The organism is Sulfurovum sp. UBA12169, from assembly GCA_002742845.1.
Classification (GTDB): Bacteria; Campylobacterota; Campylobacteria; order Campylobacterales; family Sulfurovaceae; genus Sulfurovum.
In genome coordinates, this window is record DLUH01000005.1 from 620,553 (window position 1) to 678,223 (window position 57,671).

Below are 57,671 nucleotides of genomic sequence, written 5' to 3' on the forward strand. Positions count from 1 at the left end.
ATATACGGCATGTGATTTTCAGTAAAGAATGGATGGTGCATGCCGGAAGCCAGCTTGGCCAAAAAGAAAGTCAAGGTCGCAAAGAAATTGTCTCTAAGCAGTTTTTGAGAGAGATTAGACCACTCATACAGCCGATTATTGCTGAGATATATCATCGCTTGGGCTTGGATTATTTTGGTATAGATTGCAGTATTGACAAAGAGATGAATCTTTTGGTTTTTGAGATCAATGCCAATATGAACGTTTTTATCCAAACAAAAAATTCTCTCTTTGCAAAGCATATCGAAATGATTCGTACGGCCTTGATTAAAATGCTGATGAAAAATGAGAAATGAATATGATACAAATTGGCATAGAGCACGAGTTTGTCTTTAAAGATAACAAGGGAAATTATATAGATTTTGAAACGGCGGATTGTTCTGTATTTCAAAAAATGGCTAATGATTTTCCTTATAGTGAAGGTAATGATGCGGTTTTTGAATGTAAGTCATTGGAGAAGCGGCCTAAACGATGTTATGTCGAAGGGTTTGAGCGTTATAACCTTTCGGGAGAAGTCACCAAAACTATTCCAAAAGGGCTCGAGATCAGAACACTGCCTCATGAAAATGCAGATGATGTCATCAATGATTTTGTTGAGTCCTATACATATACCATGAAGATCGCAAACAAGTTTGGTTTTTCTCCTTTGTTGACAAGCATGCATCCTTTTAAGACAGCCGTTGTTATGAAAGAGTCATTTAATGATACCGAGATTGCTTTGCGTACAGAGGAACAGTTGGCTGTTGCAACCAATGCACTGTTGTGGCACGGCCTTCATGTGAATGTATCCATGAGCCATCTTTCAAGAGAAGAGATGACAGACCTTGTGCAAAAGGTAAACTATTATACTCCCTATATCATCCCTTTTAGTTTTTCATCACCTTTTTATAGCGGAAGGGCATTTGAGGGATTGTCGTGCAGGGCTTACCTAAAAGCCAAAACAAGAAAGACGGTTGAACTGCAAAACAGAAACGGAGTTGATGTGCTTGAGTTTAGAGGGTATGATTCTTGCGGTGATGCTGCACTACTCAAATCGTTAATTTTGCTTTTTAAGGGGTTGCTTTTGGATGAAACGTTAAAAAAACGCGCAGTGTTTCAAGATCCCGAAATGTTGGAGCGGTGCGCACTTAAAGGTTTTGAAGATGAGACGATTAGGCAAGAAACATTGTATATTTTGCAAGCAGTAAAAAATACGATGAAGGAAGAAAAAAACACATGGGAGTACCTTCAAAAAATGCTTCTGGCCAATGATTCTTATGCAGCGAGGATGAAACAGGATTATCAAAAAACAGGCGATATCATGCAGTGTATTTCAAACAGATATTGCTATGGCGTACAATAAATAGAACTAAAGAAAGAGGATCAATAATGCCCAAAAAAACCATCCTATTCATAGACGGCATACCCGATGATCGAAAAGTAAGAGTGCGCAAGATCGAGCAAGACGGAACTCTTAGATGGCGGGGCAGCGGCAGTGCCAATCTGGTCAGCTTTCTTCAAAGCGATCTCTTTGGCCGCTCCAATATCGTGTTTGATACCAACCGTGATCAAGAACTCCCCAAGCAAATGATCCACGCCGTGTTCAATCAAATCTCTGATCCCGACACCCACAAGATCACACTGCAAAAAGCAGACGAATTTTACAAGCACATCCCAAAGCACATCCCTTTTTTCAATATCCCTTCTCAAGTGATGAAAACCACACGCGACAATATCTATAGGCTGCTGCAAGGCATTGACAAGCTTCATGTTCCCAAGACAGTAAAAATTCAGCCAAAATCACCCGCAGATATCTATGAGGTGATCAAAAAAGAAGGTTTCAGCTTTCCTGTAATCTTCAGGCAGGCAGGCGATCATGGAGGTATCAGTACGATCAGAGTGAATGATGAAACAGAACAGTTCTATGCCTTTGCGCTGGATGGAAGAGACTACTACCTGACACAGTTTGTAGAGTATGCCAACGAAGAGGGCATCTATGCCAAATACCGATTGGTCGTTGTGGACGGCGAAGTGTATATACGGCATGTGATTTTCAGCGACAGCTGGATCATCCACAGCGAGAGCAGAACTTTTATGGAAAGAAATAAACACTATCAGCAAGCAGAAAAAGACACTTTCAAAACATTTGACAAACAGATCAAACCAAAGATTCAGCCTATGATCAAAGAGGTTTACGACAGGGTAAAGCTTGATTATTTTGGGATTGATTGTGCGATCGATGAGGCATTTGATGTGATCTTATTTGAAGCCAACGCCAATATGAATATCCTTCTTAACAACGCCAAAAGCAAAGATAACATATGGACCAAACAGATCGATATGATTATTCGAGCTATTATCAAGATGATCCTAAAGAGGTAAAAGATGCAATTTAGCATACAGCCCGCCAAGCCCGGCGACTTTGAACAAATCCTTGCAGTACTTAAACCGTGGAATATGCATCATATCCCTTCACCTGAAATGGAGATGATCGATTTTGATACTTTTTTTGTCGCAAAGATGGACGGCAAAATCGTAGGCGTATCGGGGTATAAGATGCTTTCTAAAGAGGAAGGCAAAACCACTCTTTTGGCGGTCTATCCGGAGTTTCAAGGCTCCGGCATCGGCAAGGCGCTGCAAGATAAGCGGCTTGAAGCGATGCACCAAGCAGGCATCAAAAGTGTCACTACCAATGCAGACCGCCATGATATTATCATATGGTACAAAAAGCATTACGGCTACAAAGAGATCGGCAAGATAAAAAAGGTTGCCTCTTTTGGGTTAGACGATGTGAAAGAGTGGACGACTTTGCAGATGGATGTGAAAGCATATTTTGTGCATAAAAAAGAAAAAGAAACAAACAAGCAGCGCTATATCCTCCAAAACGATCCTTATCCGCTCTCTCCTTATCCGCCGCTGATCATCAATGCCTGTCTTACCGGTATGGTGCCGACAAAAATGAGTACACGGTATGTGCCTATCAGTGTCGATGAGATCGTTCAAGATGCTATCAGGGTGTATGATGCGGGGGCCAGGATCGTGCATTTGCATGCGAGGGATAAAGAGGGAAAACCTGCCCATGAAGCGCGTTACTATGAAGAGATGATCACCGCCATTCGCCAAGAGCGGCCTGAACTTATCTGCTGCGTGACTACTTCAGGACGCAATATTAAAGGGATAAAAGAGCGTTCACAAGCACTTTACCTAAGCGGCAAGGCAAAACCTGATATGGCAAGCCTGACGCTGGGCTCTTTAAATTTTCTAAGCGGTCCGAGCATCAATGCGCTAGATACCATCCAAGAACTTGCCATGATCATGAAAGAGCAGGGTATCAAGCCTGAGCTGGAAGTGTTTGATGCAGGGATGATCAATGTCGCCAAATACCTTGAACGCCACAACATGATAGAGGGCAAAAAGTATTTTAATCTTTTGCTGGGCAATATCAACACCGCGCCTGCCACGATCGGGGATCTTGCGCATCTTTCGGGCGCTTTGCCTGCTGATTCTGTCTGGGCTGCTGCGGGGTTGGGGGGATTTCAGCTGCCGATGAATGTTGCAGGCATCGTTGCGGGGGGACATGTGAGGGTGGGCATAGAGGATGCCGTCTATTATGACTATAAGCAAACCGTATCGGCAAGCAATGCAGAACTGGTCAGCCGCATCGTACGCATCGCCGATGAATTGCAAAGGCCTATCGCCACGGCAAGCCAGACAAGAACAATGCTGGGAATTTGATGATTTTTATTTTAAAAAAGGTGTTTGAAAAAATAAGATAAAAAAGACTCCGCCAGGCGTGAAGCCTGAGGGATAAAAAAGTTAGAATTTGTAGCTTAAGCCAAGGTTGACCGTATAAATTGAATGTTCCCAATTATATACATAATCATAGTCCCCGCTTTCTTGAGTGTAAGAACCGTCTTCGCCGTTGCAAAGCTGTACATAGTCAAGGAACAAAGAAACATTCTCTGTGATGCCATAAGAAGCACCAAGTCCCCATTGGAAACCGTTTTCATCTAGCGCAGTATCACCCCAATACTCATCATCTGACTCTACATTACCGTATCCCAGCAATGCATAGACATTTAGCGCTTCGGTGACAGGGTACATCGGTTTGACATAGATTCCCCATGCCTCAAACTCACCGTCGCTCCATTCTCCATTATCCTGTGTTTCTTGATCTGGATATCTATACCAATAATCTTGAGATCTTTGAGAGATGGAGTTCCAGTATCTTCCCTCTATCGCAACGTACTGGTTGAATTGGTATCCTGCCTGAAGCATAAATGCATCATAGTCCCTGTCATACGTTCCGCCCCATTGATAATAAAGCTCATCATAGTGATACTCATCTGCTTGGTAATCCATTTCTGAATTCACAAAACTGTATGCACCACCGATATAAAACCCGCTGTCGCTTACTGCTACCGGCGCTTCTACTTCAACTACCGGTTCTACCGGCGCCTCGATGTCTCCGCCCGCCATGGCAAATGTTCCCATTGCCACTACTGCTGCCAGTGAAAGTGTAAATCTTTTCATCATGTGTTCTCCCTGTTAAATAAAATTGAACTACATGATAGCCTATAACTGCTTAAAATATTTTATGTAGAGAGATGTTAAAAATTATTTTGATGAATTTTTGAGATTTTTTGATTGCCAAGACAGACAGATAAAGATTTATAACTATGAGTCTATGGGGCTTGGTTGAGCCCCATACAGTATGTTAGACAAAAGGTTAAAATTTATAGGTTAAACCGACGTTGATCGTATAGACGGTATCTTCCCAGCTCTCTTCACCAATATAGTCATACTCTTCCCATGATTCTGAGCTGTCCGCATCACAAAGCTGCACGTAGTCTGCAAATACGGAAATTTTGTCAGTCAATGCATACGAAGCACCAAGACCCCATTGGAAGCCGTTTTCATCTACAAAGTCGTCATGCCATTCATTACTTAGCGTTACGTTACCGTACCCCAGCAAGGCATACACATCCAACTCTTCCGTGACAGGGTACATCGGCTTGACATAGATCCCCCATGCTTCAAAGTCAAAATCCCCATCCGATCCGCTATCGTGACCTGAATAAGGATCATCGTTGTATGTTCCCGATACGCTGTAAGACCAATCACCATCGCTTAGGGATTTCCAGTATCTGCCCTCTAGTGCAATGTATGGGTTGAACTTATACCCCGCTTGAAGCATAAACGCATCATACTCTACCTCATTACTTCCACTCCACTCTTCATAGACGCCATCGCCGCTATCTAACTCTTCTTCCCATCCGCTGAAATCTTCATCGAGTTTTGCCGCACTGTACGCAACCCCGATATAAAAACCGCTGTCGCTTACTGCCGGCGGAGCTTCTACTTCAACTACCGGTTCTACGGGCGCTTCGATGTCTCCTCCTGCTATGGCAAATGTTCCCATTGCCACTACTGCTGCCAGTGAAAGTGTAAATCTTTTCATCGTATCCTCCTTATATAAGTAAATTGAATTTCACAATATCATATAATTGCTTAAAACAATATAAATTTAAAAACCTGTGAACTTGCGGCATAAAAAATAGCAAAAAAAGAAGTATATTTCTAAAAGGATACGACACTTTAATCTTTATTGGAGTGCATTGTGTTAAATAGAGAAAATAGCCCGTGCTTTAGGGGCTTAAATGATATTTGCTGCAGTGTGTTAAATGAGTATTTGGTGGAGGTGTGGGGGATCGAACCCCAGTCCTAAAACAGCTAGAACTATGACTCTACATGCTTAGATGATGTTGTTTATTCTCGTCTTGCTTCGTACTACACCCAAAACTATGCAAGACCAGCCTAAAGGTTCATCCGAAGGTTAGGCAGCCTTCAGGTATAGTCATCAGATATGATACCTCAAACTCTAGCTAAGATGACACTCACTAGCGAGGCAGTCCTCCGCGTTAGCGGGGTTAAATACTTACGCTACTGCGTAAGCTGGACGATAATCTGTATTGTTTGCGTTTATTCGCGTTGGGCCGCGTAACGGAATTGCCCAGTCCGACATGCACATAGCCCCGACTACTCCAGTCGAAACCAAGTCACCCCCATAGTGTAACAACAGGTAATTAAAATCAACCATTGTTATTTGTAATGCTTGGCATTACCTCTAGTCATAGAGTAAGAGAATTCTAACACTTTTGGGTGAGTTTGTCAATAGGTCAGATTCAAGAGAGAAAGGAGGGGCAGCAATCTTAAGGCAGCTAAAAGATTTTAAGATGAAGACTCTGTATCAATCGCGCGGCACTGCCTGCTTTGTTAGCTTTTGGCTGATAGAGATAGCAGTGTATTTTCGGTGGAATATATGGGGGTATATCAAGTGACTCAAACTCTTCTTTGGCAGCCTGTTTGGCTTTAAACAAAGCCATTTGTACTCTGGAGTAAAAGTTTGCCGCACCTTCTCCTGAGGTTTCTATGGCAAGGAAATTGGCCGACGGAAAGCGGCTTGTGACCAGGGATTGGATGCCGTCTGAGACACAAGAGGAGGGCATGCAGCCAAAAGGTTTGACGGAGATGACCAGGTGGGCAAGATTTTTTTTAACGCTTTCTATGAGGTGGGCTACTTCCATATGCCCCTCTCCTCCGCTTGATTCAAGAGGATAGTATGCTTTGCTCAGGTCGGCCAATTTTTGGATATCGGGTATTTCAAAATCATGAAGCCCTATGGCTTTGGCATACAGGGTAAAATGTGTTTTGAGTGCAACTTTTGCTGTTTTGATAAGCAGTTTGTTTTTGAGATTTGAAAAATCGATCTTTTTTCGATCGGGTTTTTCTGTATCCTGAGTTTTTTCCAATGCAAACTCAGCTTCCCATATACTGAGCATCAGACGGTTGATGAGAGGCTGAGGGATACACTCTGCGCCTTCTTCTTCTAGAAACCGATGCAGGTTATAGTTGCCGTCTCCCTCGGTCATAGCCGCCCAAAATTCACCCATTACCATCACTTTTGGTTTGGGCTGCAAACGGTCAAGACCTACTTTCTCAAATATGTCTCTGCATTTCCACATGGCTTTTATAAGATTTTTTTTCTGCATGAACGCTTCAGAAATGATCTCTCTGCACTTCTCTATGGCTTTGTTTGTTGCACCTTTTTCAAGTTCATAGGGGCGTATTTTATAGCCCAGGATATTGATAATATCTCCGATGATCACAGCTTTTGCAAGAGTGATAAAAAAGATAGGCGTAAAGTTGATTGCACTTTGGTCATTGATAGCCTGAAAAATGCCTTTATTGTGCTCAAAGCTCATGATCCTGAAACCTTCAAATCCTGCATCCCGAAGTGCTTTGCGATACTCAGTAATATACATCCCAAAGCGACAGGGTCCGCATCCTCCGGCGGTCACAAAGAGATACTTTTGGATGATCTCTTCGCTGCTTAAGCCTTTTTCGTCACGCAGTTTTTGAAGGTATTTGATGAGGTTGCCGACATTGAAATAGGTCGGATTGCACTGCCCGCGGTTTCCGAAAGCTTTGCCCAATTGAAATGATTCAAAATCGGGATTGGGCATGGCCGCATACCGTTCTCCTAAAGAGTGCAATGCTGAAGCGATCAGTTTATCTTGGAGTAAAGTCAAGCCCCCAAAAAGAATGGTTACTCCAGGTTTTTCCTCTATGGTAAACGTGTACCGGGTGTGATCTTTCCACTGTTTTTTTTCTTGATGGATAAAGTGGAGATTGTCAGGATTGCTGCCGGGTTGAAAACCGCTGCATGAAGGGGAAGTGCTCATTGTATCTCCTCTTGGGCAATTTTTTGATATATTGTATCTTTCAAAAAAGCGGACAGGCTGCTGCGTTTATTGTCAGCAAGCGTTTTTTGGTACTGTTCAAGGGTATAGACAAAAGTTTTAACCCGTATCTTGATGGATCCGCCGGGTTTGTTGGCATCGACATCGTGCAACGTGAGGTGAGGAGTGTGGCTGCTGCCGAGTATTTTGTCGATGATGGCATAGGTAGGCGCATCGTGTCCGCACTTGAAGCTGGAAAGGTCTATTACTGCAACATTGGGGTGGCGTGCCGCAAATTTGGCTGCCCAGACTTTTTGTGCCGAATTGGTAGAAAAATTTTCCGGCCATACATCTGTGATATCAAAAACGTCCTCGATAAATCCTTGTGTCAAATCCTCTTGAAAATAGGTGCGAAGATAGGTTTCGTCTTTGGGTATGGATCGCATCGAAAGGGTTTTGTAGCCCAAAGACTGGAATTCATCCAGCAGGTCGTGGTTAAGTCCGGGGTCTGTATGGTAGGGTCTGGCCAAAAGCAAAAGCACCACTTCGCTATTTTTTTCTGCTGCATCCAAGATAGCGCGTCCTTTGTCCATCAAAAGCTCCTCATTTTTTTTGAGCGCTTTAAGGGCTTGTTCTGCTGCCCAGTTGTTTTCATCTTTGGTGATGCGAAGTTTTTTCCCCCATGTATCAAAAAGTTGTTTTTTAAGCAATGAGAGGTTGTCAAAGTTGAGTGCATCATCGACATACTGCAATCCTTTGGCCTCAAAGAGATCCCTTTCTTTGGTAAAGGCCGAATAAACCACCTTGGGTGTTCCGGAGACAACGGGGCATGCCGTTTGCCCCATTGTGTGTGTTACATGCCCCGGCAGTTCGGTCACGGAAGGAAACCAGAGATAGTCAAAATGCTTTTTGCTAAACTTTTTGCTAAACATCAGTGCGTAGACATGGGCTTGAGCCACTTTTGCAGGATAGCAAGAGTCCACAGAACCGTATTTGGCCCCCTCTAAGAACATATCTTCGTTGGAAAATCCTGAGAACTGGATATGCAGCGGATTGATATCAAGCGCTTCAAGATAGGTGCGCAAAAAAGGTGCAAGACTATAGATGTTGAGCACTTTGGGAATGGCTATTTGAAGCGTTTGCCTGTAGGCTTTATCTGCCGGGCCGCTGCCAGCAAACGCTCGTGTGACAGTTTTGCATAGCGTTGGCCCCCACCCTTTGAGTGTGACTTTGATCTGCTGTTCGCATACGGTGTCACTTGAAGTAGGTTTGGGCTCAAGTGTATAGGTCGGCGCAAAAAGTGCATGGGATTCTGTTTTGACAAGGTTGGGCACTTTTGTTTGCAGTTCTTTTCTTTGGTTTTTAACCTCCTGAAGCGCCTGTACAGACTCTACGGTGCCGTTTTCGCAGGCAAATCCTGCGATATAGCGAACACTGTGAGAGCCGGGAGTGCGGGTGTCGATAAAGGTGCGTGAACAGTTGATGGAGCAAAAATGACATCGTGTGCTTTCATCAGTACGTGACGTATAGCTCAGTTCCAAAGCCTCCTCTAGACCCACAAAAGTGGCATAGCCACGCTCTTGTATCGTATGGCATGCCTCTATGGCTGCCCCGTATGCTCCTGCTTCTCCGGGGTAAGGATGAACATCGACTTTGGCATGGGGCGCGGCATTTTTGATATAGTCCACCTGTGCTTTCAGCGCAGCCTGGTTGTATTGGGTTCCGCCTTGAAGCACAAAATGTTTGCCCAATACAGAAAGATTTTGTGCTTGTACGACATACTGCCAAACATTTTTGGGCAAAACCTTGGCAATGCCGGCAAAAAGCTCTTCTTTGGTATAGCCTTCTTTTTGGAAATTGACCCTGTCTGTATCTAAAAATACCGCACATCCGTAGTTGAATTTTGGTGACTGGGTTGCAGCAAAAGCGACATCGGCAAAATCTTCGACCAGAACGCCGAATTGTTTTGCCATGCTTTGAAGCAGGGTGCCGTTTCCTGCACTGCATTGGTTGGAGAGGCGAAAATTTTTCATCATACCGTTTTCCATGAACAGTACTTTGATATCCTGCCCTCCGATATCGCAGATGACATCGATACTTTTTCCAAAGACTGCCTGAGCACTTTTCATATGTGCAATGGTCTCTACAGTATTGGCATCGGCTTTGAGCGCACCCTCGAGTACATCAGCGGCATATCCTGTCACTCCCAGACCCTTGATATCATAAAAATGATGCGTGTCGTGTGCCTTGATCTGCCTTAAAAGCTCTAGAGTGTCTTGTATAGGGTTGCCTTTGGAGAGCTGATAGACCTTTAGCAGCAATCTTCCCTCCTCATCGACCAAAACCGCTTTGGAGCTGGTTGAGCCCCCGTCTATACCCAGGTAACAGATCGTCTTTCTGATAAGCTTTGGAGGAGTGAATGCAGAAATAGTGTAGACTTTTTTGAAAGCTTCGAGTTCTTTCTTGGAATGACAAAGCGGCATATCGGTGCGCACATTTGCCTCTTTGCCTCCTGTATCGACAAGAGTTTTAAGCGCTGTGAGTCCGCCAAATGTCCGACTATGGTTTGATTCTCCTTCCCCAAAAATGACTGCACCCAAAGCCGCATAGTATTGAGCGTTTTCCGGAACGATGATAAGCGCTTCAAGTGCTTCTTTATCATAGGCTATGCTTCTTTCGTCCCAAAGTTCACTGATGCGATTACGCCAGCACTGCTGTAAAAAAGGAAGATAGGTATTTGGACCGCCCAAAAGCAACACTTTTGGCATGAGCGTGTTGCCTCTTGTAAGTACCGTAAGATTTTGCATCACAATAGCATCGGCAAGAGAGTTCATGATCTCATGCGGAGGGATGGAATTTTTTACCAGGTTGACGATATCCGTTTCAGCAAATACACCGCATTTGGCAGCGACATGATGCAGTTTGGCTGCATCAAAAGAGAGTTGCCGCAGCTCTTCTGTCTCCATGCCTACTTTCATAGTGCATTTCTCGATGGTGGCTCCCGTTCCGGAGGCACATTTGTCATTCATGGAGGTTAGTACGGTTTTTTGCCCGTTCTCTCCCTCTTTGAAATGGATGATTTTGGCATCCTGTCCCCCTAACTCAATGACGGCGTTGACTTCAGGGTGCAGATGTTCTACGGCTAAGACCACAGCATTGACCTCTTGGACAAACCGTGCATTGAGCGCGGGAGCGATTCGGCTTGCACCTGAGCCGGTGATATAGACTTTTTTTATTGCATTATAGGCTTGGGGGGAGGTTTTAGAGAGTTCCTCCAAAAGCGAAAGGAGAGTGGCTGCCTGTTTAGTATTGTGCGGGGTGTAGGCTTTGGCGATGATCCTGAAAGTTTCATCGCACAGCACATATTTGACCGTGGTGGAACCTATGTCGATACCCAGGGTATAGGTGGGCAGATAAGAAGCGGTCATGCACTTTTTTCTCCAGAAGACCTCAGTGCCCAAACAATCCAGACCGCACCCGCGATGATATAAGGAATGCTCAGCATTTGTCCTGCGGTAAAGGGCAGATTTATGACATAGTCTTCTTGGCGTGTTTTGGTATATTCAAGAAAAAATCGTGCAGTAAATAACAAAACTAGAAAAATTCCCGGTAGAATTTTTGTAGCAAAGAGAGGACTGACTTTTCTATAAATACCCAGCAGTATCAAAAAGATAATAAAGTAGCTGATTGCCTCATAGAGCTGTACGGGATGGCGGGGGATCATATCGACGCGCGCAAAGATGATCGCCCACGGTGCCTCGCTGGGCAGTCCAAGAATTTCAGAGTTGAAAAAATTTCCGATACGCACAAACATTGCTGTCAAAGCCCCCGGTATCGCGATACGCGAAAGCAGCCATATGTAAGAAGTGTTGTAGCGTTTGGAAAAGAGGTAAAATGAGACAAGTACGCCTGCAAGTCCTCCATGGCTGGCAAGCCCGCCTTCCCACACCTTGAGTATCTCAAGCGGATGAGAGAGATAAAAATCAGGCTCATAAAAAAAGCAATGTGCCAAACGCGCTCCGACGACAGCACCCACTAACGCATAAACAAGCAAATTGTCAAGCACTGAGGGGTCTTTTGCTTCACGTTTGTAGATCCATTTTGCTATCATTAGTCCCACAAAAAACGATCCTACAAAAAGCACACCGTACCACCGCAGCTGCAAAGCGCCGAAAGTGAAGATGCTCGGATCGGTATTCCAAATGAAATGTTCCATAAAATGCATACCTTTAAGGGATTTGATTGAGGAGTATTATACTCTAATTTATTTTTATTTTTTTATGCGCCTTTTTACAAACAACACGCCTTAAGCAATGTTGCAGCAAAAATGATATAATTTTTTACTGTCTGCGAATATAAATCATGAAGAGGGATTAGATGATAAAAGATTTTTTACGGTCTTTAAAAAGCATATTTTCGGTATCACTTTTCTTTTTGAAACAAAACACCAAGCGTTTAAATCTGGGTACTTTTAGGGTTGCAGGACTGCAGTACGGTGAGGCTGAATATATTGCATTGCTTCAGGGCGAACCCGCAGCGCTTAAAAGAGAGGCCAAAAATCCCCATGATCCCAAAGCAATCGCCGTGTATATTCGCGGTATCAAAGCAGGATATCTCCCTCAGCATGAAAACAAAACTCTTTCTTTGTTGATGGATCAAGGAGTAATTTTGGAAGCAATAGTTTATGCCTATGATTATGAAAAACCGCCATGGGAAAGAGTTGTGGTAAAGGTATGGAAGAAGAGATAAAGGGCTCGAGCAAGAATCAAAATACACTCAATCATTCAAAACATAAGTGCAATTTCACCCCAATCAAGTATTTGGTGTTGAGATATAAGCTTCCGACCGGATGACTTTTGGTTTCGGTCAGTCTCTCCCTCCGGATGAGGAGGGGGAAATAAATCACCTTACTTGTGAAGCTTTCTCTTTTAGGGGATGTAAAATTACACCAATCCTTGTTCGATCATAGCATCAGCTACTTTTCTAAATCCAGCGATATTTGCACCTAAAACCAGGTTGGTAGGTTCACCGAATTCTGTGGCAGTTTCTTTGGCATTGATATAGATATTTTTCATAATTTGTGCCAGTTTTGCATCAACCTCTTCAAACGTCCAGCTTACCATTGAAGCATTTTGCGCCATCTCTAATTGACTTGTTGCAACACCGCCCGCATTTGCCGCTTTGCCTGGCCCATAGCAGATTTTTGCATCAATAAATGCGTGTACTGCTTCAAGAGTTGAAGGCATATTGGCGCCTTCACTTACGCAGATGCAGCCGTTTGCAAGAAGGTTTTTGGCGTCGGCTAGATTAAGTTCGTTTTGTGTTGCGCTTGGAAATGCCGCAAAACAAGGAACGGAATATACTGCATTGGTGCCTTCTTGATACTCTTCGATCGGCGTATATTTAGCAGACGGTCTGTAGGCAGTGTATTCGCTCAATCTTACTCTTTTCACCTCTTTTAGTTCTTTTAACAGTTCAAGATCAATACCGTTTTCATCATAAATCATACCGTTTGAATCGCTACAAGTGATAGGAAGTGCGCCAAGTTGGTAAAGTTTCTCGATTGTATAGATGGCCACATTTCCGGATCCCGATACTACACATGTTTTGCCTTCAAGGGTTTCTCCTATGTCCTCAAGCATGTACTTGGCAAAATAGACAGCCCCGTAACCGGTCGCTTCGGTTCTTGCAAGCGAGCCGCCCCATTTGAGTGATTTTCCTGTGAGTACACCTTCATATTTGTTTGCCAATTTTTTATACATACCGAACATATAGCCGATTTCTCTTCCGCCAACACCGATATCGCCTGCTGGAACGTCGGTATGTGCTCCGATATGTCTGTAGAGTTCGCTCATAAATGCTTGACAAAATCTCATGATTTCATTGTCAGATTTGCCTTTTGGATTGAAGTCGCTTCCGCCTTTTCCTCCGCCGATTTGCAAACCGGTAAGCGCATTTTTGAAAATTTGTTCAAAACCTAAAAATTTGATAACACCTGCGTTTACGCTCGGGTGGAATCTCAAACCGCCTTTGTATGGCCCAAGCGCTGAGTTAAATTCAATTCTGAAACCCTTATTGACTTGAATCTCGCCTTTATCGTCTACCCAGTTTACTCTAAAAAGGATTTGTCTTTCAGGTTCAACAATTCTCTCTATGATTTTATGTTGTCTGTATTTTGGATATTTCTCCATCAAAGGTCTTAGTGATTCCAATACCTCTTCGGCTGCTTGATAAAACTCATTTTGAGACGGACTTGTTCTTTTGAGATAGTCAAAGACTTCTTTTACGTATGGCATTATATTCTCTCCTTAAATTAAAAATGACGAAGAGTATAACACATTTTTGGAATATAAAAGACTTAAAAAAAGACATATTTTGTTACTTTTAGTTATTTTTTTTAAAATAAAAAATAAATGTTTTTTTTATGCTTAAGATCTCAATTAACATAAAATATAATAACAGTTTTTTAACTTTTTTAGCAAAATGGGTTAAATAGAAGACTAAATTCATACAAACATCAATTAATTCATGTAAAATTCCAGTTTAATTTATTTTCTGGGCTGGAATCATGGAGCAGATATTTTTTATACTTTTTTTATTGTCGGTCGGATATAGTTTAAAATTTTTTAGTTTCCCGCACAATTTTTCACAAAGTCTCAACCTTTTCATTATTTACGTTTCTTTTCCTGCGACCATCTTGCTCCAGGTGCCGAAAATCAATTTTAATAGTTCATTGATATTGCCTGTGGCAGTGCCCTATAGTGTACTTTTTTTATCACTTATTTTTGTCTATCTCTTTTTCAAAAATGAATCCAGAAACACAAAAGCAGCGCTTCTTTTGCTTCTGCCTTTGGGTAATACTTCGTTTTTTGGTTTTCCGGTGCTTGAAGCGCTCGTAGGGACAAGCGCCATACAGTATGGGATTGTATATGATCAGTTTGGAAGTTTTGTACTGCTTACGACGTACGGAGCCTTTATTATTGCCTATTTTAGCGGCAGCTCCGTGAGCACTAAGCATATCATGAAAAAAATAATCACTTTTCCTCCTTTTATATTTTTGTTTCTTTCCTTTATAGTCGGAGATTTCCCGCCTGTGACGCTGCCTTATATTGAGCTTCTTTCCAAAACACTGGTTCCTTTGGCGATCATTAGCGTCGGGTTTTCGATGCAGTTAAAACTTGATGGGCAAAAAGATATATTTTTTAAAGCAATGGGTATCAAATTGTTTTTGATTCCCTCTGTTGTGTTGATAGTTTTTAAAATATTCGGGTTTACTGATGAGGTGGCCTTAACCACGCTGCTTGAGTCTGCCATGCCCCCTATGATAACGGCCGGTGCTTTGGCTATCAATGCCGGATTTGCTCCAAAACTTAGCGCTGCGCTTGTAGGTTACGGGATTGTCTTTGCGCTTTTTTCATTACAGCTTTTTAAGTATCTGCACTCTTTGGTTTAAATTATAAAACAGTGCTGTTCTTGGTTTTTATGGGCATCTTATGCAACGTTCGGTAAAATCCGCTTCTTTTTATACGCGGCAATTTCTTTGATTTTTGGATTTTTCTTCGTTTTTGTCTGTTTGTTACTGTATGCATGGGCTGGAATAAAAAATATATTTAGGTACATTAAGGAGTAGGAATGTTATTGTTGTCTACCAAAGAAGAGTGGTTTGGCAATATCCGGGGGGATATCCTTGCGGGCATTGTGGTGGCATTGGCGCTTATTCCTGAGGCGATCGCATTTTCGATTATTGCAGGGGTTGACCCCAAAGTGGGGCTATATGCGTCATTTTGTATCGCAACGGTAATCGCATTTGTCGGAGGGCGTGCGGGAATGATTTCGGCAGCTACGGGAGCTATGGCTTTGCTTATGGTGACTCTGGTAAAAGAGCACGGACTGGAGTACCTTCTTGCTGCCACGATTTTGACAGGCGTATTGCAGATCGTTGCGGGATACTTGAAGCTGGGCGTATTGATGAGTTTTGTCTCTCGAACGGTGGTAGTGGGATTTGTGAATGCATTGGCGATCTTGATCTTTATGGCGCAGCTGCCGGAACTGACCAATGTCACGTGGCATGTCTATGCTCTTACCGCGGCAGGCCTTGGAATTATTTATCTTTTTCCCTATACCCCTGCTGTCGGAAAACTGATCCCGTCCCCGCTGGTGACGATCGTGGTTCTTACTGCAGTTGTGACGGCGATGGGAATCGATGTACGTACTGTCGGGGATATGGGCTCTATGCCTGATACATTGCCGATATTTTTGTGGCCTGATGTTCCGCTCAATTTTGAAACACTAGCTATTATTTTTCCCTATTCGGCGGCATTGGCGGCAGTGGGGCTGCTCGAATCTTTTATGACAGCAACAATCGTTGACGATATGACCGATACCGATAGCGATAAAAACCGTGAGGCTAAAGGGCAGGGGATCGCCAATATTGCTTCGGGTTGTATCGGCGGGATGGCCGGTTGTGCGATGATCGGACAATCGGTTATCAATGTTAAATCCGGCGGCCGTGGCCGTCTTTCGACATTGATGGCAGGCGTCCTGCTTCTTATTATGGTGGTGTTTATGAGTGATTTGATCAAACTTATCCCGATGGCTGCATTGGTTGCTGTGATGATCATGGTTTCTATCGGAACGTTTAGCTGGCCTTCGGTCAAAGGGCTTAAAACACTTCCGCTTTCGACCAACATTGTCATGATCGCTACAACAGCAGTGGTTGTCTTTACTCATAATCTTGCATTAGGCGTTTTGACGGGCGTATTGCTGGCGTCGTTGTTCTTTGCCAATAAAATCAGTCACTTGATGTATTGGGAAACATCATATGCGAAGGAGAGCAGCGCACGAATTTACAAATTTTTTGGGCAGATTTTCTTTAACTCTGCAGATCGTTTTGCTGATGCATTTGATTATAAAGAAGAGGCAAATCAGGTTATCATCGATGTTACCCATGCGCATTTTTGGGATATTTCAGCAGTGTATGCTCTGGATAAAGCAGTGATTAAACTTCGCAAAATGGGTAAAAAAGTGGAAGTTGTCGGACAAAACGAGGCCACTCAAACCATTATAGACCGTTTTGGCATCCATGACAAGCCCGAAGAGATAGAAAAAATGATGGGCGCAGGGCATTAAAAACCCTCATCGTTTTATTCGTTGATTTTTGCCTTGATTTCTTTGGCTAAAGCAGAGATTTTGTCTATTTTTTGAGTATGGTTGAAATTGGCATCAAGCAAAATTTTGACAAATGCAGATCCTACGATTACGCCGTTGGCACCTTCGGCTTTTTCTTTGGCGGTATGCTCGTCTACGCCAAACCCTACATATACCGGTGTGTTTGTAAAACTTTTGATCTGTGCGATAATGTTTTGCAAATCTTCACTTTTTCCTGCGCCGGTGATTCCGGCATAAGCGACAAGATAGATAAATTTGCGCGCATGCGCAGCGATCTTTTCAATCCGCTCTTTGGAATCTGTGGGAGCGATGAAATCAATAAGGCTCAATCCTGCTGTCTCCACCTGTTTTTTGTAAGGTGCTGCTTCTTCAAAGGGAAGATCAGGGATAATGAAGCCATTGACGCCTGAGCGTTTTGCTTGAGCGATGAAAGTCTCTATGCCTCTATGATAAAACGGATTAAAGTATCCCATCCATAATGTATCGATATGGGGAGCTATTTGGGTGGATATTTCGAAAAGCTGATCAAGCTTAAATCCGTTTTGCAATGCTAAGAGGTTTGCTTTTTCGATGATCGGACCATCTGCAACAGGGTCTGAAAACGGCATACCAAGTTCTAATGTATCCACGCCTGCTTCTGCCAGTGACAGCGCCGCATCCACAGTAAATTCTAATGAAGGATAACCTGTAGTAATGTACGCAACTAATTTTTTCAATGTATACTCTTGTCTCAATAATTTTTGTTATTATATGATAAAATGAGTAAAAATATACACAGTAGGAAAATGATGAGTATTCATACACCCAAGATAGATAAAAAGGTGTCATTAAGCACGATAGCCAAAATGAAAGCATCAGAGCTTATCACAATGGTGACGGCGTACGATGCGCTTTTTGCAAAGCTGTTTGATGGTGAGGTTGAAATGATTCTGGTGGGCGACAGCCTTAATATGAGTTTTATGGGAAAAACAGATACCCTTTCGGCGACGCTGGATCAAATGATCTATCATGCTCAGGCAGTATGCAACGGTGCAAAATCTTCGCTTGTGGTGGTTGATATGCCTTTTGGTTCTTACGTCACAGAAGAACAGGCGATAGCCAATGCAACCAAAGTTTATCAACAGACTGATGCGCAAGCAGTAAAGATAGAGGGTGGCAAAGAGAGGGCGCATATCGTCAGGGCATTGACTCAAAATTCGATTGCTGTATTGGGGCATATCGGATTGATGCCGCAGTTTGTACGCAGCGAAGGAGGGTACAAGGTGCGCGGTAAAGATCAGGCAGATATCGACGCACTCATCGAAGATGCCAAAGCATTACAGGAAGCTGGAGCTTTTGCTCTTGTGATTGAAGGAGTAAAAAGCCAAGCGGCGCAGGCTGTCACCAAAGCGGTATCTATCCCGACTATAGGAATAGGCGCGGGTAACGGTACGGATGGACAGGTGCTTGTGTGGAGTGATATGTTTGGCTTCTTTGAAGCTTTTAAGCCCAAATTTGTCAAACAATATTTTGAAGGTGCAAAATATATTCGTGAAGGATTGCAGTCTTATCGCGACGAGGTTAAATCCAGAGCATTTCCCGACGAAGCGCATAATTATTAAAAGAGGTATGGATACAGATGAAAAAATGTTTAATGGCAGCAAGTGTCATAGGTATGATCTTGTTAAGCGGGTGTGCTGACAATAAGGATGCGGCTCCCAAGGAAAAGTATGGTTTTTCTCCTTCTTCTTCACCGGTAAGTCAAAAGCTTGCACAGACAAAGGGACTAAAAAATACCTATATAGTGGTTAAAAACGAAGACGGAAAAACAATTCTTCAAGGAAGGGTGCATACCAAAAAACAAAAATTTCTTGCAGGCACAGTGGCAAGGTCTGTAGAGGGCTCGGGAATGGTTGTCAATCGTTTGGCGGTTCGATAATTCATGGAAAGAATGATCCAGATAGAACGCTTTGAAGGTGAAAGCAATGAGGAGTTTACACTGCGCCCCAGCTCATGGAATGAGTATATAGGACAGGAAAAGATTAAAAAAAATCTCAAAGTTTTTATAGAAGCGAGTAAAAAAAGAGGGGAGGCGCTTGATCATATTCTTTTTTTTGGACCTCCCGGGCTAGGAAAAACGACGCTTGCCAATATTATTGCTTTTGAAATGAATGCCAATATCAAAACAACCGCTGCACCGATGATAGAAAAAGCCGGGGATCTCGCCGCGCTGCTTACCAATATTGAAGAAGGAGATATCCTTTTTATTGATGAAATTCATCGTATGAGTCCGGCCATAGAAGAGATACTCTATCCGGCCATGGAAGATTTTCGTCTGGATATCATTATAGGCAGCGGTCCGGCCGCCCAGACAGTCAAAATAGATTTGCCTCGTTTTACACTGATCGGTGCAACGACAAGAGCGGGGATGTTGTCAAATCCTCTTAGAGAACGTTTTGGGATGCATTTTCGGATGCAGTTTTATACAACCGAAGAGTTGGCACAGATTGTCATGCAGGCTTCCCATAAACTTGAAAAGGCGGCACTAAAAGAAGCTGCAAGTGAAGTTGCAAAGCGAAGCCGCGGCACACCGCGTATCGCGTTAAGGCTTTTGCGTCGCGTGCGTGATTTTGCTGAAGTGGAAGATGAGGAGCAGATTACTTTGCACAGAGCCAAGTATGCTTTGGATGAATTGGGCGTAAATCATTTGGGTTTTGATGAGCAGGATATTCGTTTGCTTGAATTATTGGTAAGCGCAAAAAACAAACCAATGGGGCTGGGTACCATTGGAGCCGCACTTAGTGAAGACGAGGGTACGATAGAAGATGTTTTGGAGCCCTATCTTATTGCCAACGGCTATATTGAAAGGACTGCCAGAGGACGCATCGCCACACAAAAAAGCTATGAACATTTTAAGCTTGGCGGGGGCAGGGAGGGTCTTTTTGAATAAAAAGAGACTCCCTGAGTCGCAAGACGAAGCTTTAGTGAGAGGAATTGAAAAGGGGCTTTGCTCGTTTTCAAGGAGAAATAAATTAACTAAGGTCTTTTTGAATAAAAAGAGACTCCCTGAGTCGCAAGACGAAGCTTTAGTGAGAGGAATTGTGTAATGTCTAAAACAAATTTAATGATCACAGCATTGTTTGTTTTAGCAATTGTGGGAGCCTATAGCATCTATAAACCTTTTTTGCTCGCAATGATCGTGGCTGTATTGTTGACTATGGCAACTTTTAATTTGACAAAAAAACTTATGAATTTTACCAATTCGTCCAAATTAAGCGCAGGCATCTCGTCGTTGCTTTTGACGTTGCTTCTTTTTGTGCCCATTGTTTATTTGACAACCACCGGCGTAACATACATAACAAAACTTGATTCAGTGACAGTCAAAGAAATGATAGGAACGATTAGGCATTCAGTAGAAAACATTCCTCTGCTTGGCCGGCTAGGAGAGGAGTATTTGGATGATGAGAAGATTGCAGGCTATGTGAAGGAGTCAGCCTCTTACTTTGCTACAGCCGGGAGTGCAGGGCTTGGATTTATTAAAAATATATTTTTGGTTATCGTGTTTTATTTTTTCATCAATTACTACGGAAACCGTTTTTTTGAAGTGATTTTAACTTTGCTGCCCGTATCTCCTGCAAAAGGCACTAAGATGATACAGGAAGTTTCAGCGACGATGGAGGTTGTGCTTTATTCTGTTGTCGTAACCGCTATTTTTGAAGGTTTTCTATTTGGGGTGATGGCAAGTTTTTTTGGATTCAACGGTCTGCTTTTGGGAATCGTTTACGGATTTGCTTCTTTGATACCTGTTGTGGGAGGAGTTGTTGTGTGGGGTCCTGTAGCACTTTATAGTTGGACTAACACCGATGAGTACGCTGCGATTTTTATCATGGTTTATTCAATTGTTGTAATTTCTGTGATCGCCGATACGTTTATTAAGCCTATTATCATTAAAATAATCAAAGAGAATTTACTCAAAAGCACGTTTGAGGTTAATGAGCTTATCATCTTTTTCTCTATCCTGGCAGGGATGGGGACGTATGGGTTTTGGGGTATGATTTTGGGTCCTGCAACAACCTCTTTTCTTATAGCTATTACCAAAGTCTATTTGGATTATAATGAAAATGATACCTCGTATCATAAAAAAATAAAGGATTAAAGATTATTAAGATACTTATTATTGAGGATGACCCCGAATTGGCACTCATCTTGACTAACTACCTTACAAAGTTTGATATGGAGGTAGTAAATGCCGAGGATCCTTATATCGGTCTTTCTTTGCTTACGCAGCATGCATTTGATTTGATCATATTGGATCTTACTTTGCCGGGAATGGACGGGCTTGAAGTGATTCCAAAGATACGGGAAGTAACAAGCATACCGATTATCATCTCTTCGGCCAGGGATGATATAACCGACAAAGTCATAGGAATGGAGAGAGGCGCAGATGACTATATGCCAAAACCCTATGATCCAAGAGAACTTGTTACGCGTATCAAGACCATCCTAAGGCGGACCAATCCTCCCGAAGAGAAAGCGCAAAAACCGGTAAATCTTTTTGTAGCCGATCCAAAAGCGCATACGATTACCTTTAAAGAAGAGCTGCTTGAATTGACTGCTGCAGAATATGATGTATTGCTGATGCTCATACAGCACAAAAACGGATCAGTTTCCAGAGAACAGTTGCTTTATGAGAGTGAACACATCGACGACGAGAGTTCTATTAAAAATATTGATGTAATCATTTCCCGCATCAGACAAAAAATTGCTAAAATCGACCCTGAGCATGTCTATATCAAGCCGATTCGAGGCGTAGGGTACCTTTTGACTGACCGAGTATGAAAAATCTATCCGTAACCACGTTTATCCATATACTTTTTTCTGTTGCTATTACAATTTTGATAGCAACTTTTTTGCTTTTTCTTTCTTGGGATAAGAACCGCTACAAGATAGAAGAATTTAAACGTTATCAGCTTATCTCTATTACGTTTCTTTCAAATTTGCAGCTCAATCCGGACAAAGAAACGCTCGAAAAACTCTATAAAGAGCTCTATCTGAAGCCTGTATCCGAAAAAAAAATAGTAGAGGTTAAAGAAAAGATAGCAAAAAGCGGGCAAACGATATTTTCGGGGGGATCCACTCTTGGGCAGGTAAGGGTCTTTAAGATCGGTGAGATCCAATATGTCTATGTGCAACGCCTGAAATACAACCTGATGCTCATAGATGACAGACCTGAAAATTATTATTTTGAGATCGCGTTGGCTTCGGGTATTTTTCTTATAGGACTCTTATTGCTTCTTTATCTGGCAGTGCTTAAAAAGTTGTTTCCTTTAAGAAAACTCCATAAGCAGATACAGCAATTTGCCAAAGGGGATACGAAGACACGCATTACTTATGTCCATGATGATGAAATCGGCAAAATAGCCAAAAGTTTTGATGATGCCATACGCTATATCAATGCCTTGAGTGCTTCGAAAAATCTTTTTATGCGTAATTTGATGCATGAGCTTAAAACACCTATTACTAAAGGGCGCATTATTGTGGAGATGATGGAAGAAGATGATCCTACGAAAAAAATACTTGTCCGTGCCTTTGAACGTATGAATGAACTTATCTTGGAGCTTGCACAGATCGAGAGAGTAACGACACAGGGTTTTGAACCTGTATTGGAAAAGACGACGCTCCACGAAGTGCTTAAAAAGGCGCAGGAGCTGCTAATGGCGGAAGAGAAGCATACTGTCCATATTCAAGCAGATAATCAAGTGATTTTTACAGATATCAAGTTGCTTGCATTGGCAATCAAAAATCTTTTGGACAACGGTATCAAATACAGCAAAAATAAACAGGTTTGGCTAAAAACCATCGGCGAAAATATTGCGGTTATCTCAGAGGGAGAAGCCCTGAAGCAACCCCTTTCCTACTACATAGAACCTTTTACGCAGGAAGAAAAACGCAGTTCGGGTTTTGGATTGGGGCTTTATATTGTCAATAGTATTTTAGACAAATTAGACTATTCGCTTGCCTATAAACATGTGGAAGGTAAAAACGTCTTTGTGATACATATGGAGAAAAGCCACTCTGCCGCACAAAAAAAATAATGACAATCCTATGCTTTAAGTGCTTCTGCAATTAACTCTAAAGGATTTTTAAAGACCGTCTCGAGTTGGGCATTATTCATTGCTTCTGAGAGCTGTACTCTGCATGCCGAGCATTCCGCGGAGACATAGTGTGCTTTTGTTTCTTTGATCATTGCGGCCTTTGGTTTGCCTGCAGCTTCAGCAAAATAAAACTTTTCTGTCTGCATTGTAACTCCCCCGAATCCGCAACAGCGATTAGGATCGCTCATCTCCACCATGGGATAATTTGGCGCAAGAAGATTTCGCGGTTCTTTGTAGATGCCCTGTACTTTTCGTGCATGGCAAGGGTCGTGATAGGTTACGAGCTCATTAAATTTTTTGCCTTTTTTCTCAAGCATTTCTTTAAGATGCGTATGGTCATGCAGCCATGCCGTTGCCATATGTATTTTTTTACCGACTTTTGCTGCCCTTTCTTTCCATTCTGGCATATCATGGTTTTCAAAAAAAACCTGCCAATCGTGCTTTACCATGGCTGAGCAGGTTGCTTCAGGGATAAGCATTGCATCGCACTCATCCATAAAACTTTCAAAATATGCTATATTTTTTTTGGTCATATATTCTACACTGTTCACATCCCCGGTGAAATAAGCAGGCGCGCCGCAGCAAAGCTGTTTTTTGGGAATAAACACATCAATATCGAGTTTTTCCAAAATTTCTACAAGGCTGTCGCCGATACTTGTATAATTGTAGTTTGCCAAACACCCGATAAAAATAGCAACCCTTGGTTTTTTGCCCTCTTTTTTGGCAAGGATTTCTTCCGGGTAGCTGTTAAGAAAACTTGTTTTGGCCATAGAAGGAAGAAGCCTTCCTTTTTTAACCATGGGCAAAGAGAATCTGGCTTTTAATCCTCTGCCTTTTTCATCCTGAGCCAAGGCACACGTCTTAAACATAAAACCGAATTTCATCACAAGATCCATGATCCTGCGATGACGCAATAAGAAAAAGAAGCCTCTTTTAAACCAAGCGATACCGAACTTATCGGCGATATCCGCACGCACCTCTTCTATCACCATATCGGTAGCCAATGAATTGGGGCAGACATCAACACAATTGGTACATAAAAAACAGCTTTCAAAAATATTTTTAGTTGTTTTATCCAGCTCTAGCTCCCCTCGTTTATAGGCCCCCAAAAGATCGATAAAACCGCGAGGAGAGGTTGTTTCATCCGGATTGATCTGGTGTATGGTGCACACAGGGATACATTTTCCGCATTTAATACAGGCATCGCTGGTAGCGGTGAAGTTAAAAATATCTTCAGGTTTTTTCATAGGCTCTCTTAGACTGTTTTTGAAAATGTTTTTTTGCTTTGCGCATATTTGTTCATGTACGCATCAAACGGCATAGCAATATTTCGTATGAGAAGTGTGCCGGTCGGGCTTACGCGTATGAATTCCGGAGTCATGGTTAGCAGCTCAGCCTCCTCAAACTCTTTAAGGGATTCTATCGCATCGGCAAAATAATCGCCAAATACAATGCCGTGTTCTTTTTCAACACGCTTAATATCGACAGAGAAATTTGCCATAAGTTCCATAATGACCGCCTTACGGATAAAATCATCTTCACTTAAGGCTATTCCGCGCTCAAACGGCAGTTTTCCTGCATCAAGCGCAGCCTCATAGGTTCCCATTTCTTTAGTGTTCTGAGCATAATACCTGCTTCCCTCTCCAATACTTGTCAGTCCAATACCGATAAGATTGGCCCCTCCTTTGGTAGTATATCCTTGAAAGTTTCGATGCAGTTCTCCTTTTTCAATAGCGGTAAAAAGTTCATCTTCAGGTTTAGCAAAGTGGTCCATACCTACCATTTTATATCCATTGCGTTCAAAAAAATCAATCGTATATTGAAAAATTTGAAGTTTGACTTCAGGGGACGGAAGGGTCGTTTCATCGAATTTTCGCATGGTTTTTTTCAGCCAAGGAACATGCGCATAGTTAAAAACAGCCAGTCTGTCAGGCGCAAGACTAAAAGCAAGTTCTAATGTTTTTTTGAAACTTTCAAAGGTTTGATAAGGCAGACCGTAGATCAGATCGATATTAATGCTTTTTATGCCGTAGTTTCGTGCCAGGTCAACAGCTGATTTTGTGAGATCGTAAGGCTGAATACGATGGATTTCTTCTTGCACTTTGGGATCAAAATCCTGCACCCCAAAACTGATACGGTTAAAGCCGTGCGCGATAAATACTTTCATTTGTTCTTCATTGAAGAAGCGGGGATCGATTTCACAGCTGATCTCGGCGTTTTGGCTCCAGTTGGGAAATTTTGACTTGATATAGGTGACAATCTCATCAAGCTCAAAAGCTTTGTAAAAGGTTGGGGTTCCTCCCCCAAAGTGAAACTGTATCACTTCTCTTGAAGTATCAAGAGACAAAGCCAAAATGTCAATCTCTTTTTTAAGATAATCTACATAACGGCTTAGTTTATCTTCTTTGGAAGTGAAGACCACATTGCATCCGCAAAAATAGCAGGCACTGCGGCAAAAAGGCAAATGCACATACAAAGAGAGCTTTCCTTGTTCTGTTTTAAGGCATTGAAGATAGTTTTCGTAGGAGAATGCTTCATTAAACTCCAACGCAGTAGGGTAACTGGTGTAACGAGGACCGGGCTTGGAGTATTTGCTGAATTTTTCTAAATCAATTTGGCTCAATTTATTTTCCTTGTTTCTTCATTGCGATGATTGTTCAGCCACACCATAATCCCTTTTTGTGCATGAAGCCTGTTTTCTGCTTCGTTGAAGATCTCTTCCGCGTGCGCTTCAAAAACCTCTTCGCTTACCTCATGCCCCCTATAGGCAGGTAAACAGTGCAAGAAAATAGCATCTTTTTTCGCTAAAGACATCATCGTATCATCTACCATATAGCCCTCAAACGCCCTAAGTCGGATCTCTTTTTCCTGCTCTTGTCCCATGGAAACCCAGGTATCTGTAGTTACCACATCGGCATTTCTGACTGCCTCTTTGGGATCATTTCCAAAAATGATTTGGGCTCCGCTTTCTTTGGCTATGCTGAGTGCCTTCTGGGTGACGGCTTTATCGCATTCATAGCCTTGAGGTGTGGCTATTCGCAGTTCAAATCCAAGTTTTGCAGCAAGCATCAGCCAAGAGTGTGCCATATTGTTTCCGTCCCCTATATAAGCCACAACAGGGTTTTTGTCTTTACCAAACTCTATCATCGTCAGATAATCTGTCATGAGTTGCACAGGATGGTAGGAATCGGTTAATCCGTTGATGACAGGCACTTTGGAGTAAGAGGCAAATTCTTCAAGCTTGCTTTGCTCAAAGGTGCGTATCATCACCATGTCCACCATGCGGGAGATTACTCTGGCTGTATCCTTCATCGGTTCTCCCCGCCCCAGCTGGATATCATTGGCAGAAAGAAAAAGTCCCACCCCACCCAGCTGATAGATGCCCGTTTCAAAACTTACGCGTGTACGTGTAGAGCTTTTTTCAAAGATCATACCTAGCGTCTGGTGTTCCATGTAGGGAACAAACTGTTTTTGTTTGGTTTGCGCTTTGATCTTTTGTGCCAAAGCGATCATCTCTAGAAGCTCATCTTTGGTGAAATCTGCCAATGTTAAAAAATGTCTCATCTGTGTATCCTCGTACCGGAACCATAGCGGTGAAAATTTAAAAGAAATCATTTTACCATAAAAGGTTTGAAAGTCCAATAGGGTTAAACGAAGAAGTTTAGTCTCCCCCCGGACTCAAGAAGAAAACTATTTATTTTTGCAGCAAGAGAGCCGCCTCTTTTGCATGGTAAGTAATGATGATATCCGCTCCGGCACGTTTAAATGCGATCAATGTTTCCATCATCACCTTTTCATAGTCTATAACACCTGCCTTGGCAGCCATTTTGAGCATAGCATATTCGCCTGAGACATTATAGACAGCCAAAGGCAGATTGGTATTGTTTTTGATATCTCTGACTATATCAAGATAAGCAAGGGCGGGTTTGACCATCAGGATATCTGCTCCCTCTTTTTCATCCTCCATGCTTTCGGCGATCGCTTCACTTCTGTTGGCAGGATTCATCTGGTAGCTTCTTCTGTCTCCAAAGCTTGGGCTTGATTCTGCTACGTCCCGGAATGGACCATAGTAGGCCGAGGCAAATTTAGTAGAGTAGCTCATTACAGGAAGATTTTCATATCCGGCCGCATCAAGTCCTTTTCTGATTGCGGTGATCATTCCATCCATCATTCCGCTTGGGGCAATCATATCTGCGCCCGCCTTCGCATGTACGACTGCTTGTGCGGCAAGGTTATCAAGCGTAATATCGTTGTCAACAGTATGCAAAACAGGATCAAGCACGCCGCAATGCCCGTGGTCCGTGTACTCGCAAAAACAAAGATCTGTCACAATAAACATTTCAGGGTGTGCACTTTTGATCGCCCTGATCGTCTGAGCGATGATTCCGTGTTCGCACATCGCGTCGCTGCCTACGCTGTCTTTGACGTCAGGTATTCCAAAAAGTATGATGGCGTAAATTCCCAGTTTCTTTAGCTCTTCACACTCTTTGATGATTTCATCAATGCTCATTTGGTAAACACCCGGCATCGAGGCCACTTCGTTTTTAATTCCTGTGCCGTTTCTTGCAAAAAGCGGATAGATAAAATCATCTATACGCAGATGCGTTTCTTGGAGCAGGTCTCTTAAAACCGGATTGATTCTTCTTCTTCTAAAACGTGTAAACATGATAATAACCTTACGATGATATTAAAAGTATTTTACAATAATTATCAATTATTCATTATTAATTATTCATTCTTGATGTATAATTCTGCCATGAATAGTATCAAAATATCAAAAGTCGCACAGCTTCCTACAAGCTACGGCACGTTTAAAATTCAAGCATTTAGAGAGCATGAGAAAGAGCATTTGGCTATTTTTACTGAACCTCTGCCGGAAATTCCGGTGGTGCGTGTACATTCTGAATGCCTGACAGGGGATGCGCTTGGTTCTTTAAAGTGCGATTGCGGGCAACAGCTTCAAGCAGCATTGAAGTATATTGCCAAAGAAGGCGGTATGGTTATTTATCACAGGCAAGAAGGCAGAAATATAGGGCTTCTTAACAAAGTCAATGCCTATGCGCTTCAAGATCAAGGGTATGATACTGTCGCAGCCAACCATCAGCTTGGATTTAAAGCTGATGAGCGTACCTATGAGGTGGTTGAGTTTATTTTGAATTTTTTTGGAATTAAAAAAATGAAACTTCTTACCAACAATCCTAAAAAAATAGAAAGCCTCGAAAATATTGAGATCGTAGAGCGTTTACCCATACAAATGGAGTCTAATCCTTATAATGAAGGGTATTTGAAGGTCAAAAAAGAACAGATGGGACATTTGCTTTAGTGAAAAGTGATACTCTTGAAAAATTATTAAGAAATGAAGAGATCAAGATTGATGAAAGTGCAGCAGAAAAACTTGTTCGTTTTGCCAATCTGCTCCACGAATGGAATCAGATACATAACTTTACCGGCGCCAGAACGATAACCGATATCTATAGAAATATCGTTGACTCACTGTATCCTCTCACGTTTATCTCTCTCCCCAAAACATTATTGGATGTAGGTACCGGAGCAGGGTTTCCGGGTCTTGTATTGGCCGTTGCTCTGCCGGACACCTTGGTTTTGCTCGCCGAGCCTCTTAAAAAAAGAGTCTCTTTTCTTAAATATGCGATCATGGATTTGGGACTTGATAATGTAACCGTGGAAGCTAAAAGGGTAGAAAATATAGAGCATGAGCCTTTCGAGCTCATCTCTTCCCGCGCTGTGACAAATACTAGATTGCTTTTGGATTTGACGCAAAAGGTTAGTGATCAAAAAACAGCTTATTTGTTTTACAAAGGAAGCCGTGTTTTTGAAGAAGTCGGAGAGGTGCAACATCAGTTAAGTTATGATATAGTTCAAAAAAACCAACGCAATTATTTATATATTAAAGGGCAGTGATGGTAGTGAAGCTTCTTATTTTTCTTTTAGTGGGACTGGCCATCTATAAATTTTTTGGCGGTAAATTTCCTGCATTTGGCAAAACAAAAGAAGAAAAAAAAGTGGAAGAAGACACGCTTGTGGAGTGTGAAAAGTGCGGTACATACGTGACACTCAAAGAAAGTATCGTTGTGCAAGGAAAGCACTACTGTTCCAAAGAGTGCGCCAGATAAAATATTGCAGGAAAGTGGAGACAGTATGATTATTATAGGTCATCCGTGGATAAAAAGCAGTCGTTTTCGATATGCATTTTCACAAGAAGACATCAAGCAGACGCAGGCAGATGACATTGTTTTGCTAGAACCGTTATCGGACTCACATGGACATGCCAGATACTGTCAGGCAAACCACATTCCTTACGGCGTGGTCGTCAGCACCGTAGAGGATGCCGTTTTGGCAAATGCCCTGGGGGCTTCCTATATTATCTGTGAAGAAGATGATGCCCTAGAGATACAGCCTGTGGCGCAAGCATATCTTTTTGATACCCGTGTGCTGGTGCTTGTGTATGATCCTAAAAAAATCAGCAAGCTCGCAAAAGAAGGGATTGACGGTGTTCTTTTTGCAGAAGCTATCTACTGATAAAAGTATGTCCATTGCGTGAATTTGGTCAATTTAAACTCACCTATACGATCATTATCCTCAATTTTTCAGCTTATCTTTTTACTTCTTTTTTGAGTGGCAGTATTGCAGAGATGGATTTGCAAAAACTGGTTGATGGGGGCGCATTGTATGGTCCTTATGTGGTATTCAAAGAGGAGTGGTGGCGTTTGGGAAGCGCGATGTTTTTGCACGGCGGAATGACGCATTTTTTGATGAATATGGTCTCTTTGTATCTTATAGGAAGAGGTGCGGAGATCTATTTTGATGCCAAGTCGTATATGGGGATTTACTTTTTTTCAGGGATTATCGGATCGCTTGTTTCTTTGACAGTGCATCCTCAGAGTGTGGGTGTCGGGGCATCGGGTGCGGTATTTGGTCTTTTTGGGGCCTTGGCAGGATTTTTCCTGGCACATCGTGACAAGATTGCCCCGCAAAGCAAAGCGTTTATGAAAGATTTCGGAATAATCATTCTTGTTAATGGTATATTTGGATTGGCCATCCCAAGTGTGGACATGAGCGCGCATATTGGAGGGCTGGTCGTAGGATTTGTTGGCGGATTTATGATTCAGCGAAATGCACAATGGTTTATATTTTATGTCATAGCGATGGCAGCAGTCATCTTCTTTTTTTATGCCGCTCTGCCAGGGGTGTATAGGGATATATTCAGGCCATGAAATACTTTTTGGGCTTCATTTTAATTTACTTTTTTTCCGGATGCAGTGTCAAGCCTGCGACTTCCCCTTCTCAAGCGAAAGTAACGCAGCTTACACAGCAATTTGTCCGACTGGATCGAAGCGTTTCATATGCGGAAGCACAAATGCTTGCTTTGGATATTTTTGATTATACGACCCAATTGGCACAAAAGTACGATTTGGTTTCTCCTCCGATGTTCCATAACTTTTTAGTCAACACGGGCATGCGCGAAGGAGGATTGTGCTACCAGTGGAGTGATGCGCTCTATGAGCATTTGCTCGCAAAAAAATATCCCGGCTTTGAGTTTCATTTGGCCGTAGCGAATGAGGGAGAGTATTGGAGCGAACACAATGCCTTGGTTGTTGTACAAAAAGGAGGAAAGGCCGAGGAGGGGATTATTGTTGATCCATGGCGTCATTCGGGCAAACTCTTTTTTACAAAATTCAAAGAAGACCCCCTGTATCAATGGCAGCACAGGCTCAATAGATGTCGATGCAAAGAGTAGTCGTTTTGATTTAGAGGGGAAGATAAATTTTGTCTATCAACTCTTGGTATTCGCTGGACGCCTCACTGTCTAGAGTGATGCCTCCGCCACTTTTATAGAAAAGTTTTTTGTTCTCTTGTTCTATAAAGCGTATCATTACACTTGATCGCACGGTCGCATTGTTATAGATGCCAAAAATACCGGTATAAAAACCTCTATCATAATCTTCTATACGGTTGATGATACCGACAGTGCTTTTTTTAGGTGTGCCTGAGACTGAGCCTGCAGGCAGAATTTTAGACAGAAGTGCACCAAAATGATCCTGCCAATTCTCAGGAAGTTTGGCTGTGATCTTTGAGCTAACCTGTAAAAGCTCTTTTTCTCCGGCTTGAATTTTCTCAATGTAGCGGAATTTCTCTACATTGACTTCTGAGGCGATCATCCCAAGATCGTTGCGCATCAGATCTACGATCATCACATGTTCGGCCATCTCTTTTTCATTATTAAGGATTGTTGACCGGGCATTGGAGAGATTGGCATCTATGGTGCCTTTCATAGGATATGTTGCAATAATGTTTTCTTTTATCTCTATAAAAGGTTCGGGTGAAAAACAGATAAATTCATCTTTGAAATAGAGCTTGAATTTGGCGTTTGCATGGGTAAAAATTTCTTTGAGAGTAAGATTAGTATTTATGGGGGTTTTGAAGGTAAGATTGAGCAAATAGGTATTGCCCGCGCGTATCTCTTCTTGTATGTGTTCTAGTGTTTTTTTGTAATGGGCAAAATCAACAGGAAATGCATCAAAAAAGATTTTGTGTGCAGATTTTTCTGGAGGATAATTACGCCAATCTCCCAATTTGTAGTAAATTTCCTTTTCCAGCGATTCTAAAGGGCTGGCAAAGATTTTTTGTGTATCAAAGGAGATGACAAAGAGGAAAGGAGTTTTTGTCCGGGTCAAATCGGTAATTTTTTTGAAGCCGTTTTCTTTATTGAACCACATAGTCTGCAACTCTTCCTCTAAATACATGAACAGTTTGTTTCTTTACCGATGCAGCAAAATGCTCTCTTTGCTTTGTTTTCAAAATGAATAGTTAAGAATCCAAAAGCAATAGCTTTAAGACAGCCATACGGATATAGACGCCGTTATTGACCTGGGGCAGGACTTTGCACCTTGGATCGTTGAGTACCTCATTAGAGATATCGATATTGCGCATCACAGGTCCTGGGTGCAATATGAGGATTTCTCTGTCTTGCAGTCTTTCGTTGGTAATACAGTAGTGTTTGGCATACTCTTGATAATCATCAAAGATCGGCGAAGCATGACGTTCAAGCTGCGCTCTAAGGCTCATAATAATATTGACCTTGTCCAGCACCTCTTCAAGAGACTCGTATTGCGGCAGATCACTGTGAGGCATGAAAGGTTTTGGTGCGACAAGGATTACGTTCATTCCCATACGCGTAAAGAGCCGGATTCCGGAGCTGGCTACCCGTGAACTGACAATATCGCCGACGATCGCAATGGTTTTGCCTTTTAGATCGCCAAAATGTTCCTGCATGGTAAAAAGGTCAAGAAGGGCTTGGGTAGGGTGTGCGTAGTTTCCTGCGCCCGCATTGATTACTGAGGTCATTTTTTTGTCTGCCAAGAGTTGCGGCGTATCATTTTCCCAGTGGCGTATAATTACACCATCAGGCTCCATAGCACAAAGATTGGCAAAAGTATCTTCAAGCGTTTCGCCTTTATTGGTCGAACTTCTCGAGGGGTCAAGATGCACTACTGTAGCCCCGAGTCTTTTGGCTGCAACTTCAAAAGAGCTTCGTGTGCGCGTGGAATTTTCAAAAAAAAGAGTGATAAGAAGTTTGTCACGAAGCAGGTGCGGAGGGCGTTGATGCTTAAAGCGTTTCGCATCTTCCAATATTTGAATTATCTGCTTGTCTGAGAGATCGGTAGTATCTAATAAATGCTGCATGAACACCCTTTAAAATAATTTTGTCATTATAGCAAATAGCTGCTAATAAATGTGTTGAGATCTGTCTGAACGCTCCACCATGAGGGAAATACTTCGTCATAAAAGGGTTTGCTGACCGTATCAAAATACTCTTTCTCTTGATGCAGATTGACACACCAGTCAAAGGGGATATTTCGAGACCGTAGGGCTTCCATTGAAAGTAAAGTGTCATTGATGCACCCCAGACGACTGGGTGTAATCAAGAGCATTTTGGCCTGAAACTGTTTGATGAGGTCTATCACCATGAAATCTTTCATTATGGGCACCATCAGTCCCCCTGCGCCTTCAATTAAAAGCAAGTCGCAAAGTGCTGAGAGCTGATGATATTTTTTCATGATTTGATTTTTTTGTATAGTATGCCTTGTGTCCGCACAAAATGGTGCAGCAGGGAGAGCAAAAGTGTATGCAGTGACCTCTTTTGGGGTAAGGGTTTTAAACATTGGATTTACTTTTTGGCAGGCTTTAAGAAGAAGAGCCGCATCTTGCGGTTCTTCTTCTACTCCTGTTTCAATAGGCTTAAAAACACCTACTTTTACCCCTTGTTTGGCAAAGCCTTCGATAAGCAGAAGCGTGGTGTGTGTTTTGCCTACATTGGTTCCTGTGGCACCAATAAAAAGTGTTTGCACTTGAAAATCTCCAATTTTTATGTATAATTAAAATCGTATAATGATATCGATAGAGGATTTTAACATAAGATGCCAAAGTTTGAAGAAGAGTTAGATTGTCCGGTCGAATTAAAAGAACCGGCACGATACAAAGTATTGCTGCATAATGATGACTATACAAGTATGGATTTTGTGGTAGAGATACTCGTGCGCATCTTTTATAAAAATCATAGCGAAGCCGAACGCATTATGCTCCAGATTCATGAAAAAGGAAAAGCCATATGCGGGATCTATTCTTTTGAAATAGCACAAACCAAGGCACAGCAAGTAAAGCAGCTTGCCAAGCAAAACGAGTTTCCTTTACTTGCTACAATTGAAGAGGATGTCTAGATGATAAGATCATTCATTGTCAGACTGATAGAAGGTTTTTCTTGGCGAAAAGTTTGTGCAATCTGTTGCATATCAGAACAAAAAGTACATACGGCAAAGAATTGATTTATATGGGACAGATATCACTGAAAGACAGACAATAAAGGAGAACAGGATGATAAGTTTAGCACTCAATGATGTATTTAAGCATGCCGTAGCCTATGCCAAAGAGAATAGACATGAATATCTCACAGTTGAACATGTGTTTTTGGCGATCATAAGAAGCGAAGAAGGCAAAGAGATACTCCTGGCGCTCGGCGCAAATGTGACGGCACTCAAACAGGGAATCGCAGAGCACATTAACAAAACAATTCCCATACTCAAAGAAGCCGTCGAACCGTTTGAAACCGTGGCGCTCTCTCGGGCGATCAATGATATGATGACGCATATTCACAGTTCAGGGAGGACGGAGGCCGGTATTGGGGACATGCTCGCTGCTATTTTTATGCAAGAACACTCTTATGCGGTTTATTTGATGAAAAAAGAGGGAATTGCCAGGGTAGATGTTCTTGAAGTTATTTCGCATCGCGGCATAGCACGCAAATCAGATCAAAAGGCTGAGCCAAAAGAAGAGACATTGCTGGATCAATTTACCACAGAACTTGTCGGGCTTGCAAAAAAAGGAAATATTGATCCTGTTGTGGGGCGCGCAGAGGAGATTGAACGCGTTATGCAGACGTTATGCAGACGCAAAAAAAACAATCCTCTGTTGGTGGGAGAACCCGGCGTAGGAAAAACGGCTATTGCTGAGGGTTTGGCGCTTAAAATTTCCCAGGGTGAGGTTCCTGAAGTACTGAAAAATGCAAAGATATTTGCATTGGAGATGGGAGCACTGGTTGCCGGAACGAAATATAGGGGAGATTTTGAGAAACGGCTCAAAGGAATTATTGCCGAACTTGGAACGATAGAAAATGCTATTTTGTTTGTCGATGAGATTCACACCATGGTTGGTGCGGGTGCAACAAGCGGAGGAAGTATGGATGCTTCCAATCTGCTTAAGCCTGCTCTTGCCCGAGGAGAGCTGAAATGCATCGGTGCAACCACTTACGCAGAGTACAGAAACTTTTTTGATAAAGACAAAGCGCTAAGCAGAAGATTTGCCAAGATCGATGTGGAGGAGCCAAGCGCGGAAGATACAATGATCATCTTGCAAGGCATTAAGCACAAATATGAATCTTATCACGACATTCGTTTTACCGACGAAGCTCTGCAAAGTGCTATTGATTTGAGCGTCAAATATCTGCATGATAGATTTTTGCCGGATAAAGCAATGGATATCATCGATGAAGTGGGAGCACACTTTATGCTTAAGGGAAAAAAAGGCGTAGTGATACAATCTGAAGATATTCAGCGGAGTGTCGCAAAGATGCTTAAGCTTCCTTCATCCATCATAGGAACGGATGAAACAAAAAAACTTGCAGCGCTTCAAAAAGAGTTGGCATCACACATTATAGGCCAAGACGAAGCTATCAAGGCATTAGTGGGGGCCATTAAGCGATCCTATGCAGGACTTAATGTCCCCGATAAACCGATAGGATCATTTCTTTTTGTGGGTCCGACAGGCGTGGGAAAAACAGCATTGGCTACACAGCTGGCAAAATCTATGGGTGTGCATTTTGAGCGTTTGGATATGAGTGAGTATATGGAAAAACACTCTGTAAGCCGTTTGGTGGGTGCGCCTCCGGGGTATGTGGGGTATGAGCAGGGAGGATTACTTACGGAGATGATCAAAAAACATCCCCATACAGTACTGTTGCTTGATGAGGTAGAAAAAGCGCATCCGGATATTATGAATATTTTATTGCAAGTGATGGATGGTGCAAAGCTTACGGACAACAATGGAATAGTAAGCGACTTTAAAAATGTTATCTTGATCATGACTTCCAATATCGGCACCAAAGAAGCCAATGTGATGGGTTTTACCAAAGATGTTTCAATGAAAACAGATAAAGCTTTGGCAGATTTCTTTAGTCCGGAATTTAGAAATCGTCTGAGCGCAACGATTTATTTCAATTCGCTCTCCCTGGATGTGCTGACAGGGATCGTAGATACAGAAATTGATAAACTTAATAGGTTGCTAAAAGCAAAAAAAGTCACAGTCAAGCTTGATAAAAAAGCGAAAGAATATTTGGCTAAAGAGGGCTATGATGAGCGTTACGGCGCAAGACATATCGCGCGAGTGATTGAAGAAAAAATTAAAGAAACACTTACCGATGAAATTCTTTTTGGAGCACTCAAAAATGGGGGTGAAGCAAAAGTAAGCTATAAAAAAGAGAAGTTAAATTTTTTATTTGAGGGAAAATGATTCAAAACATTGTGTCAAATGACTCTATCTATAAGAAAATTTATATAGTCAAATTTTGTTAAAGTACGAACAGTGATAATAAAGAGGAGTTCGAATGGCTTCGATGTTTGAGGAGGGGTACTGTGTTCCTCCATTGGGGGATTCTTATATTTTTCCAAACCCGCGGCTTGCTTCAGATGAAGGACTGCTTGCGTATGGGGGCGATCTTTCGGTAAATCGTCTTTTAACTGCATACCGTAAAGGTATTTTTCCTTGGTATAATGCAGGGGATCCGATACTGTGGTGGTCTCCTAACCCTAGACTTTTACTCTATCCTGATCGCTTCAAAGTAAAAAAATCTTTCCATCGTGTGCTGCGAAACGGACAATTTACTGTAACTTTTGACAGGCAGTTTGCCGATGTAATCAATCTGTGCGCAACCGTTCCAAGAGAGGGACAAAGAAGTTCCTGGATTATTCCGGAAATGCGAATGGCCTACCTGGAACTTTATCGGCATGGATTTGCCCATAGTGTCGAGGTATACAAAGAGGGCAAATTGGTAGGAGGGCTTTATGGCATTGCAATGGGAAAAGGTTTTTTTGGCGAATCAATGTTTTCGTTGGTTTCTAACGCATCCAAGGTCGCTTTTAAGGCACTAAGTGATGTTTTAGGCTCTAAAGGCTATGATTTTATAGATTGCCAAATGAAAACAGGTCATTTGGTAAGTTTAGGCGCCCAGGTAATTACAAGGGATAGATTCTTGGATGAACTTGAGCTTACTTTACAAAAACCTAGCGATTTAGGGCATTGGCATCATTTTTTTTGGGAGTATAATAATGGTTAACACGGAAATCGGTTTTTCGTTGTGGTTGGATTTTGTGGAGAGGGATTTCCTTAGAAATGATTTTATAAATTTGATTGAATCGGGCACCATTAATGGCGCAACTAGCAATCCTTCTATTTTTGCCTCAGCTATTACAACTTCTGACGCTTATAAAGAGCAACTGGAGCTTCTTTTTGGAAAAAGTGCCAAAGAGAAGTATGAAGCGCTTGCGATTGCAGATATTAAAATGGCTGCAATTGAACTCAGAGGTATTTATGATGAAGGCAGAGACGGTTATATTTCTATCGAAGTAGACCCTTTTTTATCCAACGATACACATGCAACGGTCGAAGAAGGAAAAAGGCTTTTTAAGGCGATAGGCGAACCCAACGTTATGGTGAAAGTGCCTGCGACAGAAGCAGGATATGCCGCGATGACGGAATTGCTTAGCACCGGGATATCAGTCAATGCAACATTGATCTTCTCTCCTGAACAAGCCAAAAAATGTCTGTCTGCGATGAAACAAGGATTGGATATTTTTGAAAATAGCGGCGGGAGAAGAGCTGAAGCGGTTATTTCAATTTTTGTAAGCCGTTTTGACAGACTGCTTGACCCTCTCTTAAAAGAAAAAGGGTTGCCTACGGCAAAAACAGGTATTTTAAATGCAGCAAAAATCTATAACCTTATCGAGGATAATCGTACACCAAGCATCCGCACTCTTTTTGCGAGTACAGGAGTAAAGGGTAATGATCTGGATGCAGATTATTATATCCGTGAACTTCTGGCACCGCGTTCTGTCAATACGGCGCCTTTGTCTACCATAGAATCCTATATCAAATCCAAAGCTACACCGCCAAAATTGCCTATTGCCGATGAAGAGATCGATGCATATTTTGATGCACTTAAAGTTGCCGGCATTTCTATGGAAGAAGCATACGATATATTGCTCCGCGAGGGACTGGAAGCATTCGAAAAAGCATTTCAAGAGATGCTGGAGACACTTGGATAGGGAAAAAAGTAATGGAAGAAAAACTCAAGCTATATCTTCGTACAATGATCAGCAACAAAGGAAGCGACCTTCATGTAAAATCAGGCGCAATTGTAAGAGTGCGGATAGATGGTATCTTGAAGTTGTTGGGAAAAGAGGCTGTGAGTGCCCCCGAAGTAGATACCATTGCTCAAGAAATCATGACACAAGAGCAGTACGAGAAACTCAAATCAGACAAGAGCCTTGATTTTACCTATGTTTTGAGCGAAGAGTATCGTTTTCGTGTAAACTTCTTTTATCAAATGGACGGCTTGAGCGCTGTTTTCCGTGTGATTCCGGTAAAAATAGCTTCGCTTGACGAGCTAAACCTTCCTGAAGTAATTAAAACATTTACGCAAATACAGCGCGGATTGGTATTGGTCACAGGGGTCACGGGAAGCGGCAAGTCAACCACGTTGGCAGCACTGCTTGATAAAATAAACAATGAACAAAAAAAACATATTATTACCATCGAGGATCCTATAGAGTTTATCCATAAAGATAAAGGATGCTTGATCAATCAGCGATCCATAGGCCAGGATACTCGCTCTTTTTCTGACGCGCTTAGGGGTGCGCTCAGAGAAGATCCTGATATCATACTGGTGGGAGAGATGAGGGATTTGGAAACCATAGATATCGCATTGCATGCAGCCAATACGGGCCACTTGGTTTTTTCTACTTTGCACACACTTGATGCCAAGGAAACCATAGACAGAATCATAGGTATGTTTGAAAAAGAAGAGCAAAACCGTATTCGGGGGTCTTTAGCTTCTGTGCTGGAGGGAGTGATTTCTCAGAGATTGATTCCCACTAAAACAGGGGGAAGGATTGCGGGCATTGAAATTCTTAAAAAGACAGCCAGAATTCAACAGCTTATTATGGAAAACCGTGACTATGAAATCCCCGATGCGCTCTCTGAGGGAAAAGAAATATATGGGACACAAACTTTTGATCAGGCCCTTTTGGATCTTGTGCGTTTTGATACTATCTCTCAGGAGACAGCATTGGAGTATGCCAGCAATCCGTCTGATTTGAAATTGAAAATGCAAGGCGTTGGAAAAGGTGCGCTTGTAGATGAAAATGCATACATGCGCAAAACAGAAGTATTTGATTTTAAAGAGGTAGAGTAAGCGCTATTGCAGCAAACGGCTGTTTGCTGCTGGGGAGCAGTGAAGAAAAGCGGGTTGGATGAGAAGGTTTGGGCAGTGTTTTTCTTCAAGATTATTTTAATAAAAATTCGATATAATCCCCCTCTATTTTACAAATCCTAAGATGAGTACGAAGTTTTTGTGAGAAGAATTTATTTACAAGGAAACAGATTATGTTAGAAGGTATCGTTAGAGAGAGTATCGGAAAGAGCAATGCAAAAAAGCTTAAAAGAGATGGTTATCTAATCGCTAATATTTATGCAAACGGCGTTGAAAATATTGACGCTGCATTTAAACGCGGGGAATTTGCAAGAACAGTAAGAAACAAAAATACACTTGCATTCCCGGTAAAAGTTGGCGACAAAGAACTTAATGTAGTGGTGCAAGAGTATCAATTGCATCCGGTAACCGGAGATGTGGCTCATGTTGATTTGAGAGTGGCAGTACCCGGTCAGGTAACAAATTTCCTTGTACCCGTCAAAACAAATGGAATACCTAAAGGTCTTAAAAATAAAGGTGTTTTGATTATTTCTAAAAAAAGAATCAAAGTAAGAGGGGCTATCGAGAATATGCCTGCAAATTTTGACCTTGACGTATCTTCTCTTGATAGAGATGACAGCATCTTGATTAGAGATATTCAGGTGCCGGCAGGATGTCGTTTGATGGATAGACCAGACGTTGCTATTTGCGGTGTGATTAAAGCAAAATAGTAAAAACAAGTAAAAAGTAAAGTCGTGATGCTTTTCGTAGGTCTAGGCAATCCGGGATCACAATACGAAAACACACGGCACAACATCGGCTTTAAAGTAATCGACGCACTAGTCGAAACATTTAAAACTATGGATGTCTCCAAAGCCTCATTTCAAGGCACTCTTTACAAAGCCACTTCAGCACTTTTTTTAAAACCAACTACATTTATGAATCTTTCCGGTAAAAGTGTTCAGGCGGTCAAACAGTTTTACAAAATAGACTTAGAAAATATTATTGTGGTGCATGATGATATTGATTTGCCTTTTGGCGCAGTTCGTTTTAAAAAAGGTGGAGGACACGGAGGGCACAATGGACTTAAATCCATTGATGCCCATATCGGAGAATCGTATGTACGCGTAAGAGTAGGGGTGGGCAAACCCAGTCACAAATCTCAAGTAGCTGATTATGTTTTGCATGATTTTCATGTTGATGAGGCGTTGTATTTAAGCGCATTGATTGACCATGTTGCTCAAGCATGCAAGGCTTTGCTTTCAGAAGATTTTAATGAAATAAAATCCAAATACAGTCTCAAGTCAATAGAAAGTTTAAAAGCTTAAGTTTATGATGCCTTCACTCTATTTTTGGTATTTGATAAAACTCTACACCAAAAACCTTTTAGCGATATTGTTTGGTCTTTCTTTTTCTTTTGCCGTTATTGATTATTTTCAGCACATACGGCATTTTGATGTCTCTTTCAACTATAAAGTACTTTATATTTTTTATATATGGCAGGAAGCATTGGGGCTGCTTTATCCTTTGGCCATTGTTTTTGCTCTCATTGTGACAAAATTTCATTTGATAAAAAACAATACGATGGGGGCATTGCATGCATTTGGATATGACAAAAAGAGACTTTCCGTACCGTTTGCAACGGCGGCTTTTGCGACCTATCTTCTTTTTGTCGCATTGCATACCACGGAATTTTCTTACGCCAAAGAGAAAGCGGAACATTTGCTTAAAAATGAGATCCATGCGTATAATCTTAATGATCTTTTTTTTAAATATAACGATACGTTTGTCTATATCAAAAAACTTGATCCCGTGACTAAAACGCTTGAGGATATCACTATTTTTAGAGTTAACGGCTTCCAGGTAGACTACACTATTCATGCACAAAGTGCAAGTTTTGACGGTACTCAGTGGAATGCCCATAATGCAACCTTAAAAACACATATTTATAAAAATGGTGTGCTAGAAAGATATACCGTCGAACATAAAACGCTTATTAAAACACTGCAGGGATATAAACCTAAAATCATTCAATCTCTTTATGAAGGCGAAGAGCTTAATATTATTGATGCTTTCCACGCGTACAGGCTGTTGCAAAAACAACAGCTTGATTCTCATAAAATACGTGCAGTATTTTATGAGAAAGCCGTTGTACCGCTTTTTGCTCCCGCATTATTGCTGATTTTATTTTTTAAGCTGCCTTTTCATGCACGATTTATGCATACCGGCAAGACAATCTCTCTTTCGTTGGGAGCCACATTTGTGACGTGGGGGGTACTGTTTGGATTAAAGCAAATAGGTCAAAGCGGCATAGTGTTGCCTGAATTTACCGCTCTTTTTCCTGTCGCATTGTTATGGGTATATGCTCTGTATGTGTATGCTACCGATGAAAAAAAAATTACGTAACTGCCTTCTTATCATTTTTTAGATAAAATCTCTCTAAATATTATCGCCCCCATAAGAAGGCAAAAGTAGGACAATATAGATGAACATCGACTATAGAGCATTGGTTCAAAAGTACGGTACACCCTTGTATGTATATGATTTTGATTTTATAAAAAACAGATATGAAATGCTTAAATCTGCATTTGGCGGCCGTAAATCATTGATTAATTATGCAGTAAAAGCAAACTCAAATCTTTCTGTAATTGCACATCTTGCAAAGCTCGGTGCGGGCGCAGATTGCGTGAGTATCGGCGAGGTTAAAAGAGCACTGAATGCAGGAGTAGACAAGTATAAAATAATCTTTTCAGGTGTAGGAAAACGTGATGATGAGATCAGAACAGCACTGGAATATGATATATTATTGCTTAATCTAGAGAGCGAAGCTGAGATGAAACGCGTGGAAATGATAGCAAAAGAGCTGGGAAAAGAGGCAAGAATTTCTATTCGCGTCAATCCGAATATTGATCCGCAAACACATCCTTATATTTCAACCGGACTGCATGAAAATAAATTCGGAGTAGAGATAGATATGGCAAAGCGTATGTATATCTATGCAAAAAAATCGCTATTCCTCAATCCCGTGGGTACCCATTTTCATATTGGTTCTCAGCTAACCAACCTTGATCCCATTAGAGAATCGTGCAACATTGTTGCGGATTTGGTGCGGTCTTTATATGCGATCGGTATTGAGATTAAATTTTTTGATGTGGGCGGGGGTATTGGTGTAGTGTACGATAATGAAAAGACCATATTGCCAACAGAATATACTCAAGCAATTTTTGAAGCAACAAAAGGATTGGATGTTACTTTGTTGTGTGAACCCGGTCGCTACATGGTGGCAAATGCCGGAGCGTTTTTTACCAAAGTGCTTTATGAAAAACAAAATGGCCATAAACGTTTTGTTATTGTAGACGGCGCAATGAATGATTTGATACGGCCAAGTCTTTATAATGCTTATCATAAAATTGAAGCAGTGGGCACAGAAGGTGAAAAAACACTTGCTGATGTTGTGGGTCCCGTATGCGAAAGCGGCGATTTTTTGGGCAAAAATGTATCCCTTCCTCCATTGAAACATGATGATCTTCTTATTGTGCACAGTGCCGGAGCGTATGGATTTACAATGGCAAGCAACTACAACACCCGAAATAAAAGTGCGGAAGTGGCTATAGAAGAAGGAAAAGACAGATTGATTCGGAAACGTGAAAGCTATGAAGATCAGGTGCGTTTAGAGCTAGAATATTTGGAGAAATAAATGGTAAAAATGACACTGGATGAGTTGAGAAAAAAGATAGACGGCATTGATGATATGTTACTTAAATTGTATAATGAACGCATGGAGTATATACATCAAGTAGGTGAATTGAAAAATACGAGCGGAGAGCCTATTTACCGTCCTGAACGTGAATCGGCTATTTTAAATCGCTTAAAGCAGCAAAATAAGATTGTTGGCGGAAAGCTTACGGATGGGGCAATTGACGCACTTTTTTTAGAACTTTTTGCAGTAGCAAGAAATCTTGAATTGCCAGAAGCGGTTGCTTATCTTGGACCTGAAGCAAGCTTTACGCATCAGGCGGCAGAGAGCAAGTTTGGTGCGACGAGTACTTATCTGCCCATGAATTCAATTCGCGGTATTTTTAGGGAAGTTGAAAAGGGAACGGCAAAATTTGGTGTGATTCCGATTGAAAACAGCTCCAACGGCATCGTCAGCGATACAATCAATTGTCTTGATGAGTATCCTTTAAAAATCGTAGCAGAGGTTATTATAGATATTCATTTGGCATTTGCCACATTAAGTGAAAACATTAAAGAGATCAAGACGATCTACTCTAAAGATATCGCCTTTGGGCAGTGCCGTAACTTTTTGCAGGATTTGGGTCTGGATGAGATTGAACATGTTCCTATAGAATCCACAGCCAAAGCAGCCAAACTTGCCCTGAAAGACAAAACCTCGGCAGCCATATGTCCTGCAGTTGCGGCAAAGCTTTACAATTTGCCTATACGTTTTGACAACATAGAAGACAGCAGCAACAATCGTACACGTTTTTTTATCATTAGCAATTTTGAAAACCAGCCATCAGGCAATGACAAAACGTCTTTGTTGGTAAAACTTTTAAATAAACCCGGAAGCCTGGTGGAATTTCTCAACGATTTTGAAGAGGCCAGTGTTAATTTGACAAAAATAAAATCACATATTATTGAAGGAAAATCAATATTTTTTATTGAGTTTAACGGACACCAGAAAGATGCGCATATTCAGCCCATTTTAGAAAAGCACAAAGATGTGATTAGGGTGCTGGGTTCTTATGTAAAGCAAACAGAGGATATCTATATTTAAGCAGAGCAAGCAGAAAGAAGGAATAAAATGAAATTTAATAAAGTATTGGAAGATATCCAGCTCTATGAAGCCGGGAAACCTATCGAATTAGTGGTTCGCGAGTTTGGTATTGCGCCTCAAGATGTTGTAAAACTTGCATCTAATGAAAATCCCATCGGTACCAACCCCGCTGTGGCCGAAACGATCGTGCGTAATGCTACCAAAGCACATCTCTATCCTGATGACAGCATGTTTGAACTTAAGGCCGCTCTTGCAAATCTTTACGCAGTAGAGGCAGAAAATATTATTATCGGCGCAGGAAGCGATCAAATATTAGAATTTATTTCTCATGCACTTTTAAATGAAACAAGTAGTGTGCTGATGAGCCAAATAACTTTTGCAATGTATGAGATTTACGCCAAGCAAGTGGGCGCAAAAATAGTGCGAACATCCAGCTATGCACACAAACCAGAAGAGTTTATCGAGGCATACAATAAGCACCATCCCAAGGTGGTTTATATATGCACGCCTAACAATCCCACAGGAGATGCAACAAGCAAAGAAGATGTGCTGCGTATCATCAAAGCGGTTGATAGCGATACGCTGGTTGTTGTCGACGGCGCTTACATGGAGTATGCTGCAGCAAAAGAGGAAAAGTATGCAATCGCACCCAGAGATTTGCTGGAGTATGATAATGTAATCTATCTGGGCACATTTTCTAAAGCCTATGGGCTTGGCGGTATGCGTATAGGATATGGTATTGCGCAAAGCGGTTTGATCAGAGTGCTGCATAAGATGCGCCCTCCCTTTAATGTCACAACACTTTCTTTAGCAGCAGCCTTGGAGGCAAGCAAAGATAGGACATTTGTTGAGAAATCCATAGCGTTGCACCGGGAGCAGATCAAGCGTTATGAGGCATTTGCAAAAGAGCACAATATAGAATATATTGACAGTTATACCAATTTCATCACTTATGTATTCAATGAAAAATTTGACTCAACACAAATTGCTGATGCATTACTTAAAAAAGGTGTAATTATCCGCAATCTTGCCTCTTATAAAATGAATGCCATACGTATCACCATAGGAACAGCAAAGCAAAACGATACTTTTTTTAAGTATTTTACAGAGATAATAGCTTGAGAAAAATTCAAGTCGTCAAAGCCCAAGAGATTCAAACCAAACCTTTTGCAATAGAGGATTTTTATCAAAAAAAACCTCTTGCGTCTTTTGAGTCAAATATAAAAAATAAAGACCTCGAAGAGCTGGCGCAAAGGTTGGGCTTGGTGCATAAAGAAGAGGAGATTGAGTTTGCAAAAAAACTTCTCGCAGCCTATATCAAACAAAAGAGATAAGAAAAAAAGATGAATATACAATCCTATTCTATAGAAGAACTCAAATTATTATCCGAAGATATCAGACAAAAGATATTGTATACGGTAAGTAAAAACGGGGGACACTTGAGTTCAACTATGGGGGCAGCCGATCTTATTGTGGCAATGCATAAAGTTTTCGATGTAAATAAAGACCCTTTTATTTTTGATGTCAGCCATCAGGCTTATGCGCATAAATTGATTACGGGCCGATGGGACAGTTTTGATACTTTGCGCCAGTTCGGAGGGATCAGCGGGTACACCAAACCCAAGGAGTCAAAATTTGATTATTATATCGCAGGACACAGTTCTACCTCAATTTCGTTGGCAGTAGGCGCGGCCAAAGCTATCGCATTAAAAAAAGAAGACCGTATACCGGTAGTTTTGATTGGTGATGGAAGTATGAGCGCCGGAATGGTATACGAAGCACTTAATGAATTGGGAGACAGAAAGTATCCGGTTGTTATTATTCTTAATGATAATGAAATGAGTATCGCCAAGCCCATAGGCGCTATCAGCAAACTGCTTTCTCAGACAATGGCAGGATCATTTTATCAAAAATTTAAACTGAAAGTCGAAAAGGTATTGGACCATTTTCCTGAGAGCGCAAGCTATATGGCAAAAAAATTTGAAGAGTCGTTTCGCTTGATTACTCCTGGGATTTTGTTTGAAGAGATGGGGGTTGAGTATATCGGTCCAGTGGATGGCCATGATATCGGTTCGCTGATCGAAACGATGAAAATCGCTAAAAATCTTAAAAAACCTGTGATTATTCATGCGCAAACGACAAAAGGAAAAGGTTACGAGATAGCTGAAGGCAATAAAGAACATTGGCATGGAGTGGGTGCTTTTGATCTCAAGACGGGCCAATCAATCAAAAAAAGTACATTAAAATCAGCCACCGCTATTTTTTCAGAAACATTGCTGTCTTTAGCGCAGAGCGATGAGAAGGTTGTCGGTGTTACTGCGGCAATGCCAAGCGGTACCGGCATGAGTGCGGCTATGGAAAAATATCCCGACCGCTTTTGGGATGTTGCTATCGCCGAACAGCACGCTGTCACTTCGATGGGACCGCTTGCCAAGGAAGGATTTAAGCCGTTTTGTGCAATTTATTCTACCTTTTTGCAAAGAGGATATGATCAAGTTATCCATGATATTGCACTGATGGATCTTGGAGTGACATTTGCTATAGACAGAGCCGGCATCGTCGGAGAAGACGGAGAGACGCATCAGGGAGCATTTGATATTTCATATCTTAGAGCGATACCCAATATGACGCTTTGTGCCCCATGCAATGAAACGACAATGAAATTTGTGATGGAGTTTGCCAAAGAGTACCATAAGCCTTGCGCATTTAGATATCCCAGGGGCGCTTTTTTGGCTAAAGAAAGAAAAAGCAAACCTTTCGAGCTGGGAAAATCAGAATTGCTCCAAGAAGGAGAAAAAATTCTTTTTATCGGATACGGCAATGGAGTGGGACGAGCAGAACAAACTGCAGCTTTGATTGAGCAAAGGGTGGGCATTCTGGATTTACGTTTTGTGAAGCCCTTGGATGAAAAGATGCTTTTGGCATTGGCGCGCACCTATAGAAAGTGGTATGTCTTTTCAGACAGTGTAGCACAGGGGGGAGTAGGTTCTGCGTTGTTGGAGTTTTTAAGCCAAAACAAGATACAAGATGTAGCGCTTACTACTTTTGAGTACAACGATTCTTTTATTGCGCATGGCGATACAAAAGAAGTTGAAGCATCTTTGGGAATTTTACCCGAACAGCTGGCAAAAAAAATAGTATAAGCGCAGCGGTTGTGTTCGGGGGCACTTGTATCCCAATTAAACACAACAGAAATAAACACTGAACTTAAAAAAGTACCATTTAGATATTTTTTTAAGTTCAGTGACAGTGAACAAATATTTTAAAGGAAAAAAATGGCTAACGAATACATTTTTACAAGTGAATCGGTAACCGAAGGGCATCCTGACAAGATGGCCGATCAAATCTCTGATGCAATTTTAGATTATATCATTGAAAATGATCCACAGGCCAGAGTGGCATGTGAAACGTTACTGAGCAATGGTTTTTGTGTTATCGCAGGAGAATTAAAAACACATACCTACTGCCCTATGCAAGAAGTTGCCAGGGAAGTAATAAGAGAGATTGGTTATACCGATGCAAACTATGGGTTTGATTATCGAAGCGCAGGCGTACTTAATGGTGTTGGTGAGCAAAGTCCTGATATCAATCAAGGTGTCGATCAGGCCTCCGGTGAAATCGGGGCAGGAGATCAGGGGTTGATGTTTGGATATGCATGCAATGAAACCAAAGAATTGATGCCTTTGCCTATTTCTTTGGCGCATAAGCTTACTTCAAAATTGGCAGAAGTCCGCAAAAACGGCACAATACCGTTCTTGCGTCCGGATGGCAAAGCACAAGTAAGCGTTAAGTATGTTGACGGAAAACCTGTGTCGATCGATACGATTGTTGTCTCGACCCAGCATCATCCTGAAGTAAGTTTGGAAAAAGTGCAAGAAGCTGTACTTGAAGAGGTTATCAAAGCGGTGATACCTGGGCATTTAATGAATGATGACGTCACTTATCATATCAACCCTACGGGTCGATTTGTCATTGGGGGGCCGCAGGGAGATGCGGGACTTACAGGCAGAAAGATTATTGTTGACACGTATGGCGGCTCATGTCCTCACGGCGGCGGTGCATTTTCAGGAAAAGATCCTACAAAAGTAGACCGTTCAGGTGCCTATGCAGCAAGACATGTTGCCAAAAATCTTGTAGCTTCCGGTATTTGCGATAAAGCCACTATTCAAATAGCGTATGCAATAGGCATAGCCAATCCTGTTTCTATTTACATAGACACTCACGGGACGGCAAAAGTAGAAGAATCAAAAATCACCGAGTGTGTCAAAGCATTGTTTGACCTTACCCCAAAAGGAATCATAAAGAGTTTGGATTTGCTTAGACCTATTTATAGAAAAACAGCGACTTATGGACATTTTGGCAGAGAAGAAGAAGGGTTTACTTGGGAAAAATTGGATAAAGTTCCTCAGATAAAAGCCTATTTTCATATCTAATTAAAGAATAATTTAAATAAGTTTGGTTATAGTTTGTAAACTTTAAAATTAAGGAGTTAAAAAATGGCGGTAATAATTACTGATCTGTGTATCAATTGTGCAGCTTGTATCGATGAGTGTCCGGTGGAGGCGATTGTAGACGAGGATGATAATCCAACAGGAGAAGAGTGTTATTATGTGTATCCTGATAAATGTGTTGAGTGTGTAGGTTATCATGATACGCCGGCATGTGCGGAAGCATGCCCGACAGAAGGCTGTATCACATGGGATATGCCTTTTACGTCTGAACACAAAGATTTCTTTTCGGGAGCAAATTATGTGGGCGGACATAACTACGGCGTAGAGGATGCAGATGCTGAAATGCCTTTCAGAAAAGAAGTTAGCATGGACGATAGACAGGCCAGAAAACCGGTTATTGAAGACTAATATTTTATTCATTGGGTTTTACCCAATGAATCCACTCCTTCTTTGTTATTCTTAATTTTCTTTTAATATCTTTTTTGATAAAATCCCCCCGAATACTTTTTCGTCAAAAGCATTAAATCTTTGCTGACAAAAGTAAATTTTGTGTGTAGGAATCATCATATGGAACAAACATTATCTATCATTAAACCTGATGCAGTCGCTAAAAACGTAGTAGGAAAAATTCTTGACAGATTTGAAGGGGCAGGACTTAGAATTGCTGCTACTAAAAAAATCAAACTAAGCCAAGAGGATGCAGAAGCGTTTTATGCTGTTCATGCGCAAAGACCTTTTTTTAAAGATCTTGTAGATTTCATGATTTCCGGTCCGGTTGTAGTGACAGTGCTTGAAGGCAAAGATGCAATGGCTAAAAATCGAGATCTTATGGGAGCAACCAACCCTAAAGAAGCGGCTCCCGGGACAATCAGGGCAGATTTTGCTGAAAGTATTGATGCCAATGCAGTTCACGGAAGCGACTCTTTGGAAAATGCGGCAAATGAAATCAGCTTCTTTTTTTCTCAAAGAGAGATTTGCTAACCGTCTATACTGCAAAAGAGCATTCAAAAGACTCTATACAGAGGAGTGAGAAGGGATCTTTTTGCAAGTTAGAAGTTTAAGTAAATTTGTTTTTTAAAAAGAGGCGTTAATGAAAATAGATTTTGAAAAAGTAGGGACCACACCAAAACCCTTCAAGGTCGAGTTTGAAGATGCCAAGCTTGAAGGCAATTTACAAAAAAGCGGTTATCATCGTGTTATCCTTGACGCAAAACTAAGCGGAGAAGTGGCATTGGATTGTGATAGGTGTGGCAGTGCATTCGGCTACACGTTAGAAAATTCCTTAAAGCTGACAATTAGTGATCAGGCAATGGAAGATAAAGATGATTTGGATATAATTGAATTTTTAGATGGCAGGATAGACCTGTCTTATATTCTAGAAAGCGAAATTAATGCGCTCAAGGGCTCTTACCATTATTGCAGCGAATGCAGTAAGAGTGATGAAGTTTTTGAGATAGAATTTTAAATAAATTTACATAAAAGGATATACAATGGCAGTACCTAAGAGACGTGTGAGCCACACAAGATCAGCAAAAAGAAGAACACATTATAAACTGACACTACCAATGCCGGTAAAAGATGCAGATGGTACATGGAGAATGCCTCACCATATGAATATGACTACCGGTGAATATAAAACAAAAGCGTAATACATGATTAAAATTGCAATAGATGCAATGGGTGGGGATTTCGGTCCCGAACCCATCATTGATGGTGTGGTTCAGGCACTTGAAAGTGAAAAGTTCCTTCCTATACTGGTTGGAAAAAAAGCAGAAATACTCGCACTTCTTCCACAATATTATCATGAAAAAGTCCAAATTGTTGAGTCATCTGATGTTATCTCTATGAGTGACCAAGCGACCAATGCACTCAGAAGGAAAGAGTCCTCTATCTATAAGGCAGTCGAATTGGTGCGCGATCATGAGGCGGATGCAGTTGTTTCTGCGGGACACAGCGGGGCCACAATGTCTTTGGCTACCTTGAGAATAGGACGTTTGCCTCATATTTCAAAACCGGCACTTGCCACATTGATGCCAAGTGTAATTCAGACAAAGACGCTTGTACTTGATGTTGGCGCCGTGGTGGACTGCACACCAAAAAACCTTTATGAGTTCGGTGTTATGGGAGAGGCTTATGCCAAAGAGATACTCAAAGTTGCTTCTCCAAGAGTAGGGCTTCTTGCTAACGGAGAAGAAGACAGCAAGGGAAATGCTCTCACAAAAGAAGCCTTTAAGCTGCTTAAGGGATTAAACGGTTTTGTGGGTAATGTCGAAGGGCGTGATATTTTTAACGGCCATGTCAACGTTGTCGTGTGTGACGGTTTTACCGGAAATATTTTACTCAAGACAAGCGAAGGGGTTGTTTCTACTATTTTTGCATTGATGAAACAGCATATTCGAAAATCGCTGCCTGCCAAAATAGGCGCTTTGATGATGAAGAAAAAAGTATTTGGCAATATGAAAAAACAAGTTGATTATGCCGAGTATGGCGGAGCACCGCTTTTGGGTATAAACGGATGCGTGATTATCAGCCATGGAAGTTCAAACTCAAAAGCAATTAAAAATGCAATATTCCAAGCCATAAGATATACTGAATCCAACGTAAATAAAACGATAGAAGCTCTTCTAGACGAAAATAAATAGCCCAAGAAAACTTTCTTGGGTTTGCCCCCCCAAACTCCCCTTTTATCTATTTATGGTAAAATAGCACACTTTATATTCAAGGACGATCATGTCACAAGCAAAGCAGAAATATGCTTCTTTCAGGTCAATAGGCGCGTATGTGCCTAAAAAGATCTTAAGCAATGCAGATCTTGAAAAAATGGTAGATACCACAGATGAGTGGATTGTGAAACGCACAGGAATAAAAGAGAGGCATATCGCGGCAGAAGACGAGTTTACAAGCGATATGGGAGCTAAAGCCGCACAACTTGCAATCGACAGGTCGGGAGTCTTAAAAGAAGATATTGATTTGATTTTATGCGCGACTGTTACGCCGGATTATTTTAATATGCCTTCAACTGCATGTATCATATCTAACAAATTGGATATTCACAACGTGCAGGCTTTTGATATTTCGGCCGCATGCAGCGGATTTGTCTATCTGCTTAGTATCGCCAAAGCATTTATAGAGTCCGGTATGAAAAAAAATGTATTGATTATCGGAGCTGAAAAATTCTCTTCGATTGTAGACTATACCGATAGAAGCACTTGTATTCTTTTTGGAGACGGTGCAGGAGCAGCAATGATCTGTGCTACCGAAAATAAAGCAGAAGCTCTCATAGATATCCATGCCAGCGCGGACGGCGCGTATGCAGATTTTTTAGTTACTCCTGCACCCGGAGCAGTGCATCCTGCGAGTCAAAAAATGATTGACGAAGGGCTTCAGTTTGTGCAAATGAAGGGAAATGAAACTTTTAAATTGGCAGTAAAAACATTAACAAAAGATGTCCAGGAGATATTGGAGACCAATGGCATAACCGCCGAAGATATTCCTCACTTTATTCCCCATCAAGCAAATTACCGCATCATTAAAGCAGTAGGCGATGCTTTGAAGATGAGAGAAGATCAGGTTGTTCTTACGGTAGGAAAATACGGCAATACCTCAGCCGCTTCTATCCCTATGGCAATCAACGATATTTATGAAGAGGGAAGACTTAAAACGGGTGATTTGATGCTGCTGGATACTTTTGGCGGAGGATTGACTTGGGCGAGCGCCTTGCTTCCTTTTGCCGGCAAAGCAAAGCAATAAAATAAAGGGAAGTGGTTTTTGAAAATCGGTTTTATCGGAGATATTGTAGGTAAACCCGGCCGTCTTACGGTAAAGCGCCATCTTGAGCGCTTAAAACAAGAGCACTTTCTTGACTACGTGATAGCGAACTATGAAAATGCAAGTCACGGCTTTGGTCTCACAGAAAAAAACTGCGTAGAATTGCTAGGTTGCGGCATAGATATGATGACCGGCGGCAATCATAGCTTTGACAAGAAAGAGGTTTTGCCACTTTTTGATACCTATCCTCTTATTCGCCCCATTAACTATCCTCAAGAAACACCGGGAAAAGGGGTTTATGAGACTACTATATCAGGTCAAAAAATAGCCATACTAAACCTTATGGGTTACTATACTATGCCTATGGTGGACAATCCGTTTACTGTAATCTCGCGAGAAATTAAGCGGCTTAAAATGAAAAATATAAAGCATATAGTGATAGATATGCATGCTGAGGCGAGCAGTGAAAAGCAAGTACTTTTACATATGCTCAAAAAGGATGTAAGCGCTATACTCGGAACGCATACCCACGTAGGCACAGATGATTTGCAAATCGTAGAGGGATGCTGTTATGTTACCGACGTAGGGCTTACCGGCTGCAGAGACGGTGTGATCGGTATGCACCATGATGTACCCATAAAACGGTTTTTAACGGGATTGGGGGGGCATTTTAGCGTGCCTGAGACCTGTAAAACACTTTTGCAGATGGTGATATTTGAGCTTGATGATGAGGGGCGCTGCAGGGACGCAAAAAAAATAAAGATCTATGACAATACCCCCCAGATCGTCACAGATGCTTGGACAGATTGATGTTATGAATTGAGTTTAATGCGTACTTTTTTAGGATCTAGAAGTGCAATCGCTTCTTTTATCATGGGTTCTTCCAAGATGGTGGAGGGGTCTTTTTCTTTGGCTGCCTCTGTTTCCCCGGCTTCTGAAGAAACACAGGAGTTTTTCATTTCAATTTCTTCTATCATGGAAGAAAAATTACTGCATTCTTCTGATTCTTTATCGTAAGATGAAGTAATATTTTTTTTCATTTCGCTGCTATGCAGGTTCGGCAGATTTTCTTTGGCGATATTGATAATTTTTGTCTCAAGTCCAAACAGCTCTTTAACAAACATATTGATAACCCCCCAATGAGCAATAAGGAGTTTTTTCTCCTCCCCCTCTGCCGTAGAAGCCCATGTGAGTTGATTGTTTTGAAAGCTTTCAAAGGTGATATTGGCCTCAAAACATGCACCCAGCTCATAATTTCGGTCAAATATTTTTTCAATGAGTGTCTCGAAACTATTTTGATAGGGATTTGCCTCGGTAATTTGGGCTGTTTGTTCATTGAATTCCTGCAAAGAAGGCAAAGATGCTTCTTGTGTTTCGGGAATAGGCGCCATTTTGTCGGCAACAAGCATTCTGTTCGTTTGTTTTTCTGTTTTTTCTTCAAGAGAGACAGTTGTTTTTTGAATTTCTATTTTTGAAGGCAAAGAGGAAACAATCTCTTCTTGGGTAATGGTAATGACTTCGGTGGGAACAATGATTTCTTCTTTGTTTGCACAAGCAGATGTCGACACAGAGATCTGCACCCCCTTGAGTTCATTTTTTAAAGATTTGATCATCGCATCAATCTCTTTAATTTCTAACGCTTCTATCATTTTGAAGAGTGTTAAAGTCAGCACAAACTCACCATCGCTTCCCAGAGCAAGTAAATTTTTCGCATCGGCGATCACTCTAAAAAAACGTTCTATGATCATTGCCGAAAATATTGTATTTTGTGCAAGAAGCAACTCTTTGAGATAAAGAGTGAGTTCATCAAGTATCATTTCTGCTTCATACCCCGATGCCATATGGATAAAGGTAAGTATTTTTGAACGGTCTTTGTGCAGGATGTCTTCAAGCAGCTGGCCTAAAATGCTTGGGTTTATAATGCCAAGCATTCCCGTAACCGTACTGATATCAACAAAATTTTTAGAATAAACAATGGCTTGGTCAAGCAGTGTCAACGAATCTCTTAGGCTTCCTGCACCGCTACGGGCGATGATATCTAGAGCCTCTTTTTCGTATTCTATATTTTCAAGATTGAGAATATGCTCAAGATGCCCAAGCACAAGATTGTGAGATATTTTTTTAAATCTAAAGTGCTGTGTTCTTGAAAGAATGGTTGCGGGTAATTTCAGCGGATCGGTTGTAGCTAAAATAAATTTTACAAAGCCAGGAGGTTCCTCGAGCGTCTTAAGCAGTGCGTTAAATGCTTGCGGGGTTAACATGTGGACTTCATCGATAATGAAAATCTTATACCTTGCCAAACTTGGTTTGTATTTGGTGTGTTCGATAAGATCTTTAATGTCGTCAATTCCACGATTAGACGCAGCATCCATCTCAACAATATCTATATGGCGATTTTCATTTGCCATAACACAATGAATGCATTCTCCGCAGGGGTGTGAAGTTGTTCCTTTTTCACAAAGCAATGCCTTGGCAAAAATTCGTGCCGTAGAGGTCTTTCCGCTTCCGCGCAGCCCTGAAAAAAGATAGGCATGAGAAAGTCTGTCGCCGTCAAGAGCAAGTGAGAGTGTCTGAGAAACCGCCTCTTGACCGATCAGGTCATCAAAAGTGGCAGGCCGGTATTTTCTGGCAAGGGCTAAAGACACAGTGACTCCTTCATTTTGACTTTTATTTTAATTTTTAAACGATTTTTATAGTAATATATTGTAGTGAAATTTTACTTTTGATTGGTATAATTGATGAGGCGATCTATTATTTTATAAAGGGGGCAAAATGAAATGGGAAGATCGGCGCCAAAGTGATAATGTAGAAGACAAGCGCAACAGTTCTCCCATAGGAGGGGGCACTCCTTCGATGGGTACGATTATGATGATCTGGCCTCTGATTAGACCTTTGCTTAGAACCAAGTTTGGCTGGGTGCTGATCTTTCTTGGGGTGCTTGCCTATATAAACGGATTCAATCCTCTTTCAATCTTGGGAATCAGCGAGCAGGGGAGCACTCAGATTGTCGATCAGGCAAAAGATGACCGTCAGGCTGCCTTTATTTCTACGGTGCTTGCAGATATTGAAGAGGTCTGGAAAGAGACGCTTCCCAAATACGGCATTCGGTATAAAGAGCCAAAAGTGGTACTTTACCGTAATGCAACCCAAAGCGGATGCGGATTTGCCAGTGCACAGATGGGGCCTTTTTATTGTCCTGCTGATCAAAAAGTTTATCTTGATCTTGGTTTCTTTGATGAGCTGGCCAAAAGACACGGCGCACCGGGCGATTTTGCTCAGGCTTATGTTTTGGCACATGAAGTAGGGCATCATATCCAGAATCTCCAAGGAACACTCGATAAGGTGCAGCAGGCAAAACAACAATGGGGCAGCAATAGCGTCAAAGCAAATGCACTGCAGGTCAAAGTAGAGCTTCAGGCAGATTGTTATGCTGGTGCATGGGCACATCATGCACAAAAGCGTTTTGATATCCTTGAGCCTGGAGATGTGGAAGAGGCGCTTAAGGCAGCGAGTGCGATCGGGGATGATACCCTTCAAAAAAAAGCGCAGGGCTATGTCGTACCCGATGCCTTTACGCATGGGAGTTCCCAGCAGCGCGTAGAATGGTTCAGGCGCGGTTTTCAAAACGGAGACCTTCGTGAGTGCAATACTTTTTGATAAACAACGGCCTTGTTGGAATTAATGACTACTTGGGTATAATCCTGCCAAGAAAATATAGACCAACCAAGTGAGAAAAAATGAGTTACAATCCAAAAGAGATTGAAGCCAAATGGCAGAAAACATGGGAAGATGAAGAAGCATTTGAGCCTTCAGATTCTTTGGAGCAAAAGAAAAAATATATTTTAAGTATGTTTCCCTATCCAAGCGGACGTATCCATATGGGACATGTGCGTAACTATGCTATAGGCGATGCTTTTGCCCGTTATTATCGTAAGCAAGATTATAACGTATTGCATCCTATCGGGTGGGATGCCTTTGGAATGCCTGCTGAGAATGCAGCAATCAAACATAAACTTCATCCCAAAAAATGGACTTACGAAAATATAGAATATATGCGTAAAGAATTGGCTTCTTTGGGACTTTCGTTCTCCAAAACCCGTGAGTTTGCTACCTGTGATGAACTCTATACAAGGTGGGAACAAGAGTTTATTATCAAAATGTATGAAGAGGGATTGCTTTATCGCGAATCCACTACGGTCAACTGGTGTGAGACGTGCCATACGGTATTGGCTAATGAGCAGGTAGAGGAAGGATGCTGTTGGCGTTGTGATAATCCCGTACAGCTCAAGCAAATGCCGGGGTACTATATTGATATCATTAAGTATGCAGATGAACTCTTGAGCGATCTTGAGAAGCTTGAAGGCAAATGGCCTTCCCAGGTTCTCACAATGCAAAGCAATTGGATAGGAAAATCCCAAGGTTTGGAGCTTGAATTTAAACTGAGCCAAGAGAGTAGGAAAAAACTTGACGGAAAGTTTGAAGGATACACCGTCTTTACTACACGCCCGGACACTATTTACGGTGTGACGTATTCGGCACTCGCCGCAGAGCATCCCATTACAAAATATCTTATAGAAAATAACCTGCTCAAGACGGATACGGCTCAAAAAATTACAGCCATTGCCAATATGACAGAAAGAGAAAGAGCACAAGCAGACAAAGAAGGATACGCCCTTGGCATCACGGTGATTCATCCTCTTACGGGCGAAGAGATCCCTGTGTGGACGGCAAACTTCGTGTTGGCTTCTTATGGCGGGGGTGCTGTAATGGCAGTGCCTGCACATGATGAGAGAGATTTTGAATTTGCCTCAAAATACGATCTTCCCATAAAGCGAGTAATACACGGAAACGATGACATTCTTCCCTATACCCAAGAGGGTATATTGGAAAATTCTGACGTTTTTACGGGAATGAAAAATATAGAAGCCAAAGCAGCCGTTATCGCGCTTTTCGAAGAGAACAAACAGGGCAAGGGAACCACAAACTATAAGTTGAGAAATTGGGGAGTAAGCCGTCAGCGCTATTGGGGCGCTCCTATACCTTTTGTCCATTGTGAAAAGTGCGGGCTTGTGCCTGAAAAGATAGAAAATCTACCCATTGCGTTACCCGAAGATGTCCAAATTACAGGCGAAGGCAATCCTTTGGAGAATCACCCCGTATGGAAACACTGTATTTGCCCAAAATGCGGAAATGATGCTTTGCGTGAAACCGATACGCTTGATACCTTTGTGCAATCAAGCTGGTATCAGTTTCGATATGCAACCAATCCTAAGAAATGGAACGAGGTGGGTATTGACAAAGAAGAGGCAAATTATTGGCTGGCCGTGGACCAGTATATCGGCGGAATAGAACATGCCATCTTGCATCTGCTTTATGCACGATTTTTTACTAAAGTGTTACGGGATTTGGGTTATCATGATATTGATGAGCCGTTTGAGCGTCTTTTGACGCAGGGAATGGTGCTTATGGACGGTGCAAAGATGAGCAAATCCAAAGGCAATACGGTTGACCCCGATGCATTGATAGCAAAATACGGAGCCGATACCGCCAGGCTTTTTACTCTTTTTGCCGCGC

General features: G+C 41.7%; 57 protein-coding genes and 1 other RNA gene (1 of these 58 only partly in view). 42 read left to right on the forward strand and 16 right to left on the reverse strand.

Annotation, left to right across the window (positions count from 1 at the left end):
• Positions 1-32: 32 nt before the first annotated feature.
• Genes CFH81_08170 through CFH81_08185 form a run of 4 tightly spaced genes read left to right on the forward strand, consistent with a single transcriptional unit; the run spans position 33 to position 3,753 of the window.
• Positions 33-335, forward strand: coding sequence for a hypothetical protein (locus CFH81_08170; GenBank protein DAB40169.1), 303 nt, complete (start codon positions 33-35; stop codon positions 333-335).
• Between the two features lie 2 nt (positions 336-337).
• A complete protein-coding gene (locus CFH81_08175; GenBank protein DAB40170.1) occupies positions 338-1,381 on the forward strand; it encodes a hypothetical protein in 1,044 nt (347 codons plus the stop codon).
• A gap of 26 nt (positions 1,382-1,407) precedes the next feature.
• A complete protein-coding gene (locus CFH81_08180) occupies positions 1,408-2,400 on the forward strand; it encodes a hypothetical protein (GenBank protein ID DAB40171.1) in 993 nt (330 codons plus the stop codon).
• 3 nt (positions 2,401-2,403) lie between these two features.
• Entirely contained in the window at positions 2,404-3,753 is a 1,350-nt protein-coding gene (locus CFH81_08185) for a GNAT family N-acetyltransferase (GenBank protein DAB40172.1), read from the forward strand.
• Between the two features lie 81 nt (positions 3,754-3,834).
• Here the strand turns inward: CFH81_08185 and CFH81_08190 are convergent, their stop codons facing one another.
• The 6 genes from CFH81_08190 to lgt form a co-directional block, all read right to left on the reverse strand.
• Complete coding sequence (locus CFH81_08190; protein DAB40458.1) at positions 3,835-4,551, reverse strand: hypothetical protein; 717 nt, start codon at positions 4,549-4,551, stop codon at positions 3,835-3,837.
• Positions 4,552-4,747: 196 nt separating this feature from the next.
• Positions 4,748-5,479, reverse strand: coding sequence for a hypothetical protein (locus tag CFH81_08195; protein DAB40173.1), 732 nt, complete (start codon positions 5,477-5,479; stop codon positions 4,748-4,750).
• A gap of 232 nt (positions 5,480-5,711) precedes the next feature.
• Positions 5,712-6,085, reverse strand: a transfer-messenger RNA (tmRNA) gene (gene ssrA / locus CFH81_08200).
• A 154-nt stretch (positions 6,086-6,239) separates the two neighbouring features.
• Positions 6,240-7,763, reverse strand: a complete 1,524-nt coding sequence (locus CFH81_08205; protein DAB40174.1) for a hypothetical protein — start codon at positions 7,761-7,763, stop codon at positions 6,240-6,242.
• The gene (locus tag CFH81_08210) at positions 7,760-11,188 is read right to left on the reverse strand and encodes a CoA activase (GenBank protein DAB40175.1); all 3,429 of its coding nucleotides are present in this window, start codon (positions 11,186-11,188) and stop codon (positions 7,760-7,762) included. Before CFH81_08210 ends, CFH81_08205 begins: the two co-directional genes overlap by 4 nt.
• Positions 11,185-11,976 (reverse strand): prolipoprotein diacylglyceryl transferase, encoded by a 792-nt coding sequence (lgt, locus tag CFH81_08215; GenBank protein ID DAB40176.1) that lies wholly within the window; start codon positions 11,974-11,976, stop codon positions 11,185-11,187. The genes CFH81_08210 and lgt overlap by 4 nt, the downstream gene beginning before the upstream one ends.
• Positions 11,977-12,137: 161 nt before the next feature.
• Between lgt and CFH81_08220 the strand changes: the two genes are divergently transcribed.
• On the forward strand, positions 12,138-12,509 hold the full coding sequence (locus tag CFH81_08220) for a hypothetical protein (GenBank protein DAB40177.1): 372 nt from the start codon (positions 12,138-12,140) through the stop codon (positions 12,507-12,509).
• Between the two features lie 194 nt (positions 12,510-12,703).
• Here CFH81_08220 and CFH81_08225 read toward each other — a convergent pair whose 3' ends face one another.
• Positions 12,704-14,056 carry an NADP-specific glutamate dehydrogenase gene (locus CFH81_08225; protein ID DAB40178.1) on the reverse strand — a complete coding sequence of 451 codons (1,353 nt, stop codon included), beginning with the start codon at positions 14,054-14,056 and terminating at the stop codon, positions 12,704-12,706.
• Positions 14,057-14,328: 272 nt separating this feature from the next.
• On the opposite strand from CFH81_08225, the gene CFH81_08230 reads away from it, so the two are divergent.
• Positions 14,329-15,213 (forward strand): hypothetical protein, encoded by an 885-nt coding sequence (locus CFH81_08230; protein DAB40179.1) that lies wholly within the window; start codon positions 14,329-14,331, stop codon positions 15,211-15,213.
• Positions 15,214-15,392: 179 nt separating this feature from the next.
• Positions 15,393-16,889, forward strand: a complete 1,497-nt coding sequence (locus CFH81_08235; protein DAB40180.1) for a sodium-independent anion transporter — start codon at positions 15,393-15,395, stop codon at positions 16,887-16,889.
• 14 nt (positions 16,890-16,903) lie between these two features.
• On the opposite strand, the gene CFH81_08240 is transcribed toward CFH81_08235, so the two are convergent.
• Positions 16,904-17,644: a tryptophan synthase subunit alpha gene (locus CFH81_08240; protein DAB40181.1), complete on the reverse strand. Its 741-nt coding sequence runs from the start codon at positions 17,642-17,644 to the stop codon at positions 16,904-16,906.
• Between the two features lie 72 nt (positions 17,645-17,716).
• On the opposite strand from CFH81_08240, the gene panB reads away from it, so the two are divergent.
• From panB to CFH81_08270, 6 genes are all read left to right on the forward strand, one after another.
• A complete protein-coding gene (gene panB, locus CFH81_08245) occupies positions 17,717-18,529 on the forward strand; it encodes a 3-methyl-2-oxobutanoate hydroxymethyltransferase (GenBank protein DAB40182.1) in 813 nt (270 codons plus the stop codon).
• A 17-nt stretch (positions 18,530-18,546) separates the two neighbouring features.
• The gene (locus CFH81_08250; protein ID DAB40183.1) at positions 18,547-18,846 is read left to right on the forward strand and encodes a hypothetical protein; all 300 of its coding nucleotides are present in this window, start codon (positions 18,547-18,549) and stop codon (positions 18,844-18,846) included.
• Between the two features lie 3 nt (positions 18,847-18,849).
• Positions 18,850-19,857, forward strand: coding sequence for a Holliday junction branch migration DNA helicase RuvB (locus CFH81_08255; protein DAB40184.1), 1,008 nt, complete (start codon positions 18,850-18,852; stop codon positions 19,855-19,857).
• Between the two features lie 156 nt (positions 19,858-20,013).
• Positions 20,014-21,063 carry an AI-2E family transporter gene (locus CFH81_08260; protein ID DAB40185.1) on the forward strand — a complete coding sequence of 350 codons (1,050 nt, stop codon included), beginning with the start codon at positions 20,014-20,016 and terminating at the stop codon, positions 21,061-21,063.
• Between the two features lie 17 nt (positions 21,064-21,080).
• Positions 21,081-21,746, forward strand: a complete 666-nt coding sequence (locus CFH81_08265; protein DAB40186.1) for a DNA-binding response regulator — start codon at positions 21,081-21,083, stop codon at positions 21,744-21,746.
• Positions 21,743-23,002, forward strand: a complete 1,260-nt coding sequence (locus CFH81_08270) for a two-component sensor histidine kinase (protein ID DAB40187.1) — start codon at positions 21,743-21,745, stop codon at positions 23,000-23,002. Before CFH81_08265 ends, CFH81_08270 begins: the two co-directional genes overlap by 4 nt.
• Before the next feature lie 8 nt (positions 23,003-23,010).
• Here CFH81_08270 and CFH81_08275 read toward each other — a convergent pair whose 3' ends face one another.
• From CFH81_08275 to CFH81_08290, 4 genes are all read right to left on the reverse strand, one after another.
• Positions 23,011-24,309: a glycerol-3-phosphate dehydrogenase gene (locus tag CFH81_08275; GenBank protein DAB40188.1), complete on the reverse strand. Its 1,299-nt coding sequence runs from the start codon at positions 24,307-24,309 to the stop codon at positions 23,011-23,013.
• Between the two features lie 8 nt (positions 24,310-24,317).
• Positions 24,318-25,685 (reverse strand): oxygen-independent coproporphyrinogen III oxidase, encoded by a 1,368-nt coding sequence (gene hemN / locus CFH81_08280; protein DAB40189.1) that lies wholly within the window; start codon positions 25,683-25,685, stop codon positions 24,318-24,320.
• Positions 25,682-26,626, reverse strand: a complete 945-nt coding sequence (gene argF, locus CFH81_08285) for an ornithine carbamoyltransferase (protein DAB40190.1) — start codon at positions 26,624-26,626, stop codon at positions 25,682-25,684. Before argF ends, hemN begins: the two co-directional genes overlap by 4 nt.
• 130 nt (positions 26,627-26,756) lie before the next feature.
• On the reverse strand, positions 26,757-27,728 hold the full coding sequence (locus tag CFH81_08290; protein DAB40191.1) for a porphobilinogen synthase: 972 nt from the start codon (positions 27,726-27,728) through the stop codon (positions 26,757-26,759).
• Between the two features lie 90 nt (positions 27,729-27,818).
• On the opposite strand from CFH81_08290, the gene ribA reads away from it, so the two are divergent.
• From ribA to CFH81_08320, 6 genes are all read left to right on the forward strand, one after another.
• On the forward strand, positions 27,819-28,385 hold the full coding sequence (gene ribA, locus CFH81_08295; GenBank protein ID DAB40192.1) for a GTP cyclohydrolase II: 567 nt from the start codon (positions 27,819-27,821) through the stop codon (positions 28,383-28,385).
• 41 nt (positions 28,386-28,426) lie between these two features.
• Positions 28,427-28,981, forward strand: a complete 555-nt coding sequence (locus CFH81_08300) for a 16S rRNA (guanine(527)-N(7))-methyltransferase RsmG (GenBank protein DAB40459.1) — start codon at positions 28,427-28,429, stop codon at positions 28,979-28,981.
• Positions 28,981-29,193, forward strand: coding sequence for a hypothetical protein (locus CFH81_08305; protein DAB40193.1), 213 nt, complete (start codon positions 28,981-28,983; stop codon positions 29,191-29,193). The genes CFH81_08300 and CFH81_08305 overlap by 1 nt, the downstream gene beginning before the upstream one ends.
• 25 nt (positions 29,194-29,218) lie before the next feature.
• Positions 29,219-29,599, forward strand: a complete 381-nt coding sequence (locus tag CFH81_08310) for a hypothetical protein (GenBank protein ID DAB40194.1) — start codon at positions 29,219-29,221, stop codon at positions 29,597-29,599.
• Between the two features lie 113 nt (positions 29,600-29,712).
• A complete protein-coding gene (locus CFH81_08315) occupies positions 29,713-30,294 on the forward strand; it encodes a rhomboid family intramembrane serine protease (protein DAB40460.1) in 582 nt (193 codons plus the stop codon).
• Positions 30,295-30,317: 23 nt separating this feature from the next.
• Positions 30,318-30,818, forward strand: coding sequence for a hypothetical protein (locus tag CFH81_08320; GenBank protein ID DAB40461.1), 501 nt, complete (start codon positions 30,318-30,320; stop codon positions 30,816-30,818).
• A 10-nt stretch (positions 30,819-30,828) separates the two neighbouring features.
• Here the strand turns inward: CFH81_08320 and CFH81_08325 are convergent, their stop codons facing one another.
• The 3 genes from CFH81_08325 to bioD all read right to left on the reverse strand — a co-directional run bounded on the left by CFH81_08325 (position 30,829) and on the right by bioD (position 33,429).
• On the reverse strand, positions 30,829-31,797 hold the full coding sequence (locus CFH81_08325) for an aminodeoxychorismate synthase component I (protein ID DAB40462.1): 969 nt from the start codon (positions 31,795-31,797) through the stop codon (positions 30,829-30,831).
• A 91-nt stretch (positions 31,798-31,888) separates the two neighbouring features.
• Entirely contained in the window at positions 31,889-32,764 is an 876-nt protein-coding gene (locus CFH81_08330; protein DAB40195.1) for an aspartate carbamoyltransferase, read from the reverse strand.
• A gap of 26 nt (positions 32,765-32,790) precedes the next feature.
• On the reverse strand, positions 32,791-33,429 hold the full coding sequence (gene bioD / locus CFH81_08335) for a dethiobiotin synthase (protein ID DAB40196.1): 639 nt from the start codon (positions 33,427-33,429) through the stop codon (positions 32,791-32,793).
• 69 nt (positions 33,430-33,498) lie between these two features.
• Between bioD and CFH81_08340 the strand changes: the two genes are divergently transcribed.
• From CFH81_08340 to CFH81_08440, 21 genes are all read left to right on the forward strand, one after another.
• Entirely contained in the window at positions 33,499-33,798 is a 300-nt protein-coding gene (locus tag CFH81_08340; GenBank protein ID DAB40197.1) for an ATP-dependent Clp protease adaptor ClpS, read from the forward strand.
• A gap of 154 nt (positions 33,799-33,952) precedes the next feature.
• Positions 33,953-36,142: an ATP-dependent Clp protease ATP-binding subunit ClpA gene (clpA, locus tag CFH81_08345; GenBank protein ID DAB40198.1), complete on the forward strand. Its 2,190-nt coding sequence runs from the start codon at positions 33,953-33,955 to the stop codon at positions 36,140-36,142.
• Between the two features lie 94 nt (positions 36,143-36,236).
• Positions 36,237-36,965 (forward strand): leucyl/phenylalanyl-tRNA--protein transferase, encoded by a 729-nt coding sequence (locus CFH81_08350; GenBank protein ID DAB40199.1) that lies wholly within the window; start codon positions 36,237-36,239, stop codon positions 36,963-36,965.
• Positions 36,958-37,953 (forward strand): transaldolase, encoded by a 996-nt coding sequence (locus CFH81_08355; protein ID DAB40200.1) that lies wholly within the window; start codon positions 36,958-36,960, stop codon positions 37,951-37,953. Before CFH81_08350 ends, CFH81_08355 begins: the two co-directional genes overlap by 8 nt.
• An 11-nt stretch (positions 37,954-37,964) precedes the next feature.
• Complete coding sequence (locus CFH81_08360) at positions 37,965-39,101, forward strand: type IV pili twitching motility protein PilT (GenBank protein DAB40201.1); 1,137 nt, start codon at positions 37,965-37,967, stop codon at positions 39,099-39,101.
• Positions 39,102-39,292: 191 nt separating this feature from the next.
• Positions 39,293-39,829 (forward strand): 50S ribosomal protein L25/general stress protein Ctc, encoded by a 537-nt coding sequence (locus CFH81_08365; protein ID DAB40202.1) that lies wholly within the window; start codon positions 39,293-39,295, stop codon positions 39,827-39,829.
• Positions 39,830-39,853: 24 nt separating this feature from the next.
• A complete protein-coding gene (locus CFH81_08370) occupies positions 39,854-40,426 on the forward strand; it encodes an aminoacyl-tRNA hydrolase (GenBank protein ID DAB40203.1) in 573 nt (190 codons plus the stop codon).
• 4 nt (positions 40,427-40,430) lie between these two features.
• Positions 40,431-41,504, forward strand: coding sequence for a hypothetical protein (locus CFH81_08375; protein ID DAB40204.1), 1,074 nt, complete (start codon positions 40,431-40,433; stop codon positions 41,502-41,504).
• Between the two features lie 79 nt (positions 41,505-41,583).
• Positions 41,584-42,795 carry a diaminopimelate decarboxylase gene (gene lysA / locus CFH81_08380; protein DAB40205.1) on the forward strand — a complete coding sequence of 404 codons (1,212 nt, stop codon included), beginning with the start codon at positions 41,584-41,586 and terminating at the stop codon, positions 42,793-42,795.
• Positions 42,796-42,804: 9 nt separating this feature from the next.
• Complete coding sequence (gene pheA / locus CFH81_08385) at positions 42,805-43,878, forward strand: chorismate mutase (GenBank protein DAB40463.1); 1,074 nt, start codon at positions 42,805-42,807, stop codon at positions 43,876-43,878.
• Between the two features lie 27 nt (positions 43,879-43,905).
• Positions 43,906-45,000 carry a histidinol-phosphate transaminase gene (locus CFH81_08390; GenBank protein DAB40206.1) on the forward strand — a complete coding sequence of 365 codons (1,095 nt, stop codon included), beginning with the start codon at positions 43,906-43,908 and terminating at the stop codon, positions 44,998-45,000.
• A complete protein-coding gene (locus CFH81_08395) occupies positions 44,997-45,212 on the forward strand; it encodes a hypothetical protein (GenBank protein ID DAB40207.1) in 216 nt (71 codons plus the stop codon). The genes CFH81_08390 and CFH81_08395 overlap by 4 nt, the downstream gene beginning before the upstream one ends.
• Before the next feature lie 9 nt (positions 45,213-45,221).
• Complete coding sequence (locus tag CFH81_08400) at positions 45,222-47,021, forward strand: 1-deoxy-D-xylulose-5-phosphate synthase (protein DAB40208.1); 1,800 nt, start codon at positions 45,222-45,224, stop codon at positions 47,019-47,021.
• A gap of 132 nt (positions 47,022-47,153) precedes the next feature.
• Positions 47,154-48,311: a methionine adenosyltransferase gene (locus tag CFH81_08405; GenBank protein ID DAB40209.1), complete on the forward strand. Its 1,158-nt coding sequence runs from the start codon at positions 47,154-47,156 to the stop codon at positions 48,309-48,311.
• Between the two features lie 63 nt (positions 48,312-48,374).
• A complete protein-coding gene (locus CFH81_08410; GenBank protein DAB40210.1) occupies positions 48,375-48,737 on the forward strand; it encodes a ferredoxin in 363 nt (120 codons plus the stop codon).
• A gap of 159 nt (positions 48,738-48,896) precedes the next feature.
• Positions 48,897-49,310: a nucleoside-diphosphate kinase gene (locus CFH81_08415; protein ID DAB40211.1), complete on the forward strand. Its 414-nt coding sequence runs from the start codon at positions 48,897-48,899 to the stop codon at positions 49,308-49,310.
• A 109-nt stretch (positions 49,311-49,419) separates the two neighbouring features.
• Positions 49,420-49,794 (forward strand): hypothetical protein, encoded by a 375-nt coding sequence (locus tag CFH81_08420; protein ID DAB40212.1) that lies wholly within the window; start codon positions 49,420-49,422, stop codon positions 49,792-49,794.
• Positions 49,795-49,819: 25 nt separating this feature from the next.
• The gene (rpmF, locus tag CFH81_08425) at positions 49,820-49,978 is read left to right on the forward strand and encodes a 50S ribosomal protein L32 (GenBank protein ID DAB40213.1); all 159 of its coding nucleotides are present in this window, start codon (positions 49,820-49,822) and stop codon (positions 49,976-49,978) included.
• 3 nt (positions 49,979-49,981) lie between these two features.
• Complete coding sequence (locus CFH81_08430) at positions 49,982-50,971, forward strand: phosphate acyltransferase (protein ID DAB40214.1); 990 nt, start codon at positions 49,982-49,984, stop codon at positions 50,969-50,971.
• 88 nt (positions 50,972-51,059) lie between these two features.
• Positions 51,060-52,079 carry a 3-oxoacyl-ACP synthase gene (locus CFH81_08435; GenBank protein DAB40215.1) on the forward strand — a complete coding sequence of 340 codons (1,020 nt, stop codon included), beginning with the start codon at positions 51,060-51,062 and terminating at the stop codon, positions 52,077-52,079.
• An 18-nt stretch (positions 52,080-52,097) separates the two neighbouring features.
• Positions 52,098-52,907, forward strand: a complete 810-nt coding sequence (locus tag CFH81_08440; GenBank protein DAB40216.1) for a metallophosphoesterase — start codon at positions 52,098-52,100, stop codon at positions 52,905-52,907.
• A gap of 2 nt (positions 52,908-52,909) precedes the next feature.
• Here the strand turns inward: CFH81_08440 and CFH81_08445 are convergent, their stop codons facing one another.
• Complete coding sequence (locus CFH81_08445) at positions 52,910-54,742, reverse strand: DNA polymerase III subunit gamma/tau (GenBank protein DAB40217.1); 1,833 nt, start codon at positions 54,740-54,742, stop codon at positions 52,910-52,912.
• A 127-nt stretch (positions 54,743-54,869) separates the two neighbouring features.
• Between CFH81_08445 and CFH81_08450 the strand changes: the two genes are divergently transcribed.
• Both CFH81_08450 and CFH81_08455 read left to right on the forward strand, forming a co-directional pair.
• Complete coding sequence (locus CFH81_08450) at positions 54,870-55,754, forward strand: hypothetical protein (GenBank protein ID DAB40218.1); 885 nt, start codon at positions 54,870-54,872, stop codon at positions 55,752-55,754.
• Between the two features lie 80 nt (positions 55,755-55,834).
• Positions 55,835-57,671, forward strand: partial view of a leucine--tRNA ligase gene (locus CFH81_08455; GenBank protein DAB40219.1) — the 5' portion only. It continues 611 nt past the right edge of the window; the window shows 1,837 of its 2,448 coding nt (coding positions 1-1,837); its start codon is at positions 55,835-55,837; its stop codon lies beyond the right edge, outside the window.

Bases quoted from the DNA above. Each gene is read 5' to 3' on its own strand.
- CFH81_08210 (DAB40175.1), bottom strand. From the start codon at position 11,188: ATGACCGCTTCTTATCTGCCCACCTATACCCTGGGTATCGACATAGGT.
- CFH81_08250 (DAB40183.1), top strand. From the start codon at position 18,547: ATGAAAAAATGTTTAATGGCAGCAAGTGTCATAGGTATGATCTTGTTA.
- CFH81_08355 (DAB40200.1), top strand. From the start codon at position 36,958: ATGGTTAACACGGAAATCGGTTTTTCGTTGTGGTTGGATTTTGTGGAG.
- CFH81_08340 (DAB40197.1), top strand. From the start codon at position 33,499: ATGCCAAAGTTTGAAGAAGAGTTAGATTGTCCGGTCGAATTAAAAGAA.
- CFH81_08270 (DAB40187.1), top strand. From the start codon at position 21,743: ATGAAAAATCTATCCGTAACCACGTTTATCCATATACTTTTTTCTGTT.
- CFH81_08260 (DAB40185.1), top strand. From the start codon at position 20,014: ATGTCTAAAACAAATTTAATGATCACAGCATTGTTTGTTTTAGCAATT.
- CFH81_08305 (DAB40193.1), top strand. From the start codon at position 28,981: ATGGTAGTGAAGCTTCTTATTTTTCTTTTAGTGGGACTGGCCATCTAT.
- CFH81_08185 (DAB40172.1), top strand. From the start codon at position 2,404: ATGCAATTTAGCATACAGCCCGCCAAGCCCGGCGACTTTGAACAAATC.
- CFH81_08205 (DAB40174.1), bottom strand. From the start codon at position 7,763: ATGAGCACTTCCCCTTCATGCAGCGGTTTTCAACCCGGCAGCAATCCT.
- CFH81_08330 (DAB40195.1), bottom strand. From the start codon at position 32,764: ATGCAGCATTTATTAGATACTACCGATCTCTCAGACAAGCAGATAATT.
- ribA (DAB40192.1), top strand. From the start codon at position 27,819: ATGAATAGTATCAAAATATCAAAAGTCGCACAGCTTCCTACAAGCTAC.
- CFH81_08325 (DAB40462.1), bottom strand. From the start codon at position 31,797: ATGTGGTTCAATAAAGAAAACGGCTTCAAAAAAATTACCGATTTGACC.
- CFH81_08415 (DAB40211.1), top strand. From the start codon at position 48,897: ATGGAACAAACATTATCTATCATTAAACCTGATGCAGTCGCTAAAAAC.
- CFH81_08310 (DAB40194.1), top strand. From the start codon at position 29,219: ATGATTATTATAGGTCATCCGTGGATAAAAAGCAGTCGTTTTCGATAT.
- CFH81_08255 (DAB40184.1), top strand. From the start codon at position 18,850: ATGGAAAGAATGATCCAGATAGAACGCTTTGAAGGTGAAAGCAATGAG.
- CFH81_08360 (DAB40201.1), top strand. From the start codon at position 37,965: ATGGAAGAAAAACTCAAGCTATATCTTCGTACAATGATCAGCAACAAA.
- argF (DAB40190.1), bottom strand. From the start codon at position 26,626: ATGAGACATTTTTTAACATTGGCAGATTTCACCAAAGATGAGCTTCTA.
- CFH81_08195 (DAB40173.1), bottom strand. From the start codon at position 5,479: ATGAAAAGATTTACACTTTCACTGGCAGCAGTAGTGGCAATGGGAACA.
- CFH81_08420 (DAB40212.1), top strand. From the start codon at position 49,420: ATGAAAATAGATTTTGAAAAAGTAGGGACCACACCAAAACCCTTCAAG.
- lysA (DAB40205.1), top strand. From the start codon at position 41,584: ATGAACATCGACTATAGAGCATTGGTTCAAAAGTACGGTACACCCTTG.
- CFH81_08315 (DAB40460.1), top strand. From the start codon at position 29,713: ATGGATTTGCAAAAACTGGTTGATGGGGGCGCATTGTATGGTCCTTAT.
- CFH81_08225 (DAB40178.1), bottom strand. From the start codon at position 14,056: ATGCCATACGTAAAAGAAGTCTTTGACTATCTCAAAAGAACAAGTCCG.
- CFH81_08170 (DAB40169.1), top strand. From the start codon at position 33: ATGGTGCATGCCGGAAGCCAGCTTGGCCAAAAAGAAAGTCAAGGTCGC.
- CFH81_08365 (DAB40202.1), top strand. From the start codon at position 39,293: ATGTTAGAAGGTATCGTTAGAGAGAGTATCGGAAAGAGCAATGCAAAA.
- CFH81_08290 (DAB40191.1), bottom strand. From the start codon at position 27,728: ATGTTTACACGTTTTAGAAGAAGAAGAATCAATCCGGTTTTAAGAGAC.
- CFH81_08235 (DAB40180.1), top strand. From the start codon at position 15,393: ATGTTATTGTTGTCTACCAAAGAAGAGTGGTTTGGCAATATCCGGGGG.
- CFH81_08410 (DAB40210.1), top strand. From the start codon at position 48,375: ATGGCGGTAATAATTACTGATCTGTGTATCAATTGTGCAGCTTGTATC.
- panB (DAB40182.1), top strand. From the start codon at position 17,717: ATGAGTATTCATACACCCAAGATAGATAAAAAGGTGTCATTAAGCACG.
- CFH81_08430 (DAB40214.1), top strand. From the start codon at position 49,982: ATGATTAAAATTGCAATAGATGCAATGGGTGGGGATTTCGGTCCCGAA.
- CFH81_08400 (DAB40208.1), top strand. From the start codon at position 45,222: ATGAATATACAATCCTATTCTATAGAAGAACTCAAATTATTATCCGAA.
- CFH81_08175 (DAB40170.1), top strand. From the start codon at position 338: ATGATACAAATTGGCATAGAGCACGAGTTTGTCTTTAAAGATAACAAG.
- rpmF (DAB40213.1), top strand. From the start codon at position 49,820: ATGGCAGTACCTAAGAGACGTGTGAGCCACACAAGATCAGCAAAAAGA.
- lgt (DAB40176.1), bottom strand. From the start codon at position 11,976: ATGGAACATTTCATTTGGAATACCGATCCGAGCATCTTCACTTTCGGC.
- CFH81_08350 (DAB40199.1), top strand. From the start codon at position 36,237: ATGGCTTCGATGTTTGAGGAGGGGTACTGTGTTCCTCCATTGGGGGAT.
- CFH81_08405 (DAB40209.1), top strand. From the start codon at position 47,154: ATGGCTAACGAATACATTTTTACAAGTGAATCGGTAACCGAAGGGCAT.
- CFH81_08435 (DAB40215.1), top strand. From the start codon at position 51,060: ATGTCACAAGCAAAGCAGAAATATGCTTCTTTCAGGTCAATAGGCGCG.
- CFH81_08275 (DAB40188.1), bottom strand. From the start codon at position 24,309: ATGAAAAAACCTGAAGATATTTTTAACTTCACCGCTACCAGCGATGCC.
- CFH81_08230 (DAB40179.1), top strand. From the start codon at position 14,329: ATGGAGCAGATATTTTTTATACTTTTTTTATTGTCGGTCGGATATAGT.
- pheA (DAB40463.1), top strand. From the start codon at position 42,805: ATGACACTGGATGAGTTGAGAAAAAAGATAGACGGCATTGATGATATG.
- CFH81_08375 (DAB40204.1), top strand. From the start codon at position 40,431: ATGATGCCTTCACTCTATTTTTGGTATTTGATAAAACTCTACACCAAA.
- CFH81_08190 (DAB40458.1), bottom strand. From the start codon at position 4,551: ATGAAAAGATTTACACTTTCACTGGCAGCAGTAGTGGCAATGGGAACA.
- CFH81_08390 (DAB40206.1), top strand. From the start codon at position 43,906: ATGAAATTTAATAAAGTATTGGAAGATATCCAGCTCTATGAAGCCGGG.
- CFH81_08450 (DAB40218.1), top strand. From the start codon at position 54,870: ATGAAATGGGAAGATCGGCGCCAAAGTGATAATGTAGAAGACAAGCGC.
- CFH81_08180 (DAB40171.1), top strand. From the start codon at position 1,408: ATGCCCAAAAAAACCATCCTATTCATAGACGGCATACCCGATGATCGA.
- clpA (DAB40198.1), top strand. From the start codon at position 33,953: ATGATAAGTTTAGCACTCAATGATGTATTTAAGCATGCCGTAGCCTAT.
- CFH81_08220 (DAB40177.1), top strand. From the start codon at position 12,138: ATGATAAAAGATTTTTTACGGTCTTTAAAAAGCATATTTTCGGTATCA.